This is a genomic window from Burkholderia sp. LK4 (assembly GCF_001043615.1).
GTDB lineage: Bacteria > Pseudomonadota > Gammaproteobacteria > Burkholderiales > Burkholderiaceae > Burkholderia > Burkholderia cepacia.
This window is the reverse complement of sequence record NZ_LDUL01000007.1, coordinates 1-54925: the sequence shown is the minus strand read 5'-3', so window position 1 is coordinate 54925 and position 54925 is coordinate 1. Positions and strand designations below refer to the sequence as shown.

At 68.2% G+C, this 54925-nt stretch carries 58 protein-coding genes and 1 pseudogene (1 of these 59 cut by a window edge); 20 read left to right on the top strand and 39 right to left on the bottom strand.

Annotated elements, in window-relative coordinates; translation table 11 throughout:
* The 3 genes in view from VK92_RS02795 to VK92_RS02785 are tightly spaced (at most 9 nt apart) and all read right to left on the bottom strand, a layout consistent with a single transcriptional unit that may run on beyond the window.
* On the bottom strand, positions 1–1494 hold the 5' portion of the coding sequence (locus tag VK92_RS02795; protein WP_048022721.1) for a DHA2 family efflux MFS transporter permease subunit. 45 nt of this gene lie to the left of the window's left edge; 1494 of the gene's 1539 nt are visible here — the first part of the coding sequence; the start codon lies at positions 1492–1494; its stop codon lies off the left edge, out of view.
* Positions 1491–2861 carry an HlyD family efflux transporter periplasmic adaptor subunit gene (locus VK92_RS02790; protein WP_082160840.1) on the bottom strand — a complete coding sequence of 457 codons (1371 nt, stop codon included), beginning with the start codon at positions 2859–2861 and terminating at the stop codon, positions 1491–1493. The genes VK92_RS02795 and VK92_RS02790 overlap by 4 nt, the downstream gene beginning before the upstream one ends.
* 9 nt (positions 2862–2870) lie before the next feature.
* A complete protein-coding gene (locus VK92_RS02785) occupies positions 2871–4370 on the bottom strand; it encodes an efflux transporter outer membrane subunit (protein ID WP_048022719.1) in 1500 nt (499 codons plus the stop codon).
* A 103-nt stretch (positions 4371–4473) separates the two neighbouring features.
* Here VK92_RS02785 and VK92_RS02780 point away from each other — a divergent pair, with 103 nt between their 5' ends.
* Positions 4474–5310 carry an AraC family transcriptional regulator gene (locus VK92_RS02780; RefSeq protein ID WP_021159581.1) on the top strand — a complete coding sequence of 279 codons (837 nt, stop codon included), beginning with the start codon at positions 4474–4476 and terminating at the stop codon, positions 5308–5310.
* A 114-nt stretch (positions 5311–5424) separates the two neighbouring features.
* Positions 5425–6792 carry a glutamate--cysteine ligase gene (locus VK92_RS02775; protein WP_048022717.1) on the top strand — a complete coding sequence of 456 codons (1368 nt, stop codon included), beginning with the start codon at positions 5425–5427 and terminating at the stop codon, positions 6790–6792.
* Between the two features lie 19 nt (positions 6793–6811).
* Here VK92_RS02775 and VK92_RS02770 read toward each other — a convergent pair whose 3' ends face one another.
* On the bottom strand, positions 6812–7924 hold the full coding sequence (locus VK92_RS02770; protein ID WP_063778371.1) for a 3-deoxy-7-phosphoheptulonate synthase: 1113 nt from the start codon (positions 7922–7924) through the stop codon (positions 6812–6814).
* Between the two features lie 381 nt (positions 7925–8305).
* On the opposite strand from VK92_RS02770, the gene VK92_RS02765 reads away from it, so the two are divergent.
* From VK92_RS02765 to VK92_RS02750, 4 genes are all read left to right on the top strand, one after another.
* Positions 8306–8716 carry an acyl-CoA thioesterase gene (locus VK92_RS02765; RefSeq protein ID WP_021159585.1) on the top strand — a complete coding sequence of 137 codons (411 nt, stop codon included), beginning with the start codon at positions 8306–8308 and terminating at the stop codon, positions 8714–8716.
* Positions 8717–8744: 28 nt separating this feature from the next.
* Positions 8745–9392, top strand: coding sequence for a hypothetical protein (locus VK92_RS02760; RefSeq protein WP_048022715.1), 648 nt, complete (start codon positions 8745–8747; stop codon positions 9390–9392).
* On the top strand, positions 9389–9952 hold the full coding sequence (locus VK92_RS02755) for a shikimate kinase (RefSeq protein WP_048022713.1): 564 nt from the start codon (positions 9389–9391) through the stop codon (positions 9950–9952). Before VK92_RS02760 ends, VK92_RS02755 begins: the two co-directional genes overlap by 4 nt.
* A gap of 579 nt (positions 9953–10531) precedes the next feature.
* Positions 10532–11239, top strand: coding sequence for an SDR family NAD(P)-dependent oxidoreductase (locus VK92_RS02750; protein WP_048022712.1), 708 nt, complete (start codon positions 10532–10534; stop codon positions 11237–11239).
* Between the two features lie 31 nt (positions 11240–11270).
* Here the strand turns inward: VK92_RS02750 and VK92_RS02745 are convergent, their stop codons facing one another.
* Positions 11271–12236 (bottom strand): LysR family transcriptional regulator, encoded by a 966-nt coding sequence (locus VK92_RS02745; protein ID WP_048022711.1) that lies wholly within the window; start codon positions 12234–12236, stop codon positions 11271–11273.
* Positions 12237–12446: 210 nt separating this feature from the next.
* On the opposite strand from VK92_RS02745, the gene VK92_RS02740 reads away from it, so the two are divergent.
* Positions 12447–12911 carry a RidA family protein gene (locus VK92_RS02740; protein ID WP_048022709.1) on the top strand — a complete coding sequence of 155 codons (465 nt, stop codon included), beginning with the start codon at positions 12447–12449 and terminating at the stop codon, positions 12909–12911.
* A 42-nt stretch (positions 12912–12953) separates the two neighbouring features.
* Here the strand turns inward: VK92_RS02740 and VK92_RS02735 are convergent, their stop codons facing one another.
* A complete protein-coding gene (locus tag VK92_RS02735; protein WP_258025532.1) occupies positions 12954–14141 on the bottom strand; it encodes an alpha-hydroxy acid oxidase in 1188 nt (395 codons plus the stop codon).
* Between the two features lie 169 nt (positions 14142–14310).
* On the opposite strand from VK92_RS02735, the gene VK92_RS02730 reads away from it, so the two are divergent.
* On the top strand, positions 14311–15198 hold the full coding sequence (locus VK92_RS02730) for a LysR family transcriptional regulator (protein WP_048022707.1): 888 nt from the start codon (positions 14311–14313) through the stop codon (positions 15196–15198).
* Between the two features lie 55 nt (positions 15199–15253).
* Here VK92_RS02730 and VK92_RS02725 read toward each other — a convergent pair whose 3' ends face one another.
* Positions 15254–16573, bottom strand: coding sequence for an MFS transporter (locus VK92_RS02725; protein ID WP_027787365.1), 1320 nt, complete (start codon positions 16571–16573; stop codon positions 15254–15256).
* A gap of 388 nt (positions 16574–16961) precedes the next feature.
* On the opposite strand from VK92_RS02725, the gene VK92_RS02720 reads away from it, so the two are divergent.
* The 6 genes from VK92_RS02720 to VK92_RS02695 all read left to right on the top strand — a co-directional run bounded on the left by VK92_RS02720 (position 16962) and on the right by VK92_RS02695 (position 20165).
* Positions 16962–17381, top strand: a complete 420-nt coding sequence (locus tag VK92_RS02720) for an organic hydroperoxide resistance protein (RefSeq protein ID WP_042975135.1) — start codon at positions 16962–16964, stop codon at positions 17379–17381.
* A 70-nt stretch (positions 17382–17451) separates the two neighbouring features.
* Positions 17452–17778 (top strand): DUF4148 domain-containing protein, encoded by a 327-nt coding sequence (locus VK92_RS02715; protein ID WP_042975136.1) that lies wholly within the window; start codon positions 17452–17454, stop codon positions 17776–17778.
* A gap of 68 nt (positions 17779–17846) precedes the next feature.
* On the top strand, positions 17847–18173 hold the full coding sequence (locus tag VK92_RS02710; protein ID WP_048022891.1) for a DUF4148 domain-containing protein: 327 nt from the start codon (positions 17847–17849) through the stop codon (positions 18171–18173).
* Between the two features lie 72 nt (positions 18174–18245).
* Positions 18246–18575 carry a DUF4148 domain-containing protein gene (locus tag VK92_RS02705; protein WP_048022706.1) on the top strand — a complete coding sequence of 110 codons (330 nt, stop codon included), beginning with the start codon at positions 18246–18248 and terminating at the stop codon, positions 18573–18575.
* Positions 18576–18895: 320 nt separating this feature from the next.
* Positions 18896–19348, top strand: coding sequence for a hypothetical protein (locus VK92_RS43450; RefSeq protein WP_156187223.1), 453 nt, complete (start codon positions 18896–18898; stop codon positions 19346–19348).
* 82 nt (positions 19349–19430) lie between these two features.
* Positions 19431–20165 (top strand): GNAT family N-acetyltransferase, encoded by a 735-nt coding sequence (locus VK92_RS02695; protein ID WP_048022705.1) that lies wholly within the window; start codon positions 19431–19433, stop codon positions 20163–20165.
* 48 nt (positions 20166–20213) lie between these two features.
* On the opposite strand, the gene VK92_RS02690 is transcribed toward VK92_RS02695, so the two are convergent.
* From VK92_RS02690 to VK92_RS02670, 7 genes are all read right to left on the bottom strand, one after another.
* Entirely contained in the window at positions 20214–20669 is a 456-nt protein-coding gene (locus tag VK92_RS02690) for a MarR family winged helix-turn-helix transcriptional regulator (protein ID WP_048022704.1), read from the bottom strand.
* A gap of 112 nt (positions 20670–20781) precedes the next feature.
* Positions 20782–20910 (bottom strand): hypothetical protein, encoded by a 129-nt coding sequence (locus VK92_RS43280; protein ID WP_021159600.1) that lies wholly within the window; start codon positions 20908–20910, stop codon positions 20782–20784.
* Complete coding sequence (locus tag VK92_RS02685) at positions 20907–21278, bottom strand: GFA family protein (protein WP_048022703.1); 372 nt, start codon at positions 21276–21278, stop codon at positions 20907–20909. The genes VK92_RS43280 and VK92_RS02685 overlap by 4 nt, the downstream gene beginning before the upstream one ends.
* A 183-nt stretch (positions 21279–21461) precedes the next feature.
* Positions 21462–22562: an NAD(P)H-dependent flavin oxidoreductase gene (locus VK92_RS02680; RefSeq protein WP_048022702.1), complete on the bottom strand. Its 1101-nt coding sequence runs from the start codon at positions 22560–22562 to the stop codon at positions 21462–21464.
* Between the two features lie 264 nt (positions 22563–22826).
* Positions 22827–24083, bottom strand: coding sequence for an MFS transporter (locus tag VK92_RS02675; protein WP_048022701.1), 1257 nt, complete (start codon positions 24081–24083; stop codon positions 22827–22829).
* On the bottom strand, positions 24080–24253 hold the full coding sequence (locus tag VK92_RS41470; RefSeq protein WP_156187222.1) for a hypothetical protein: 174 nt from the start codon (positions 24251–24253) through the stop codon (positions 24080–24082). The genes VK92_RS02675 and VK92_RS41470 overlap by 4 nt, the downstream gene beginning before the upstream one ends.
* Positions 24254–24358: 105 nt before the next feature.
* Positions 24359–25285: a LysR family transcriptional regulator gene (locus tag VK92_RS02670; protein ID WP_048022700.1), complete on the bottom strand. Its 927-nt coding sequence runs from the start codon at positions 25283–25285 to the stop codon at positions 24359–24361.
* A gap of 236 nt (positions 25286–25521) precedes the next feature.
* Here VK92_RS02670 and VK92_RS02665 point away from each other — a divergent pair, with 236 nt between their 5' ends.
* Entirely contained in the window at positions 25522–26154 is a 633-nt protein-coding gene (locus VK92_RS02665) for a hypothetical protein (RefSeq protein WP_027787377.1), read from the top strand.
* A 13-nt stretch (positions 26155–26167) separates the two neighbouring features.
* Positions 26168–26851: a hypothetical protein gene (locus VK92_RS02660; RefSeq protein ID WP_048022889.1), complete on the top strand. Its 684-nt coding sequence runs from the start codon at positions 26168–26170 to the stop codon at positions 26849–26851.
* 72 nt (positions 26852–26923) lie between these two features.
* Here the strand turns inward: VK92_RS02660 and VK92_RS02655 are convergent, their stop codons facing one another.
* Together VK92_RS02655 and VK92_RS02650 are read right to left on the bottom strand one after the other, a co-directional pair.
* A complete protein-coding gene (locus VK92_RS02655) occupies positions 26924–28057 on the bottom strand; it encodes an AAA family ATPase (RefSeq protein ID WP_048022699.1) in 1134 nt (377 codons plus the stop codon).
* A gap of 41 nt (positions 28058–28098) precedes the next feature.
* Positions 28099–28968: an RNA ligase family protein gene (locus VK92_RS02650; protein WP_048022698.1), complete on the bottom strand. Its 870-nt coding sequence runs from the start codon at positions 28966–28968 to the stop codon at positions 28099–28101.
* Positions 28969–29705: 737 nt separating this feature from the next.
* On the opposite strand from VK92_RS02650, the pseudogene VK92_RS02645 reads away from it, so the two are divergent.
* The 3 genes and pseudogenes from VK92_RS02645 to VK92_RS02635 all read left to right on the top strand — a co-directional run bounded on the left by VK92_RS02645 (position 29706) and on the right by VK92_RS02635 (position 33305).
* Positions 29706–30854: pseudogene (locus tag VK92_RS02645) on the top strand (RNA ligase RtcB family protein).
* Positions 30848–31462, top strand: a complete 615-nt coding sequence (gene prfH / locus VK92_RS02640; RefSeq protein ID WP_021159612.1) for a peptide chain release factor H — start codon at positions 30848–30850, stop codon at positions 31460–31462. Before VK92_RS02645 ends, prfH begins: the two are co-directional and overlap by 7 nt.
* A gap of 382 nt (positions 31463–31844) precedes the next feature.
* Positions 31845–33305, top strand: a complete 1461-nt coding sequence (locus VK92_RS02635; RefSeq protein ID WP_048022697.1) for an MFS transporter — start codon at positions 31845–31847, stop codon at positions 33303–33305.
* A gap of 202 nt (positions 33306–33507) precedes the next feature.
* Here VK92_RS02635 and VK92_RS02630 read toward each other — a convergent pair whose 3' ends face one another.
* The 9 genes from VK92_RS02630 to VK92_RS02590 form a co-directional block, all read right to left on the bottom strand.
* Positions 33508–34269, bottom strand: coding sequence for an O-methyltransferase (locus tag VK92_RS02630; RefSeq protein WP_048022696.1), 762 nt, complete (start codon positions 34267–34269; stop codon positions 33508–33510).
* Positions 34270–34373: 104 nt separating this feature from the next.
* Positions 34374–34670: a 4Fe-4S dicluster domain-containing protein gene (locus VK92_RS02625; protein ID WP_048022888.1), complete on the bottom strand. Its 297-nt coding sequence runs from the start codon at positions 34668–34670 to the stop codon at positions 34374–34376.
* A gap of 2 nt (positions 34671–34672) precedes the next feature.
* Entirely contained in the window at positions 34673–34981 is a 309-nt protein-coding gene (locus VK92_RS02620) for a hypothetical protein (RefSeq protein WP_021159616.1), read from the bottom strand.
* A gap of 12 nt (positions 34982–34993) precedes the next feature.
* Positions 34994–35551, bottom strand: a complete 558-nt coding sequence (locus VK92_RS02615) for an RNA polymerase sigma factor (RefSeq protein WP_048022695.1) — start codon at positions 35549–35551, stop codon at positions 34994–34996.
* Positions 35552–36046: 495 nt separating this feature from the next.
* A complete protein-coding gene (locus VK92_RS02610; RefSeq protein WP_021159618.1) occupies positions 36047–36940 on the bottom strand; it encodes a LysR family transcriptional regulator in 894 nt (297 codons plus the stop codon).
* 114 nt (positions 36941–37054) lie between these two features.
* Complete coding sequence (locus tag VK92_RS02605) at positions 37055–37882, bottom strand: alpha/beta hydrolase (RefSeq protein ID WP_048022694.1); 828 nt, start codon at positions 37880–37882, stop codon at positions 37055–37057.
* A 251-nt stretch (positions 37883–38133) separates the two neighbouring features.
* Positions 38134–38517 carry a VOC family protein gene (locus tag VK92_RS02600; RefSeq protein WP_027787387.1) on the bottom strand — a complete coding sequence of 128 codons (384 nt, stop codon included), beginning with the start codon at positions 38515–38517 and terminating at the stop codon, positions 38134–38136.
* A 22-nt stretch (positions 38518–38539) separates the two neighbouring features.
* A complete protein-coding gene (locus VK92_RS02595) occupies positions 38540–39502 on the bottom strand; it encodes a hydroxymethylglutaryl-CoA lyase (RefSeq protein WP_048022693.1) in 963 nt (320 codons plus the stop codon).
* Positions 39503–39521: 19 nt separating this feature from the next.
* On the bottom strand, positions 39522–40712 hold the full coding sequence (locus VK92_RS02590; protein ID WP_048022887.1) for a CaiB/BaiF CoA transferase family protein: 1191 nt from the start codon (positions 40710–40712) through the stop codon (positions 39522–39524).
* Positions 40713–40965: 253 nt separating this feature from the next.
* On the opposite strand from VK92_RS02590, the gene VK92_RS02585 reads away from it, so the two are divergent.
* A complete protein-coding gene (locus tag VK92_RS02585; protein WP_048022692.1) occupies positions 40966–41931 on the top strand; it encodes a D-2-hydroxyacid dehydrogenase in 966 nt (321 codons plus the stop codon).
* A gap of 307 nt (positions 41932–42238) precedes the next feature.
* On the opposite strand, the gene VK92_RS02580 is transcribed toward VK92_RS02585, so the two are convergent.
* The 14 genes from VK92_RS02580 to VK92_RS02520 form a co-directional block, all read right to left on the bottom strand.
* A complete protein-coding gene (locus VK92_RS02580; protein WP_006497261.1) occupies positions 42239–42451 on the bottom strand; it encodes a hypothetical protein in 213 nt (70 codons plus the stop codon).
* A gap of 380 nt (positions 42452–42831) precedes the next feature.
* A complete protein-coding gene (locus VK92_RS02575; RefSeq protein ID WP_021159623.1) occupies positions 42832–43269 on the bottom strand; it encodes a hypothetical protein in 438 nt (145 codons plus the stop codon).
* A gap of 112 nt (positions 43270–43381) precedes the next feature.
* Positions 43382–44314: an ABC transporter permease gene (locus tag VK92_RS02570; RefSeq protein WP_048022691.1), complete on the bottom strand. Its 933-nt coding sequence runs from the start codon at positions 44312–44314 to the stop codon at positions 43382–43384.
* The gene (locus tag VK92_RS02565; protein ID WP_048022885.1) at positions 44314–45186 is read right to left on the bottom strand and encodes an ABC transporter permease; all 873 of its coding nucleotides are present in this window, start codon (positions 45184–45186) and stop codon (positions 44314–44316) included. The genes VK92_RS02570 and VK92_RS02565 overlap by 1 nt, the downstream gene beginning before the upstream one ends.
* A gap of 49 nt (positions 45187–45235) precedes the next feature.
* Entirely contained in the window at positions 45236–46312 is a 1077-nt protein-coding gene (locus VK92_RS02560; RefSeq protein ID WP_048022690.1) for an ABC transporter ATP-binding protein, read from the bottom strand.
* Positions 46313–46361: 49 nt separating this feature from the next.
* Positions 46362–47528 carry an extracellular solute-binding protein gene (locus VK92_RS02555; RefSeq protein WP_042975123.1) on the bottom strand — a complete coding sequence of 389 codons (1167 nt, stop codon included), beginning with the start codon at positions 47526–47528 and terminating at the stop codon, positions 46362–46364.
* A 354-nt stretch (positions 47529–47882) separates the two neighbouring features.
* On the bottom strand, positions 47883–48269 hold the full coding sequence (locus VK92_RS02550; protein WP_048022689.1) for a type II toxin-antitoxin system death-on-curing family toxin: 387 nt from the start codon (positions 48267–48269) through the stop codon (positions 47883–47885).
* 1 nt (position 48270) lies between these two features.
* Positions 48271–48444: a hypothetical protein gene (locus VK92_RS42355; protein ID WP_155637206.1), complete on the bottom strand. Its 174-nt coding sequence runs from the start codon at positions 48442–48444 to the stop codon at positions 48271–48273.
* Positions 48445–48580: 136 nt separating this feature from the next.
* Positions 48581–49174 carry an RBBP9/YdeN family alpha/beta hydrolase gene (locus VK92_RS02545; protein ID WP_048022688.1) on the bottom strand — a complete coding sequence of 198 codons (594 nt, stop codon included), beginning with the start codon at positions 49172–49174 and terminating at the stop codon, positions 48581–48583.
* A gap of 16 nt (positions 49175–49190) precedes the next feature.
* Complete coding sequence (locus tag VK92_RS02540; protein WP_048022687.1) at positions 49191–50543, bottom strand: MFS transporter; 1353 nt, start codon at positions 50541–50543, stop codon at positions 49191–49193.
* 171 nt (positions 50544–50714) lie between these two features.
* Positions 50715–51770 (bottom strand): 3-keto-5-aminohexanoate cleavage protein, encoded by a 1056-nt coding sequence (locus VK92_RS02535; RefSeq protein ID WP_048022686.1) that lies wholly within the window; start codon positions 51768–51770, stop codon positions 50715–50717.
* Positions 51771–51888: 118 nt separating this feature from the next.
* Entirely contained in the window at positions 51889–52737 is an 849-nt protein-coding gene (locus VK92_RS02530; protein ID WP_048022685.1) for a TauD/TfdA dioxygenase family protein, read from the bottom strand.
* Positions 52738–52747: 10 nt separating this feature from the next.
* Positions 52748–53728, bottom strand: coding sequence for a quinone oxidoreductase family protein (locus VK92_RS02525; RefSeq protein WP_048022684.1), 981 nt, complete (start codon positions 53726–53728; stop codon positions 52748–52750).
* A gap of 18 nt (positions 53729–53746) precedes the next feature.
* Positions 53747–54694 carry a universal stress protein gene (locus tag VK92_RS02520; RefSeq protein ID WP_048022683.1) on the bottom strand — a complete coding sequence of 316 codons (948 nt, stop codon included), beginning with the start codon at positions 54692–54694 and terminating at the stop codon, positions 53747–53749.
* Between the last annotated feature and the right edge of the window lie 231 nt (positions 54695–54925).

Sequence of the window (54925 nt, the reverse complement as noted above, 5' to 3'; positions counted from 1 at the left end):
CCAGACCACCGCGATCACCGCGAGATACACGCAGCCGAGCGCGAACGAAACGTCGTTGAACGAGATCTGGTACGCCTGCGCATCGACCAGGTTGCCCAGCAGCGTCGCCGCGCGCTGCGGATCGCCGCCGCCGAGCCGCGCGACTTCGGCGCGCACGGCCGGGTCGAACGCGCTCACGTGCTCGCTGAGCTGCGCGTGGTGCAGGATCGCGCGCCGGTCCCAAAGGAACGACGTGATCGACACCGCGAAGCTCGCGCCGAGCGTGCGCAGGAACGTCGACAGGCCGGAGCCGGCGGCGATCTCGTCGGGCTTCAGGTCGGACAGCAGGATGCTGTTGATCGGCATGATGAACAGTGTGAGGCCGAGGCCCTGCAGCAGCTGGATCAGCGCGATGTGCGTGAAGTCGATGTCGGGCACGAAACCCGCGCGCAGGAACGACGACGTGCCGAGGATCGCGAACGCGCAGCACACGAGCACGCGCATGTTGAAGCGCGGCGCGTACTTGCCCATGAACGGCGTCATCAGCACCGGGATCACGCCCATCGGCGCGACGGCGAGCCCGGCCCAGAACGCGGTGTAGCCGAGCGTGCGCTGCAGCCACTGCGGCACGATCACGTTGACCGCGAAGAACGCCGAATACGCGAGCACGAGCGTCAGCGTGCCGGCCGCGAAGTTGCGATGCGCGAAGAGCCGCAGGTTCACGATCGGGTTCGGCTCGTTGAGCTCCCAGATCAGGAACAGCGCGATGCCGAACGCGGCGACCACCGACATCACGACGATGAACGTCGAGTTGAACCAGTCGGCTTCGTTGCCCTTGTCGAGCACGATCTGCAGCGCGCCGACGCCGACGATCAGCGCGGCGAGGCCCACATAGTCGACGCGCGCGGCAACGGTCGTCTCGACGCGTGCGCGCATCTGCGCGAACACGCACATCGCGGCGAACACGCCGATCGGCAGGTTGATCAGGAACGCCCAGCGCCACGAGTAATGCTCGGTGACCCAGCCGCCGAACACGGGCCCCGCGATCGGCGCGACGACCGTGACCATCGCGATCATCGACAGCGCGAAACCGCGCCGCTGCGGCGGGTAGATCGACAGCATCAGCGCCTGCGTGGTCGGGATCATCGGCCCGGCCACCAGGCCCTGCAGCGCGCGGAACGCAACGAGCTGCGGCAGGTTTTGCGCGAGGCCGCACAGGAGCGACGCGAACGTGAACGCGAGCGTCGCCCACACGAACAGCCGCACCTGCCCGACGCGCTTGACGAGAAACCCGGTCAGCGGCAGCGCGATCGCATTGCTGACCGAGAACGTCGTGACGACCCATGCGCTCTGCGTCGTGCTCACGCCGAAGTTGCCGGCGATCGTCGGCAGCGACACGTTGGCGACGGTGCCGTCCAGCACCTGCATGAACACCGCGAGCGCGAGGCCGAAGGTCGTGAGCCCGACGCTCGACGGTCGAAAACCGCTGTCGGCGGCCGCCATCGGGCCGCTCATCGCACCGTCTCCGCGCGCGCTGCCGACGGCAGGTTCGCATGGATGACGTCGGCGATCAGGCTGTCGGCGCGGGCCAGCTCGTCGCGGTACACGTCGGTGCGGAAGACCGGCGCGCGCTGCTCGCGACGCGACAGCATCGCGCCGCTGCGGTCGTGCTGGTCGACGCGTGCGTGCATCGACAGGCCGATGCGCAGCGGATGCGCGTCGAGCTGGGCCGGCTCCGTCAGCTCGATGCGCACCGGCAGCCGCTGCACGATCTTGATCCAGTTGCCGGTCGCGTTCTGCGCCGGCAGCAGCGAAAACGCGCTGCCGGTGCCGACGCCGAGGCTTTGCACGCGGCCGGTATAACGCACCGCGTCGCCGTACAGGTCGGCGGTCAGTTCGACCGGCTGCCCGATGCGCATGTGTTCGAGCTGCTTCTCGGTGAAGTTCGCATCGACCCACAGCTCGCGCAGCGGCACCACCGCCAGCAGCGGCACGCCGGGCGACACGCGCTGCCCGACCTGCACCGTGCGCTTCGCGACATAACCGGTGACGGGCGTGACGACGTCGGTGCGTGCATGCGCGAGGTACGCGGCGCGCAGCCGTTCGGCCGCGGCCTGCACGTCGGGATGCGACGCGACCGCGGTGTCGTCGATCAGCGCCTTGCTCGTCTGGTGCTGCTCGCTTAACGTGGCGAGCGCGCTTTGCGCGGCCGCGTACGCGCTTTGCGCGGAGGTCAGCGTGTCGCGTGCATGCGCGAGTTCCTCGCGTGAAATCGCGCCGGAGCGGCCGAGATCCTCACGGCGGCTGTAGTCGGCCTTCGCCTTGTCGAGCGCGGTGCGTCGCGAGTCAAGTTCGGCGCGTGCGCCGTCGATGCTGTTCGCCAGCCCGCGTTCGTTGCTGTACAGGCCGCGCACCTTGCGCACCGTTGCCGCGAGATCGGCCTGCGCGGTCGCGAGCGCGATCTGCGCGTCGCTCGGGTCGAGGCGTACGAGCGGCGTACCGGCGCGGACGAGGTTGCCGTCGTCCGCGTCGATCGACACGACGGTGCCCGTCACCTGCGGCGTCAGCTCGACGACGTTGCCTTGCGCGTAAGCGTTGTCGGTGGATTCGTACCAGCGTCCGACGATCACGTACCAGATGCCCCAGCCGAGGATGCTGAGCGCGAACACGGCGACGAGCGCGCGCACCAGATGCTTGCGCCGTGCCGGCGCTGCGGGTGGCGTCGCGGGTGCGGCACCGCCGGATGCCGGTGGCGTGCGCGCGTCCGGCCCGCCCGGCGCGCGGGGTGCGCCGGTGTGGTCGGCCGCCGGCTGCTGGCGGGCGCTGGCGGAATCGGCGGCGGCCGGCCGCGCGGGAGTCTGCAGGGAGTTGTCGCTGCTCATGGTTCGATATCAAGGACGTTGGGAAGGAGTGGCGGCGAGCGCGACGTCGTCCGGCTCGGCGCGAAAGCCGCCGCCGAGCGCGGCGACGAGCTGCAGCGACTGGTCCGCGCGCTGCGCGCGCAGCGCGGCGACCTCGCGGCTCGCGACCAGCAGTTGCTGGCGCACGATGAGCGCGTCGAGGTAGCTGCCGACGCCGGCCCGGTAGCGCGCGTCCGCGAGCCGCCACGCATCGGTGGCGGAGTCGAACGCACGCTGCTGCGCATCGGTCTGCACGGCGAGCGAATCCAGCCGGTGCAGATCGTCGGCCACCTCGCCGATCGCCCCGATCAGCGTCTTGTTGTAACCGGCGACCGCGAGGTCGTATTGCGCGTCACGCCTGCGCAGCACGCCGCGCCGCTCGCCGCCGTCGAAGATCGGCAGGCTCACGGCCGGGCTGGCGTTGTAGGTGCGCGATGCGGCCTGGAACAGCGATGCGCCCCCGCGCGTCGCGAGCCCGATCAGCGCGGTGAGACTGACGTTGGGCAGGAAATCCGCACGGGCGGCCGCGACGTTGCGGCTGGCCGCCTCGACCCGCCAGCGCGCGGCGACGAGGTCGGCGCGCCGGCCGAGCAGCGCGGCCGGGAGGTCGGCCGGCACCGCGAGCGCGGCGGTCGGCAGCGGCGCGGGCCGCGCGAGCGCAAGGCCGCGGTCGGGGCCGGCGCCGAGCAGGATCGCGAGCGCGATGCGCGCACTGTCGATCGCCTGGGCCGTGCGTGCCTGCTCGCGCGTCGCGGCCGCGACTTCGCTTTCCGCCTGGCGCTGTTGCGCGACGTTGTCGATGCCCTTGGTGACACGCTGGCGCGTGAGCGTGAGCGCTTCGTCGGCGCGCACATATTCGGCCCGCGCGACGTCCTGCTGATCGAACGCATACGCGAGATTCACGTAGGCGCGCGCAACGTTGACCGACAGCAGCACGCGTGCGGCCTGCGCATCGATCTGCGCGGCGCGCGCTTCGCCGAGCGCGGCTTCCCACGCGGCACGGCGCCCGCCCCACAGATCGAGATCCCAGCTCAGGCCGAGATTGACCTCGCGCGTGTGGCTGAAGAAGCCACCGCCCTCGCCCGACGAAAACTGGGTACCGGACAGCCGCTCGGCCTTTGCGCTCGCGCGGCCGTCGAGATGCGGCAGCCGCGCGGCCCGCGCTTCGATTACCAGCGCCTGCGCTTCGCGTGCGCGCGCATCGGCGGTCGCGAGATCGGGGTTGCCGGCGAGCGCCTCGTCGATCAGCGCGCTCAGTTGCGCGTCGTTCAGCGCGCGCCACCAGTCGGCGGCCGGCCAGACGGCGGCGGGCACATGCGCGAGGCTGCGCGATGCGGCGAGCGTATCGGCGCCGCGCAGCGTGCCTGCGGGTGCGAGCCCGTCGCGGCTCGCGCACGCGCCGAGCACGACGAGCGCGGCGGCGGCGGCGATTCGCGACATGACGCGCAGTGCGCCGGCATCGCGTGCCCAGGGAGCAAGTGCTGCATGCATCGCATTCCTCTGCTTCGTATCGGTTTGAACACGACACGCATTGTTGGACGCCCCAGGGCAAAGCTGATAATGTTGTTTAGACAAAAAATAATGAATTCCGGCCATGCCCATCCGAGACACTTCTCCACCGCGCACCGTGCAGCGCGCCGATTCCGATCCGAGCGAACGCGAGGACGGCCCGTCACTGATCGCCGTCTGGGGGGAAGACGACGGCAGCAACACCTACCGGCTCGGCACCCGCGAGGTCGACTGGCACAGCCATCTGCGCGGGCAGGTGTTCTGCGTGGAAAGCGGTTTCGCGCACGTGCGCACGCCGCACGGTTCATGGCTGTTGCCGCCGCATCGCGCGGGCTGGATTCCGCCCGGCGAGCAGCACAAGGTCAGCATCAGCGGCGCGTTGAGCGGCTGGAGCGTCGTGATCGCACCGGCCGCAAGCCGGCGGATGCCGGGGCAGCCATGCGTGATCGCGATCACCGAGCTGATGCGCGCGCTCGTGCGGCGCGCGGTGTCGTGGGCGGACCAGGACAGGCTCGATGTCGAGCAGGCACGCATCAGCGTCGTGCTGCTCGACGAGATGCGCCGCGCGCCGCACGAGCCGCTGCACCTGCCGATGCCGCGCGACCGGCGGCTGCTGCGCATCGCCAACGCGATCCTCGGGCAACCGCACGACAGCCGCACGCTCGAAGCGTGGGCCGAATGGGCCGGGCTGTCCGCCCGCACGCTAAGCCGGCTGTTCGTCGCCGAAACCGGCACGAGCTTCGCGCAATGGCGCCAGCAGGCGCGCCTCACGCATGCGCTCGAACGTCTCGCGAGCGGCGACAGCGTCGCCAACATCGCCGACGCGCTGGGCTATGCGACGCCGAGCAACTTCATCGCGATGTTCCGCCGCGCGTTCGGCGATTCGCCCGCGCATTACTTCGCGAAGCGCAGGCAGCCGTAGCGCGGTACGGCCCTGCCCCTATCACCCCTGCCAGTACAGCACCCGCATCGACGTCGTTATAGTCGCCGTGCGACCGGCCGGTCGGTCGCTCAATGTGACTTGTGGAGGGTGTCGATGTCGAATGCCGTTGGGTCGGACCACACGCCGATCGTCTCCGAGCAGCAACTCGCCGATCATCTGGCCGCCGGCTGCAAGCCGGCCGTGCAGTTCCGGATCGGGACCGAGCACGAGAAGTTCGTCGTCGCGCGTGCGACGCACGCAGCCGCGCCTTACGACGGGCCGTCGGGAATCGCCGCGGTGCTCGCGGGGCTGCAAGGCGACGGCGCGCCGATCGTCGATGCCGGGCGGACCGTCGGCGTGATCCAGCGCGACGGCGCCGCGATCTCGCTCGAGCCGGCCGGCCAGCTCGAACTGTCGGGTGCGCCGCTCGAAACGCTGCACGATACGCATGCCGAGCTGCATGCGCACCTCGCCGCGGTGCGCGACGCGTGCGAACCGCTCGGCCTGCGCTGCGCGCCGCTGGGGTTTCACCCTCACCTTGCGCGCGCGGCACTGCCGTGGATGCCGAAGCAGCGTTACGGGATCATGCAGCGCTACATGCCGCGCGTCGGGACGCGCGGGCTCGACATGATGCAGCGCACCTGCACCGTGCAGGTCAACCTCGATTTCGCATCGGAAAGCGACATGGCGCGCAAGATGCGCGTATCGCTTGCGTTGCAGCCCGTCGCGACCGCGCTGTTCGCGAACTCGCCGTTTGCCGAAGGCAGGCCGACCGGCCTGCTGTCGACGCGCGCGCACACGTGGCTCGACACCGACGAGGATCGCTGCGGAGTACCTGCGCTGTTCCTGTCGCGCAGCTTCGGTTTCGAGCGCTACGTGAGCTGGCTGCTCGACAACGTGCCGATGTATTTCGTGCGGCGCGGCGACCGCTACGCGGACGCGACCGGATGGACGTTCCGCGATTTCATGCGACGCCGCATTCCGCATCTCGAGGGCGAGACGCCGACCCTCGGCGACTTCGCCGACCACCTGACGACGGTCTTCACCGAAGTGCGGCTCAAGCGCTACCTCGAGATGCGCGGCGCCGATGCGGGTTCGCCCGCCATGATGGTCGCGCTGTCGGCATTCTGGACCGGCCTGCTGTACGACCCGACCGCGCTGTCGGACGCCGAGACGCTGGCCGCCGCGATCGACCGCGGCGCGCTGCTGACCCTGCGGCGCGATGTGCCGCGTTTCGGGCTCGGCGCGTCGGTCGACGGCCGCCTGTTGCGCGCGTTCGCGGCCGATGCGCTCGCGATCGCGCATCGCGGCCTGCGCGCGCGGGCGCGCAGGGATGCGGCCGGCCGCGACGAATCCGTGTATCTCGCGCCGCTCGACGAGATCGTCGCCGGTGCGCCGACCCAGGCCGAGCACTGGCTTGCCCGCTATCGCGACGCGTGGGCCGGCGACGCGACGCGGATCTACGACGAAGCCGAAATCTGACCGCGTCGCGCGGGGCCGCTCATGCGCAGCACGCGAGGAGCGGCTCGTGCGCGAACTCGACGTCCGGCGCCGGCGCATGCCCGCGCCGGCGCGCACGAACCGCGTGCGCGAGCGTCTCGAGGAGCTGCGTGGTATCGGCGAACGAGAGGCATGCGTCGGTGATGCTCTGCCCGTAGCGCAGCGGCACGCCGGGCACGAGATCCTGGCGCCCTTCGATCAGGTTCGACTCGACCAGCACGCCGACGATGCGCGTATCGCCGGCCGCGACCTGCGCGGCGACGGCCGTGCCGACACCCAGCTGATTGCGGAACTGGCGGCGGCTGTTGCCGTGGCTGACGTCGATCATCACGCGCGGCGCGCAGTGCGCGGCCGCCATGCGTTCGCATGCGGCATGCACCGCGGCTGCGTCGAAATTCGGCTCGCGCCCGCCGCGCAGCACGACGTGCGTATGCGGATTGCCCGGCGAGGCCGCCGCGCATAGCCGGCCGCCCGTGTCGACCGACAGGAAGCGATGCGCGCGCGCGGCCGCGCACATCGCATCGACGGCCACCTGGACATTGCCGTCGGTGCCGTTCTTGAAACCGATCGGGATCGGCAGCGACGACGCCAGCTCGCGATGCACCTGCGATTCCACGGTGCGGGCGCCGATCGCCCCCCACGCGACCAGGTCGGCGAGGTAGCGCGGCGACAGCGGATCGAGAAACTCAGTCGCCGCCGGCATCTCCGCGCCGTTGATGTCGCACAGCAGCGCGCGGGCCGTATGCAGCCCCGTGTCGATCCGTTCGCTGCCGTCCAGCAGCGGGTCGTTGATGAGCCCCTTCCAGCCGACCGTCGTGCGCGGCTTCTCGAAGTACACGCGCATCACGATTTCCAGCTCGTCCGCGAAGCGCGCGCGTTGCAGCGCGAGCCGTGCCGCATAGTCGCGCGCCGCGGCCGGGTCGTGCACCGAGCACGGGCCGGCGATGACCACGAGACGGTCGTCCGTGCCGTTCAACACGTCGACGATCGCGTGGCGAGCCAGATGAACCGTGCGCGACGCGCGCAACGCGGGCTGCAGCGCGCCGGCCAGATCCGCGGGGGACGGCAGGTGCAGCTCGGCGTCACGGTTCGTCGTCCAGGTATTCGCATGCATGGGGACTGCCCTCCTGTCGATAATTCGGGGGATTTTTTACTACAGCGCGACTGTATTGAATGGCGCTTTCCGTGCGCAACTAACATAGTTGCCAGTTTCTAATTCATAACCTTATGAATGACAGAAATAAGCAAGAGGATCGGAAATTCAGGCATTGGGTTTACCTGATTTCGAGACACGTTCCGGGCCGGGACTGTGATTTTCCATTCTCGATTCTGTAGCATTTTATGGCGCACGGATGCCGATTGTTCAACCTTTCGAAGCGGGTCGCTATTCGTTCTGATAGTGGCGTCGCGATAGGCGTTCAATTAATTTTCAGATTCCTGAAAGGCCGATCAGGTTCATATATATAAATCAACCCAGTCATTGCGGAGAATCACCATGTCGAAACGTCATTATGAAACGCCGATTCACGTCAAGTATCGCGATACCGATTCGATGGGCCATGTGAGCAGTCCCGTCTATTACGACTATCTGCAGCATTCCTATCTCTGCTACATGTTCGATCTCCTCGGCCTGCCGCGGAGCGAGAAGCTGCCGCACATCATGGTGAAGACGCAGTGCGAGTACCTCGCACCGGCCCAATTCGGCGACAACCTGACGATCCGGTCGAGCATCGTGCGTTTCGGCAGCAAGAGCTTCGATCTCGAACACCTGATGGAACGCGACGACCAGACCATCGTCGCGCGCGGCATGTCGACGCACGTGATGTTCGATTACGCGAACAACACGACGCAGGCCGTGCCCGACGAGTTCAAGGCGCGCGTGCTCGAATTCCAGGGTTCGCTGTGATGCGCGCGCGCCATTTCGGGAGCGACACGTGAGCGCCGCGGTGGCGCGCGCCCGGCGCCGGATCGGCGCGATCGTCGAGCGCCGCGACGACCGCGCGATCGTCATCGTCCGGCATGCGGCGCAGGCGTTGCTCGAGCCGGCCGCGCTCGAGCGGCATCGTTCGCTCGTCAGCCGTCACGAGGACGAACTCGAGGTGCTGCTGCAGCCGTGCGGTGGCGCGCACGACGGCGTGCGCCCGCTGCTCGGGCGGCTGCGGGATGCCGGCGTGACCGTCGCGCTCGACGCGGCGACGCTCGCTCACGACGCGTCGCTGCTCGAGTTCGCGAGCTGGGTCACGCGATGCGCGACGCCCGGCGACACAGCGCCGCCGCGCGACGATGCAGCCGTGCCGGGCGGCGGGCTGTTCTGCGGCCTGGTCGTGCGATGGCGCGACTTGCGCAACGGGTGGCGGCGGCCGGAACGCGACGAGGCCCACGAACGCACGCCGCAAACGATCGCGGCGGATGCGGCCGAGCACATCGCGGCCGGCGATCCGGACGGCCAGGTGCTCGGCGCGTTGCTCGACGCCGACGACACAGCCACCGACGCGGCGCTCGACACGTTGTCGGACGCGGTACGCGCGCGGCGGATCTGCGCGGCGACGCGGGCCGGCTGGCCGCTTGCGCGACGGTTATGAGCGCCGTCGCCACGACGGTCGACGTGCGTGCCCTGCCCGACCGCGCGTTCCTGGTCGGCATGATGGGCGCGGGCAAATCGACGCTCGGCCGCGCGCTCGCGGCATCGCTCGGCTGGACGTTCGCCGACAGCGATGACGAGATCGCGCGGCGCACCGGCCGCTCGGTCGCCGAGCTGTTCGACAGGGTCGGCGAAGGCGGCTTTCGGCTGCTCGAGACGCAAATCGTCGATGAACTGACGCAGCGCCCGAACGTCGTCGTGGCGACCGGCGGGGGCGCGGTGCTGAATCCGCGCAGCCGCGCGCGCCTGAGCGAGCGCGGCTGCGTGATCTACCTGCATGCGGACCCCGATGCGCTGTGGCGCCGCACGCGCGATGACACGCGGCGGCCGCTGCTGCAGGTGGCCGACCCGCGGCAAACCCTCGCCGCGCTGTACCGGATGCGCGACCCGCTGTATCGCGAATGCGCACATGCGTTCGTCGACACGACGGCGCAGGACGTCGCGCGCGCGACGGCCGACGTGTTGACGGTGCTGCTGGCGCGGCTCGATGCGACGGATTGACGGCGCGTGCGACGGACGTTCGCTCCCCTGCCCCCGAAGCGATGGCGGGACGCATGGGCGCGGCGCGAACTTCGAGTACCCGACGCGTTTTCGAAACGGCGAGTTTGGATTTGTAATCGTGTTGTTGTGATAAGAAAAGTTATCTTGATGATGCGAGCAGGAGAGCAAAGACGCTGAAAAGGCGCTGCTGGAACGTGCGCTGTTTCATGCCGGTTTTGCTCGCCCGAGCTTCGAATTGGCGCGGCACGGCCGGGTGACCGTCACCATGCCGTCGAAACGCGCTGCGTCGTCCGCTTCCAGGAGCGGCTCGGGGATGAATCGCGGCGGCCTGCCTTCACGAACCGGCGCATCGTTTCCGGCGAGGTTCGCGGATCCCGCAGCACGCGCGGAGTGCGTCGACGACCGCGCGTCGCGCCAACGGGCGCCAATCGCCCTCCGCCGCATTTGTTCCTGCGACGCAAGACTGTTGCGCCATGGTGGGTGTTCGAGATCGTGACCGGCACGCCTACAGTGAGCCCATCGGATTCATCGATCCGTTCGGCACTGAAGCCGGGAACCCTTCACCTATCGAGGCAAATCATGAGCGCATCCAAGGTCATCATCGTCACCGGCGCATCGCAAGGCATCGGCGCGGAAACGGTCAACGCATTCCGCGCACGCGGTCATCGCGTCGTCGCGACGTCACGTTCGATCGGCCCGTCGAACGATCCGGATCTCGTCACCGTCGCGGGCGACATCGGCGACCCGGCCGTCGCCCGGCGCGTGGTCGACGCGGCCATCGAGCACTTCGGCCGCGTCGACACGCTCGTCAACAACGCCGGCGTGTTCATCGCGAAGCCGTTCACGCAGTACACCGCGGACGACTATGCGCAGATCACGAGCGTCAACCTGAGCGGCTTCTTCCACGTCACGCAGCATGCGATCGCCGCGATGCAGAAGCACGGCGGCGGACACGTGGTCAGCATCACGACGAGCCTGGTCGATCATGCGAACAGCAACGTGCCGTCGGTGCTCGCCTCGCTGACGAAGGGCGGATTGAATGCGGCGACGAAGTCGCTCGCGATCGAGTATGCGAAGGCCGGCATTCGCGTGAATGCGGTGTCGCCCGGCATCATCAAGTCGCCGATGCATGCGCCCGAAACCCATGCGACGCTCGCGTCGCTCCATCCGGTCGGCCGCATGGGCGAGATGAGCGACATCGTCGACGCGATCCTGTACCTGGACTCGGCACCGTTCGTCACGGGCGAGATCCTGCACGTCGACGGCGGCCAGAGCGCCGGGCATTGAGCCGCGGCGTCGAAACCGCGAGCCGGCACACCTAACGCGATGCGCCGGCCCGTTTGGCGCGTGGCCCGACCGGCTGCCTGGTCGGGGCACGCTCGAGTTGCTCGACCAGAAAGTCGACGAATACGCGCACGCGCGACGACAAAAAACGCGCATGCGGATACAGCAGCACGAAGGGCCGCGACCGGCCGCCGAGGCCGGGCAGCACTTCCACGAGCGTGCCGGCACGCAGATCCTGCTCGACGATGAAGCGGTAGGTCTGGAACAGGCCCGCGCCGCTGCGCGCGAGCGTCACACCGCCAAGGTAGTCTCCCGACGTTCCGTAGCTGCCGGTCGTCGCGACATCGACTTCCTCCGTCCCGTCGTTGAACAGCCACGGAACCGGCCGCCCGCTGCTCGGCAGTTCGAACTGGATGCATTCATGCGCATGCAGGTCGTCGATGGCGGCCGGCATGCCCGCGCGCTTCAGGTAGCCGGGCGTCGCGACGACCACGAGTTCGGCGTCCTCCAGCTTGCGTGCGACCAGGTTCGAATCGGCCGGTGCGCGGCCGCGAATCGCGAGATCGTAGCCTTCCTCCGCGAAATCGATGTTGCGGTTGCTCAGGTGGGTTTCGACGCGAACCTCGGGGTACCGCTCGCGGAACGCCGGCAGCAGCGGCAGCACGCGATAGTGCCCGTACGGCGTCGGCATGCTGATCCGCAGCAGGCCGGCGGGCGTGGCCTGCTGGCCGGTCGCTTCGCGCTCCGCGTCGACGAGTTGCGACAGCGCGTCGCGGCATTGCTCGAAGTAGCGGCGGCCGGAATCGGTCAGGCGGATCTGGCGTGTCGTGCGCACGAACAGCCGCACGCCGAGACGCTCCTCGAGCCGCGCCACCGACCGGCTGACCGCGGCCGGCGTGACGCCCGCCGCGTTTGCCGCGAGCGTGAAGCTGCCGAGTTCGGCGGCAAGACAGAACAGCTCGATGCTGCCCAGCAGCAGGTCGTCGAATTGTCGTTGCATGGTTGCTGCCGTCTCCGGCGTAGGGCGCGCGATGGAGCCACGAGTGTGCATGAATCTCGCGCGGCAAACCAGCGGGCATGCGTCGCGCGATTTGTTACACCGCGTCGTGAATCAATTGCTCGGCTGACATTTACCGGTTTCGGTCGCATGACTACAGTGACTCGCAGGCAGCACCGATTGCCCCAACCCTTTTCCTGCAAGGAGCATGACATGACCGTCGAACAGAAGCTGGCCGAGCTCGGCCTCGCGTTACCCGAACCGCCGAACCCGCTCGGCAGCTATACGGCCGTCAGCGAAGCGGGCAACCTGCTGTTCGTGTCGGGACAACTGCCGCTCGTCGACGGCAAGGTCGCCTATACCGGCCGCGTCGGCGAGCAGTTGAGCGTCGACGACGGCAAGCATGCCGCCCGGCTCGCGGCGCTGAACGTGCTCGCGCAGATCCGCCGGCACCTGGGCGGCTTCGAGCGCCTGCGCAAGATCGCGCGCGTCGAGGGGCACGTGAGTTCGGCCGACGGTTTTTTCGGGCAGCCGGCCGTGATCGACGGCGCGTCCGACCTGTTCGCTGCCGTGCTGGGCGACAAGGCGGGACACGCGCGCTCGGTGTTCTCCCTGCGCCAGTTGCCGGCCGACGCGGCCGTGGCCCTCGTCGTGATCGCCGCGATCGACCCGGCGTAACGCGGGTATCGTCCCGGAGGGCGGCAACCGGCCTTCCCCGCGCTAGACGGCCACCGGCGACGCCGGCACGCCGCCTTTCCGGATCAGCACATCGGGCGTCAGGCCGCTGCACCGTTCGACGCCCAGCATCGCCATGTTCCGGTCCACTTCGTCGCGCAGCAGCCCGATCGCGTGCATGACGCCGGCTTCACCGGCCACGGCCGCCGCGTAATTGAACGGCCGCCCGACGAACACCATGCGCGCGCCCATCGCGACCGCTTTCAGCACGTCCGACCCGCGCCGAAAGCCGCTGTCGATCATCACCGGATAGTCCGCGCCCAGCGCCCGAACCACGTCGGGCAGGATCCGCATCGGCGAGACCGCGCCGTCAAGCTGGCGGCCGCCGTGGTTCGACAGGATGATGCCGTCGGCGCCGGCGTCGCGGGCGATGACGGCATCGTCCACGCTGAGGATGCCCTTGATCACCAGTTCGCCCTTCCATTCCTGCCGGATCCGTTCCAGGTGGCCCCAGTCGAGATGGTCGCGGGCCGAGAAATCCCGCTGCACCGTGGACGACAGGATCGGCGCGCCGCGGGTGGCAAAGGAGTTCTCGAAATGCGGCATGCCGTGCGCGAGCAACGTCCGGGCGAAGGTGCCGGCGAGCCAGCGCGGGCGCACGATGCCGTCCCAGAACAGGCGCGGCCCGGGGCGCAGCGGCGTGGTGAAGCCGGTCCGCACGTTGTTTTCGCGATTGGCGGATACAGGGATGTCGACCGTGATCACGAGTGTCCGGTAGCCGGCACGCGCCACGCGTTCGAGCAGCGCGGCGATGCGGCCTGCGTCCCCGGGCAGGTATGCCTGGAACCAGGTTTCCGGCGCGGCGGCGGCGACCTCCTCCAGTGGAATGAGCGACGAGCCGCTCATGATCGACGCGATGCCCGCGCGCTGTGCGGCACGCGCCAGCACGATATCGCCGCGATAGGCCGACAGCGCATGGATCCCCATCGGCGCGATGCCGAACGGCGACGCATAGCGTCGTCCGAACAGCTCGACGCCCTGCTCCCGCCGCGACACGTTGCGCAGCACGCGCGTCGCAAACCCGTATTCGTCGAACACGGCACGATTGTCGTCGCGCGTGCGGTTGTCTTCGGCGGCGCCGCTGACGTAGCCGAAGATCGGGCGCGGCAGCGCGCGGCGTGCCGCGGCTTCGAAATCATGGAGGCACAGCATCTTTCGCAGCACGCGCGGCATGTGCGGCGTGCGCGTATCGGCCAGGTGGCGGCTTGTTCCGGAAACGGATGAGGCGGAAGGAGTCATGTCTGAAGCCTGTTTTCGAGTCGATGGCGGAATTTTAGGTACGCGCGGCGTGCTTAAAAAGCGATAATCTTCCAATGAATTTGTTCGATAAAAGCGAAAGACAATGGCGACCCCGACTCTCAAGCAGCTCGACGCGTTCTACTGGGCGGCGACCTGCGCGAACTTCTCGACCGCTGCGCAACGGCTGCACCTGTCGGTGTCGTCGCTGTCCAAGCGCATCAACGAACTGGAACAGGTCGTCGAACGCACGCTGTTCGACCGGAGCGGCCACCGGGCCGTGCTGACCGACGACGGCGAGGCGCTGCTGCCGGCCGTGGTGCGGGTGCTCGAGTCCGTCGCCGCGCTGCAGGAATCGGTTGCCAGGGACGAAGGGTTGAGCGGCCGACTGCGCTTCGGCGTCGGCGAACTGTCGGCGCTGACGTGGCTGCCCCGCTTCGTGGCGGCGGTCCAGAAGCAGCACCCGAAGCTGGCGCTGGAGCCGTATGTCGACGTGGGCGCGGCACTGGAGGAGAAAGTCGATGCCGGTGAACTGGATTTCGCGGTGATCGCCGGCCGGTCGTCGCGCACCAGTGTGCTGTCGCAGCCGGTGGCGGAAGCGCGGTTCGCGTGGATGGCGGCCGAGGCGCTGGTCGGCCGCGAGCGCGTCCTGACGCCGGCGCTGCTCGCCAGTCATGCGCTGGTGCTGCTGCCGTCCGGTTCGGGCGTGACGCGTATTCTCGACGACTGGCTGCTCGCGTGCGGCATCAATCACGCGCGCAGGATCGAGTGCAACAACTGGAGTGCGGTGGCCGGCATGCTGGGCGAAGGCGTCGGCATCGGCTTCCTGCCGGTCGACTGGGCACGCGCGCGGCCGGGCGGCTCGCTCGTGCAGCTGACGAGCGAGCCGCCGCTGGCGCCGCTTCAATATGCGTTCCAGTGGCGCCGCGGCGACGTGCGCGGCCTGATTCCGTCGATGCTGTCGCTGGTGCGTCAGTACGCGGACTTCTGCTGAACCGTGATTTGCCGCCCGGCGTCGGGCCGGGCGATTTCGATGATGCGTGCCGTCGTCACGCTTCGTCGATGCGCGAGACCTGCTTGGGATCGGGCATCCACAGGTAGCACAGCAGCGACACGAGCACGCACGCCGACACGTAGTAGAAGAACCACGCTTCGTGTCCGATGCTCTTCATCCACAGCGCGACGTATTCGGCCGTTCCGCCGAACAGCGACACCGTGATCGCGTACGGCAACCCGACGCCCAGTGCGCGCACGCCGACCGGAAACAGTTCGGCCTTGGCCACGGCGCTGACCGACGAATACAGGCTGACGATCAGCAGCGCGGCGACGATCAGCGCCAGCGCGGCGCCGGTTGTCTGAACGCCGCGGAGCGCCTGGAAGATCGGCACGGTGCAGAGCGTGCCGAGTACGCCGAACGCGATCAGCAGCGGGCGACGCCCGACGCGATCGGACAGGCTGCCGAAGATCGGCTGCATCGCGACGAATGCCAGCAGGCTGATCACGGAGACCATCGATGCGTCGGCCTTGCTCATCCCCGCGCTGTTGACGAGGAATTTCTGCATGTACGTCGTATAGGCATAAAACGCGACCGTGCCGCCGAGCGTCAGGCCGGCCACGATCAGGCACTCGCGTTTGTGATGGAACAGGTCGGCGATCGACGCGTGGCGGCGCTTGCTGCGGCGGTGCTGCTCGAACGATGCCGTTTCCTGCATGTTGCTGCGCAGGAAGATCGCGCTGCAAGCCAGCAGCGACCCGAGCAGGAACGGGATGCGCCATCCCCAGCTTTCGAGTTGCGCGGTGGTCAGGAAAAACTGCTGCAGCACGACCAGCACACCCATCGCGAGCAACTGGCCGAGCGACAGGGTCGCGAACAGGAAGCTCGAATAGAAGCCGCGCCGGGACTTGTCGGCCATCTCGCTCAGGTACGTTGCCGAACTCGCGTATTCGCCGCCGAGGCTCAGCCCTTGCAGCAGTCGCGCGAAGACCAGGAGCACCGGCGCGGCAAGGCCGATCGTGTCGTAACCGGGGGTCAGGCCGATGATCAGCGAGCCGACGCACATCGCCAGCACCGAGACGAGCAGCGCGGCCTTGCGGCCGTTGCGATCCGCGTACAGGCCGACGAGCCAGCCGCCGATCGGGCGCATGACGAAACCGACGGCGAAGATGGCCGCCGTGTTCAGCAACTGGACGGTCAGGTTGCCGTTCGGAAAGAACGCCTTCGCGAAATACAGCGAAAACGCGGAATACACGTACCAGTCGTAATACTCGATGAGGTTGCCTACCGATCCGCTGAAGATGGATCGAAGGTTCGCGAGGGTTCCGGTCGGCCGGGAATCCGTGGCCGTTGCAAGAGGGCTGACGCGCGACACGTAATGTCTCCGTTTCGATTGTGCTCGTGATCCGTGCAAGTGCCGGCCGTGGGCGGGCCGCTTGCGATCGGGTGCGGCAAGGTTAGAAGAGACGATGCATTGTAGAAAGCGAAATAATGACAAGGAACCTGTTCGCTTTATGGAAAATCGGGGTGGCAACGCCCCGCTTCCGTGTCTGTTTCGGCGTCGTTCCGTGTTCCCCGGTTATCAGGGATCGATCGCCGGAAAGGCTTGCCCTGAAAGGCGCTCCGCGTTCCGGATACATTGAAATACAAAATATCGCATGCGATTTAATCGAATACGCTTGACGTGAGTGGGCGGCAAGACCAAACTGCGTCGCATGCGATCGAATCGCATCTGAGACAAACCCCAACTGACGGAGCAAATGATGAGCAAGATCGAACACGTGCTGTACACGGGCAAGACGCATACGACTTCCGGCGGCCGCGACGGCGCCGCACGCAGTTCCGACGGCCGCCTCGACATCCAGTTGTCGTCGCCGGGCAGCGCCGGCACCGGCACCAATCCCGAGCAACTGTTCGCGGCGGGCTGGTCGGCCTGCTTCATCGGCGCGATGCAGCTCGCGGCGCGTGCCGCGAAGGTGACGTTGCCGGCCGATCTCGCCGTCGACGCCGAAGTGGATCTCGGCACCGCCGGCAACGCGTACTTCCTGCAGGCCCGGCTGAACGTGAGCGTGCCGGGGCTCGATCGCGACGTCGCGCAGCGCATCGTCGATGCCGCACACCAGACCTGCCCGTATTCGAAGGCGACGCGCGGCAACATCGACGTCGACATCCGTATCGCCTGAACGTGCGTCGGGCGGCCCGGCGCCGCCTGACCGAATGCCCGGTTCTTTTTCTTTTTTTTCGAGGTGAATGATGAATACCCGATTGATCGCCGCCCTTCTCGTCGCTGTTTCGGCCACCGCCGCCGCACCGGCGTTCTCCAGCGAAGCCACCGTGACGCGTGCGCAGGTGCGCGCCGAACTCGCCCAGCTGCAACACGCCGGCTACCCGCTGAATCGCGCGACCGACGCAACCTATCCGGACGATCTCCAGGCCGCACTCACGCGGATCCAGGCGGCCGATGCGGTTGCCGGCAACGACCGGGCGTCCGGCTACGGCGGCAACGGCGATGCGGCCACGCAATCGGGCCGCCGCCATGCAGTCAGCGTGGCCGACCGCTCGGTGTATTTCGGACATTGAGCGTGCTGCGCCGTCCGTCGAAACGCGAACCCTGAATTCCTTCCATTCCTGTTCTGTCGAGGTAAATGATGAAAACCCAATTGATCGCCGCCCTTCTCGTCGCCGTGTCCGCCTCCGCCGCCGTACCGGCGTTCGCCGATGAAGCCGTCGTGTCCCGCGCGCAGGTGCGTGCCGAGCTCGTCCAGCTGGAACAGGCCGGTTATCGGCCGGGCCGCGCGAACGATCCGCACTATCCGGTCGACCTGCAGGCCGCGTTGACGCGCATTCACGCGAACGACACCGTGGTGGCCGATGCGGCGACATCCGGTTACGGCAGCGATGCCGTCGCCGCGACGCAGTCGGGCCGCCGGCCCGCGACACGCGTCGCCGAACGCTCGATCTACTTCGGTCATTGAACGAATCCGCGTACGGCGCCGGCTGCCGGCGCACGATGCGCAACCGCTGAATCCAATTATTTGTCGAGGTGAATGATGAAGACCCCACTGATCGCCGCCCTTCTTGTTGCCGTGTCGGCCGCCGTTGCCGCGCCGACGTACGCCGGCGAAAGCACCGTGACGCGTGCGCAGGTGCGTGCGGAACTGGCCGCGCTGCAAACGGCCGGCTACCTGCCGAACCGCCCCAACGACCCGAACTATCCGGACAATCTGCAGGCTGCGCTGCGCCGGGTTCACGACAACGATGCGGTCGCGGTCGGATCGCAAGCGTCCGGTTACGGCGGCGACGCCGTCGGGGCGACGCAGTCGGGAAACCGCAGCGCGATTCGCATGGCGGAGCGGTCGATCTACTTCGGCCATTGAGCATGCGTCGCCGGAATCGTGACGCCTGTCCGGGCGGCTCGGTACGACGTGCGGGGAACGGGGGCGCGCGAGCACGGCGCGCCGCTCGTCGGCCTTCGGCGGAAAGCGGCGATGCAGGCTGACGTACATCCGTTATTTGCGTCGGCCCGGGCTTCGATCGCCCGCCGCACCGACGCGGCCGCCGGTTCTCGCAATCAGCGGGCATGCAGGAAAAGACAGCAGCCGTGGCATGCCGCACAACACCCCATTCCCGAGCGCGTTCACGATGATGAACGCGCGTCTGCCGATGGCCCGGCGCCGCTCGAATCGAGTGATGGCGCATGGCGCAACCGGACAATATCGACGCCGTGCAGGATCGTTGCTTCCGCAACCGCATTCCGCTGCGGCGGAGCATCGGGCCATTGATGGCCGATTGCGTTGACCCGGCGTTCGAAGCGGTACACGACGGCGGGCGGAAAGCTCATCCACGCAATGCCGATCCGAACGGCGCGAATGCGCATCGCCTCCAGGTAGCGCGCCGGGATCCGGCAGCGCGGCACGCAGGTGAACTGGTCGAACGCGCCATCCTCGGCGAGGTGGCGCACGAACGCGCAGTGAACGATCGCGACGGCCTGTTCGGCCGGCATCGCGACGAGCGGAACCCCGTCGAGGTGACTGCCGGTACCGGAGGGCGCGGGCTGGCGGTGATCCTGTCGTTTCCGGTCAGGGCGGAGCCGGCAACGCTGGCCCGGGCTTCGGCAACACATGCCGCGCATCCCGCACCGCGCCGATGACACGATCAATGTTGCATCGCGCCCTGCCCGTCCTGTCCCGGTCTATGCTGTGCAACCGACACCTTCAATCGAGGAGCAGCCGATGTCCGATGCAACGACCGGAAACGCGACAGGCGCAACAGGCGCAACAGACAGTACGCACCCGCTCGACCATGTGGTGTGGAACGCGCTGACCGGCAGGCAGCGCCGCTTTGCGCTCGGCGACGGCCGTGCATGGCGGTTTCCGGTCGCCATCGCGCCGTTTGCCGCGATCGAGGATACCGGCGGGGCATCGTTCGACGCGTTGCGCGCACTGGTCGCCGCACACGGGCCGGCGGCACTCGTCATGCCCGACGAGATCGAATTGCCGGCGGGCTTGTCGGCGATCCGGCGCGCGACCCTGTTGCAAATGGTCTGGCAAGGGACGCCCGCCCCGGCACCTGAAGCGGGCCACGTCACGCTCGCGGAAGCCGACGTGCCGGACATGCTCGCGCTGACCACGGCCGCGCAGCCCGGCCCGTTCGGCCCGCGCACGTTCGAGCTCGGCCGCTACATCGGCATCCGCAACGAAGGCAGGCTGGCCGCGATGGCCGGCGAGCGGATGCAGATCGACGGGTATACCGAGATCAGCGCCGTGTGCGTGGATGCCGCGTTCCGACGGCAAGGGCTGGCGGCACGTCTGATCCGGTCGTTGATCGCGGCCATCGATGCGCGCGCGGAAACGCCTTTCCTGCACGTCCTCACGTCCAACCAGGTCGCGATCGAGCGCTATCTCGCACTGGGTTTTGTCGTGCGCCGCGAGATGCACCTGCTGGTGCTGGGCGACGGGCACGCATGACGACGCGGCCGGCACGATGCACGTGCCGGCCGCCGGTAGCCCGTGGGCTTATTCGTCGATCGACTGGATCAGGTTGCCGCGCAGCGTGACGATCGCCTTCTGCATCTTCGCGAATTCGTCCGGCTTCAGCCCGGTGGCCTCGACCAGGTTCATGTCGAGGCCCTTCTCGCGCACGCGGCGCCCGCTCTTCGTCAGGCTGACGAGCACCTGGCGCTCGTCCGACGGATCGCGATGCCGCTCCAGGTAGCCCATTGCCTCGAGCTTCTTCAGGATCGGCGTCAGCGTATTGGATTCGAGGAACAGCTTCTCGCCGAGCTGGCCGACCGTCTGGTGGTCCTGCTCCCACAGCGCAATGATCGTGATGTATTGCGTGTACGTGAGCCCCAGCTCCTCGAGGATCGGCTTGTAGGCCTTGCCGAACGCGAGGTTCGTCGAGTAGATCGCGAAGCACAGGAACTCGGACAGCTTCGGCGCGGCGGTGGATGGTGCTTCGGTCGGTTTCATGAACGTCCTCCAGCGACGCGAACGGCCGCAGATGGACGCATTATATATCGCGTGCGATCTTATCGGAAGCATGGTAAATCGGTCTCGATGAACCAACGGGCGCCGCGCGCCGTCAATCCGGCGTGCGGCGCTTGCCGGTCTGCACGCGGCTGGCCGACAACAGCGTGCATTGCACCGGATGCGCGATTTCGGTCGCGACCCCGCCTGCCGCAAACAGCAGGATCATCAGCCAGCGTTTCATGCGTCCTCCACGACCGAAAGGCTCGCGCCGTCGGCGACCGTCGCGTCGAGCGCATACGGGTCGATACCGTCGAGGCAGCCGAGATTGACGCGCCAGCAGGCCGGGTCCTTGCGGGTCTGATGGAACGGATAGACGCCGCAATGGCTGCAGAAATAGTGGCGCGCCGTGTGTGTGTTGAAGCGGTAGCACGTCAGCGCGCCCTCGCCTTCGACGATCTTCAGTTCGCTCGCGGCGAACATCGGGCTCATCAGCGCGCCGCGCCGGCGGCACAGGCTGCAGTTGCAGCGAACCGCCGGCGTCACGGCGGCCCGGACTTCGAATCTGACGGCCCCGCAATGGCAGGACCCTTTGAGCCAGGTGGCAGACATGGTGCACTCCAGAAGAGGTCATGCCTGCTTTATAGCGGACGCCCGAACCCGCGATGTATCGCGATGTATCCGCCGTTCGCGCAGATACAGGACGTTTCAAATCGGCGGCGGGCAATCGCGTTGCGTGTTCCGATTGCCGGCATGCGCATGCGGCCCGCCGCGCGTGGAGCGCGGATCGTGCGATCAATCCAGCACGTGCTGCATCCGCTCGATCGCCGCCCGCGTCTCGCGTTCGAGCGCGGCGAACAGCTCGGCCGCCGGCAACTGCCGCACGAGCGGCGCCGCCTGCCCGGCCCACTGCGCGCCGTAGCCGAATTCGCCCTTTGCCTTCGCGGCTGCATGCAGCGCCTTGCCGGCGTCGTAGGCGATCGGGTACGCGGGCGTGGCCGGCGCCTGCGGGTCGTCACCGAGCGTGGTCAGCCGGTTCGCGATGCCGCGCGCGATCCGGCCGGAGATCGCGGCCGTGAACGTCGTGCGCCGTGCGGCGTCGCTCAGCAGCGCGCGGCGATAACCGTCGTCGATCGACGTCTCCGGGCACGCGACGAACGCCGTGCCGAGCTGCGCGGCCTGCGCGCCGAGGGCGAGCGCGGCGGCGATGCCCTCGCCGTCCATGATGCCGCCGGCGGCGATCACCGGCAGCGCGCATTCGCGCACGATCAGGCGCGTGAGCGCGAACGTGCCGAGGCGGTCGTCATGGGCGGTCGAATCGAACACGCCACGGTGGCCGCCCGCTTCGACGCCCTGCGCGACGATCGCGTCGATGCCGGCGGCGGCGATCCGGTGCGCCTCGTCGAGATTCGTCGCGGCCGCGAACAGCGTGACGCCCGCGCGCTTCAGCGCATCGATCACGTCCGCGGACGGCAGCCCGAAATGGAAGCTGACGACGGCCGGCTTCTCTTCGACGAGCAGCGCCTGCATCGCGTCGTCCGCGACGAAGCTCGTATAGATCTCCGACAGCGAGGCGGGCGGCGTCGCGCCGAATTCGCGGAACGCCGGCGCGAGCCAGTCGAGCCACGCGCGTTCGACGGCCGCGTCGGCGCGTGCCGGCTGGTGGCAGAACACGTTGATGTTGAACGGCCGGTCGGTGAGCGCGCGCGTGTCGCGGATCATCTTGCGGGCGCCGTCGGCGTTCGTCGCGCCCACGCCGAGCGAGCCGAGCCCGCCCGCATTCGACACGGCGGCCGCCAGCGCCGGCGTGCTGACGCCGGCCATCGGCGCCTGGACGATCGGTGTGCGCACGCCGAGTGTGCGCAACAGCGTCCGGTTGTCGGTCGATTGATTCATGTCGCTGGCCTCCTGCAAGATCCGCAATCGAAATGCTTCGGCCGGATGCGGGCCGAAGCGTGGGTCGGGTTCGAACCGGTGTGCGTGGGTCGTGCCTTGCGCGCAGCCGGTCGCATGAAAGTTCTGTCGAAAAAGGCGCGCAGCCGTGCGATGCGGTGTTTGCCGTCGCGGCGCCGGTGTACGGCATCGCGCGCTGCGCGGCGCGGCACCTGCTGCTGCGCTCATGCTACGCCCGCCCGTGACCCGCGGGCCAGCGGCCAACGGCTATCGGCCGCGCGCCCAATGCGCGAGCCCCGCGCAAGCCGCCAGCAGCGCACCCGTCACGAAGAACACCGAATGCAGCCCGAGCGCGACGCCGATCTGCCCGCCGATCACCGGGCCGATCACCTGCCCGCTGAACTGGGCGGACTGCAGGTAACCGAGCATCTGCCCGGTCGCGCGCTCGTCGACCGATTGCCGCACGAGCTTGCCGATCGACGGCAGCAACCCCGCGAGGGTCATGCCCATCAGCGCGCGCAGCGCGGCGAGCTGCCACCAGTGCGTGACGAACGCCTGCGGCACCATCGCGAGCGCGGTCAGCAACAGGCAGCCGATGATCACGTTCCAGCTGCCGATCCGGTCGGCCAGCGCGCCGAGCCGGGCGGCGGTCAGCATGCTGCCGAGCGCCGAGCACGCCATCACGACGCCGGCGACACGCGCGAGATGATCGCTGCCGACGCCGAGGCCGCCGATATAGACGGTGATGATCGGCTCGATCGACATGTTCGCGAGCAGCACCATCATCGCCGTTACCAGCAGCGCGGCCACCGCCGCACGATCCGTGCCGCGCGACGTGCCGGCCGTCGCGCTCGCGGTGCGCGGTTTCGCGTCGGTGCCCGCGTGGAAATCCTCCTTCACGACGAAGATCGTCAGCAGCGCGGCGACGGCGATCATCGCGCCACCGGCGAAGAACGTGCCGCGAATGCCGAGCCAGCCCGGCAGCAGCCCGCCGACGAGCGGCCCGACCAGGTTGCCCGCGAGCGCGCCGGTCGACAGGATGCCGAGCGCCCAGCCCGCGCGTTCGCGCGGTGCCTGCGTGCCGACCATCACGGTCGATGCCGACGCGTAACCGCCGACGAGCCCCGCGAGCAGCCGCAGCACGACGAGTTCGACCACGTTGTGCGCGACGCCGATCAGCGACATCACGATCGCCATGCCGATCGCCGCGCGCACGAGCATCGGCTTGCGGCCGAAGCGGTCCGCGAGCCGGCCCCACAGCGGCGCGGTGACCGCCGTGCCGAGAAACGTCGCGCCGAATGCGACGCCCGACCACTGGATCACGGCCGACTGCGCGTCGACGCCGAGTTGCCGCACGTACAGCGGCAGGAACGGCAGCAGCATGCTCAGGCTGACGAGCGTCGTGAACGACCCGAACACGCAGACGGCGAGATTGCGCCGCCAGTAGCGCGCGTTGCGTTCGGCGTAGCCGGCGGCGGGCCGTTCGGCCCGTGCCGCCGCGGGGGCTTGCGAGATCGTGCTCATTGCGCCCTCGCCGTCGCGGTCACCGGTGCGGCAAACCCTTGCGCGACGATATTCGCCGGCAACGGCACGAAGGCGAAACGCGCCATGCCGATGCCGGACCCGGCGCGGCGCGCGCCGAACGCACCGGCGCGGCGCCGGCTGGAAAGCGCTCGATCCATGTTGACCTCCATTCGCTGAACGGGCGCCCTGCGCGTCCGTGGGTTGAAGGAAGTCTAGATTGAGCCGATTGCCGAGTGAATCGCCGTCACTCGAAAGCCATTCTTCCGCATCCCGGTTCAATCGCCGTCGGTGATGGCCGCCAGCCGCGCGAAGTGCTCGCGCAGGCGCGGCGCCGCGAAATCGACGAACGCACGCACCTTCGGTACGGAAAGGCGACCGTAAGGTGTGACGAGATGGATCGGCAACGGCGCGTGTTCGCTGTCGCGCAGCACGATCCGCAGCGTGCCGTCCCGCACCGGTTCGGCGACGTGATAGGAAAAGAGCCGCGTGACGCCGTGGCCGGCGACGGCCGACGCGACCGCGCCGCGGACCGTGTTGATGATGAAGCGCGGCGCGAACTGGACGACCTGCGGCAGCGCCGCCGGCGCGGACGGCGGGAAGCTCCACGAATCGAGGCCGAAATGCGTCATCGAGATGATCCGGTGCCGGGCGAGATCGGCCGGCGTCTCGATGGCCGGATGTGTGGCCAGGTAATCGGGCGACGCCACGACGACCCGCCGCACCGCGCCGACCGGAATCGCGACCAGCGTCGAATCGCTCAGGTGCGCGATTCGCAGCGCGACGTCCATGCCTTCGTCGATCAGGCTGACGGGACGGTCGAGCAACTGCAGGCGGATCGACACGGCGGGATGGCGTTCGATGAATTCGTCGAGCAGCGCGCGCAGCACGTCCTCGCCCGCGGCGACCGGCGCGGTGACGGTCAGCATGCCGCGCGGCGCCGAGCGTTCGTCGGCGACCAGCATGTCGGCTTCCTCGAGGTCGGACAGGATGCGGCGGCACGCGGCGGCGTAGCGTTCGCCGGCGTCGCTGAGCCGGATCGTCCGGGTCGTGCGGTACAGCAGCGCGGTGCCCGTGTGCGCTTCGAGAAACGCGATCGCGCGGCTGACCGCCGCCGGCGACCGGCCGAGCTTGCGGCCCGCGCCCGCGAGGCTGCCTTCGTCCAGCGTGGCGACGAACACCTTCATCGCGTCGATTCGATCCATGGTTTGAGCGGGCCGGGTGCGAACGGCCGTGTAATGGGCGGCGGGCAAGCGAGCGAGCAGTCTACCGCACACCGACGCGATGCCCGGCTCCGGGGACACTGCACTTGCCGCTTTGGCCCTACAATGCGCAGGCGCAGAAACCGCACGAACGGCCGTCAGGGTGCCACGTTCATCGAACACGGCGTCCGACATTCAAGCGGTACCGCTGAATAACGAACCACAACCCACCAGCACTCATGAAAAGAAGAACATTTCTCGCGCTGCCCGCCGTGGCGGCGTCCGGCATGCTTGCCGGCTGCTCCAATTTCGGTCCCGTCACCAAGGCGTGGATGAGCGATTCGAAATACGACGAAACCTTGTCGACGTTCCTGATTACCGCGGACGGCAAACAGCTCGTCGTGCTCGGCAAGAAGTATCACTACATCTTCGAGATGCCGCCGAGCCTTGCGACGGTGCTCAACGCCCCCTATCGCCCCAAGATTCACACGGCGTTCAGCGATTTCGAGGCGCACGGCGACGCGATCACCGGTCAATACACGATGCGGCTGGACTACGCGGATGCGCCGACCGGCTCCGACGTGCGCGAGCGTGCGCTCGCGGACGGTTTCAAGAAGGACGGCGCCTACCTGGAGTCGGAAGGCAGGATCAGCGGCAAGCGCTATCTGCCGAACGATGTCACGTCTTCGTCGGTTCCGCAGGCGTTCAATCGTCCGTACGAGGTCACGGTGACGGACAAGCTGACGGCTGTCGGCCGCGGCGCGAAGCTGGCCTTGTCGCCGATCGCAATGGCGGCCGATGGCGCGTTGGGCCTGCTCGGCCTCGCGCTGTTTCCGATCGCGCTCACCACCTTCATCATCGTGGCGAGTTGAGGTGCGATCGGCGATGAAATCTCCTGTCCGAAACCTGTTCCGCATCGGCTGCGTGGCGGCGTGCCTCGCGTTCGCGCAACATGCCGCCGCCGAAAGCGACTGGGACGCCGCGCGCCATGTCCGTACCGACTGGGTGTTCGCGTCGATGAAGGAAGGCGACGTGCGGCCCACGCTCGATCGCGCGCTGAAGGACCAGGCGCGCTGGGCCGGCCAGCCCGGCAACGCACCGGATGCCGGCTCATTCAGGTGCACGAAGCTCGCGCTGCCGCCGCCGTCGGCCGAAGCGCAGGCCGCGTTCGACGCGGCGCCGTCGTCGCGCGGCCGCGACGCCGACAAGGCCTACGCGAAGGCCGCATCGCTCGGTTCGTGGCGCGCGGCCGCGCGCCTTGCGAGCAGTTCGCTCGACGACGAGGATTGGGAAGGCGCGCAGCCGGAGATTGCGTGGCTGCTCGTTCATCACGTGCCGGCCGGCTACAACAAGCTCGCGGACGTCTTGCAGGCGATGTCGGGCTACGACGGCGAAACGCCCGGCGAAGGCATGAGCGGGATGATCGCGTCGCTGCGCTGGCGCGCGGCGCGCGAAGGCGATCCGGTCGCGCAGATGGAAATGGCCGACCTGTTCGAGAAGCTCGGCCAGCCCGATCTCGTCACAGCGTTGCGCGCGTGTGCGACGCAGCAGAATCCCGCGCTGAAATGATGCGAGCCGGTATGCCGCCATGACGGGCGGTGTACCGGTTCGTGCGGTGACATTTGTCGCGACGTTGCCGCATCAGGCTTCGTACCGCACCGCATGCGCTTCGGTGGGCAGCGGCGGATCCCAGCGCGGCAGCATCGCCTCGAGCGCGCGGTTCGTCAGCGACGTGTCGCGCCGCGCGTTGCGGCGCAACAGCTCCGCGCGCGGCTGCTCGAGATAGACGAGCGTCACGTCGGCGCCGTACGCGAACAGCAGGTCGAGCGTCTTCTTGCGCATCAGCGGCGACAGGTTCGTCGCGTTCCACACGAACGGCCGCTTCTCCCGCAACAGTGCCTTCGCGGCGTCGACCGCACGGTGCGCGACGGCGCCCTCGTTCTGGCCATGGCGCAGCCCCAACGCGTCGCGTGCATCGTCGAACGACACGACGGGCAGCTCCGGATGATGCTGCGCGACCCACGTGTTCTTGCCCGACGCGGGCAGGCCCGACATCACGACGACCCGCGAGCCCGGCGTGCGGAACAGCGGATAGTCGGGATGCACGTCCGCGCCGCGAAAATAGCTGAGCGCGGTGTGCGCGTCGGCGAACGCGCGCGGCTGGCCATAACACCCCTCTTCCCGCGCCAGTTCGCGCAACAGTTCGATGTTGTCGAGCACGCGCTGCGTATCGCTGCAGATGCGCCCGCGCATATCGGCTTCGGCGAGCAGGCACAGCAGCGGCAGGCTCACCTGCCACGACAGTTCGCGCGCGATGAACTCGGGCGTGCCGCGGCGCGACCCGCTCATCGCGAAAAACGGCACCTGGTGCACAGCGATCATCCGGCAGATCGCCTCGCGCACCGCGAACGGCACGCCGGCATCCCACAGCGCGATACGCGCATCGATCGCCCCCTTGCGCGAGTGGCCGGGATGGCCGATCGCGCCGGTAACGGGATCGACGACCGTCGTGCGGTACTTCGCGATGTCGTGCAGCAGCGCGGCCAGGAACACGATTTCCTGGTCGGCGCGCGATGCGGCCTGATAACCGGGCAACGCGAGCAGCGCATCGATCACCATCGTCGTATGCGTCCACACGTCGCCTTCGCCGTGATGCGCCGGCTCCTGCGGTGTCGTCTTCGCCTGTTCGAGCGCGGGAAACGCCGCGAGGCACGCGCGGTAGTCCGGCTGCCGGCCGGACGCCGGCACGAGTGCCTGCAGTTGTTCGTACTTCATGATCAAGACTCCTCTCGAAACGGCGCACGGCCGTTCCGCATTCATGGGTGCGCGCGCGTCGTGGCGATCGATCGCCACGTGACCGTCGGGCGCGGCGCATACAGGTCGACATCCGGCGCGAGCAGGTTCGGGATGAACGGCTGCTCCGAGTGATGGCGCGCCGATTCGAGAATCGCCTGCACGAAATCGTGGCGGACCCACTTCAGGCGCGCGGTCGTCGTGTCGTCCGTCTCGACCTTCACGTAGAGCCCTTCCGCGCTGGCCGACTTGTCGCACTGCTGCCATGCGCGCGCGAGGTCGAGCCCCTGCCGCCGCACCGTTTCCTCGAACGCGCGACGCCAGTCCGGCGTCTTCGCGAGCGACGGGCCGAGCAGGGCTTTCAGGTCGGCGAGCCGCGCCGGCGCGATGCCTTCGTACAGCACGGGCACCGACAGCACGGGCCCGTCGGCAAGCAGCGCACGACGCGCGCCCGTCGACAGGAAACGGCCCGTCGTGCGGTCGAACACGTCGAATTCGAAGAAGTGATGCGGCAGCGCGTCGTAGAACACCGCGTGCTTCTTGCTCATCGTCTCGCCGTACATCACGTAGCGATCGCCGAGGCGGTCGAGCAGCCAGCCTGCATGGGCGGCGGCCCACGTCTTCACGAAACCGAACTGCCGCTCGCGGCCGCCGCCGGCCAGATAGTGGCCGCGCGACTGCAGCAGCAGTTCGCCCGCCGGGCCGAAGCTGATGCCCGTGTTCGCGCCGTCGAGTTTTTCCTCGACGACGATGTGTGCGCCCGCGAGGGTGCGATAGGGAACGTGTTCGCGACCTTCGTCGCCGTCCTGCAGGCGCGAGCCTTCGAGATGCGGCGTGCGCGGGTAACGAGCGAGGTCGAGCGATTGCGCGTATGCGCGAAAATCCAGCGTCATGGTCTTTCTCCGGAAACAGGGGAAAAAGCCGACGACGTGAACGAACGGTCTGGTGTGCGTTGCGGTGTCAGTGCTTGTCCGGGCGCGTTCCTGCAGTCGACGTTCCGGCGCCGCGAGGCAGGCGGAAACGGGCAGGACGACACGCGGCCGGGACGGCAGTCGTCGGCGTATCAGGCGAAGGGACGAATGTTTGCGGGCACTTGGATCACCGGTTCGATGAGGGTTCAGGGATGAAGCAGGCGGATGCTACGAAACGGCTTTTGCACTGTCAAGCGCTGTCGGAACCCGCTGATGCGGCCGCCTGCATGCGTTGAAAACCTGCTGTGGCGTGCCGCACGCGCCGTCGGCACGCACATTGTCAGGATATCTATATGTGTGTTTTTCGCCACATCGGGCGACGATTCGATGGGCAGCGCCGTGCTGCCCGCTTGCTGCGCCCGCTGCGTGCATGCTAGAGTCGCCGCCATTCCGATCAACCCCTCACTCGCAAGGAGAAGAACATCATGACGTCACGCCAACGCTCCTCCCGTCGCGGGTCGTAGTCCGGGTTTTTCGCGTCCGTCCGTTTCATCGTTCACGCCACGCAGCAGCACACCGTATCGCCGTCACGGCGATGAGCCGGGTCGTTCCGATCCGGTCGTGCCGCCCTCTTCCCGACTTCCGATGTCGGGCAGCGCATTCGAGCGCTGCCTGCGCCATGGCCCGCCGTTCTACCTTTTCATCGAACGGAAACCTCCATGGGCAATTCCATGCAATACCTGGGCGAGCGCGTCACCTTGTGCGCTTGCGCCACCACCTGGATCGAAGGTGAGGCCATCCGGCAGCTCGAACACGCTGCCACCCTCCCCGGCATGCGGCGTGTCGCCGGCATGCCCGATCTTCACCCCGGACGCGGCTACCCGGTCGGCGCCGCGTTCTTTTCGACGGGCCGGCTGTACCCGGCGCTGATCGGCGGCGATATCGGCTGCGGAATGGCGCTGTGGCAAACCGCGCTCGATGCGCGGCGCGTCAGCGCGTCGAAGCTCGCGAGCCGGCTCGGCTCGATCGACGCCACGCCCGATGCAAGCTGGCAGCCGCTCATCGCGGCCGCCGGGTTCGCGGATCACGCGTTCGCGGCATCGCTCGGCACGATCGGCAGCGGCAATCATTTCGCGGAAGCGCAGCGGATCGACGCGGTGTACGACGCCGATGCCGTCCACGCACTCGGCCTCGATCACGAGCGCCTGCTGCTGCTCGTGCACAGCGGGTCGCGCGGTTTCGGCCAGTCGATCCTCGAACAGCACATGCGCGAGCACGGCTACAACGGGCTCGACGACACGGATGCCGCATGCACGGCATACCTTGCGCGCCACGACGCGGCGTTGCGCTACGCGATCGCGAATCGCGACCTGATCGCGCGGCGCATGCTGGCGCGCTGGCGCAGCGACGGCCGGTGCGTGCTCGACGTGAACCACAACCTGGTGAGCCGCGCGCGCGTCGACGGCGAGCCCGGCTGGCTCCATCGCAAAGGCGCGACGCCGGCCGATGCGGGGCCGGTCGTGATTCCCGGGTAGCGCGGCGACTACAGCTATCTCGTCGCCCCCGTGCGGCCCGACGATGCGGCCAGCCTCGCGTCGCTTGCACACGGCGCGGGCCGCAAGTGGGCGCGCGGCGATTGCAAGGGGCGTCTCGAACGGCGCTTCACGCCGTCGCAGCTCACGCGTACGCCGCTCGGCAGCCACGTCGTCTGCGAAGACCGCGAACTGCTGTACGAGGAAGCGCCGCAGGCCTACAAGCCGATCGACAGCGTCGTCGACGCGCTCGAGGCGGCCGGCCTGCTGCGCAAGCTCGCGCGGCTCGCGCCGGTGCTGACCTACAAGACGTCCGGGGAGGCAGGCCGATGCTGATGCAGATTTCTTCCGCGCACGGGCCGCTGGAGTGCCAGCTCGCCGCGGCCAATGCGTTGCGGCGCCTGCAGGCGGAAGCCGATGCGCAGCGCGTCGTCGTCACGGTGCTGGACGTGCAGCCGGGTGAACGGCCCGGCACGCTGCGCTCGGCGCTGCTCGATCTCGACGGTGCCGGCGCGCAGGCGCTGGCGGACCGCTGGACGGGCACGCTGCAATGGATCTGCGCGAGCCCGTACCGGTTGCGCCATCCGCGCAAGAACTGGTTCATCGGTGTCACGCGCTGCGCCGACGCGCAGCCGCTGCCGGACGGCGACGTGCGGTTCGAAGCGATGCGTGCACGCGGGCCGGGCGGCCAGCACGTGAACAAGACGAGCTCGGCGATTCGCGCGACCCATGTCGCGACCGGCCTGTCGGTCCGCGTGGAAAGCGAGCGCAGCCAGCACGCGAACAAGCGCCTCGCGCTGCAGTTGCTGCAGGTTCGACTGCAGCAGGAAGCCGACCGTCACGCGTCCGACGCGCGCCGGCAGCGGCGGATGCAGCACTTTGCGCTCGAGCGCGGCAACCCCGTGCGCGTGTTTCACGGGGCGGCGTTCGTGCCGGCCGACTGACCATGACGGCCCGACTGCCGGCGGTTGTTTCGCCGGCAGTCGCGCAACGGGCCTCATGGTTTTCCCGGCCAGCCGGTTGCGTGAGCGCGCCGGCGATTCCGGTGCACGACCGCACGCCACGCAGGCTGCACGGGCCTCTCGCACGGATGCCGGCTGCCGCGTGTTCCGCACCCTTTCTGCGCGGGAAAGGACGCTTGAAACATCCGCAATTATCACGTGCCGCGGATTTGCCCACCATGTGCCGGACGATCGGTACAGCCCGCCTGTCCGGCCCTTTCAACGGGCTTGCGGTGCCTGCCGCCACGTCGTGCGACCGGATGCATCGCGCCGGTCGCGAACGGCCGGGCCCCGCGCCACGGCGTACCGATAATCAGGAGACACGATGAACAGCCATTCCCTCGATCTCGGCGGCAACGCGGGCGAACCCGCGCCCGCACGACCTGCGGCAGCCGCCGGCGCTGGCGCCGCCGGGTCGGCCCTCCCCGCCCGCCGCGTCACGCTCGGCGATTTCATGGACGACCTGCCGGTCGGCGCGTTGCACCGGTTCGTCGTCTGGGTGATCGGCATCGGGCTGTTTTTCGACATGTACGAGATCTTCCTCGTCAGCACGATCGGTTCCGCGTTGCAGAACGAATACGGGCTGAGCCGGCAGAGCACCGATTTCAAGCTGCTGCTGGCATCGGCGTTCATCGGCATGTTCGTCGGCGCGATGTGCCTCGGCAGCCTCGCCGACCGCATCGGCCGGCGCAAGGCCTTCCTGCTGACGCTCACGTGGTACAGCGCGTTCTCGCTGGTCGGCGCGTTTTCCGTGAACGCCGACATGCTCGTCGCGTGCCGGTTCCTGACCGGCATCGGCGTCGGCGCGATCTATCCGGTTGCCGACAGCTTCCTGTCCGAGATCCTGCCGAAGGAAAAGCGCGGGCGGCTCGCCGCGTGGGCCTATACGACTTCCTATGTCGCGGTGCCGCTCGTCGGTTTCCTCGCGCTGTGGCTGAATCCGCTGCACGTGGGCGGCGTGGCCGGCTGGCGCATCATCCTCGCGATCGGCAGCCTCGGCGCGGTATACGTGCTGTTCGTCCAGCACCGGCTGCCGGAAAGCCCGCGCTGGCTGCTCGCACAGGGCCGCACCGCCGATGCGTACGCGGCATTGCGGCGCTTCGCGGACGGCGCCGGCGTGCGCGTGCCCGAGCAATTCGCGGAACCGGTCGAGCCGCAACGGCCGCTCGGGCTCGGCGAGCGTATCGCGCTGCTGCGGCGCGAACCGTACGGCGCGCGCTACCTGATGCTCGCGATCTTTCATCTGTTCCAGGGCTTCGGTTATTACGGCTTCGGCACGCTGGCCGGCACGGTCGTGAAGAGCCGCGGCTTCGACGTGACTGACAGTACGTTGTTCATCGCGCTGTCGTTCATCGGCTATCCGGTCGGCTCGCTGCTGTCGATTCCGCTGCTCAACTGGATCGAGCGCCGCACGCTCGTGATTGCGTCGATCCTGTCGATCGCGGCGTTCGGGCTGTGTTTCGCGTACTCGGGCCAAACCGTGCTGATCGTCGGCTTCGGGTTCCTGACGACCTGCGCGTCGAACGTGTTCAGCAACGCGTACCACGTGTACCAGGCGGAGATCTTTCCGGCGCGCGTGCGTTCGACGGCGATCGGCAGTACCTATGCGCTGTCGCGCATCGTCAGCGGTGCGCTGCCGTTCGTGTTGCTGCCGGTGCTCGGCGGTTACGGCGCGGGCGCCATGTTTGGCGTGATCTCGGTTGCGCTCGGCATTGTCGCCGTCACGCTGCGCGTGCTCGGGCCGCTGACGACGCGGCGCAGCCAGGACGAGATCAATCCGGTTTGAGCGTGTGTCGATGCGGGGCACGGGAACGCGTTCACGCGTCGTTCCTGATGCTTCGCCGATGGCCGGGGTATCGGTCGCCCGGCGGCCCACGGCAGACGGGCGTGTCTTCCGCCTACGGTTACGGTCACGTAACGCTCGTATGCGTCGACCGCTGGCACGCGAAATCCGAAGCGAGATGCCCGGCGATCGATGGTTCTGCCCTTCACTGCGCGCCGTCTCGGCAAGCGCCCTGCGATGCCAGGTCCGCTCGGGAAACGACGACCGTGAATTCGATCCCGGATTCAAAATCCAGCGTCATGGTCGAGAAGCGCGGATCGTCATCGAGATAGTGCTTGTACGGTCGAACGGCGTCCTCGGCCGTGTACATGTTGTCGGCCAGGACGATCGACCCCGGGCGCAGCAGGCGCTCGATCTGCGTGAACAACTTCAGGTAGGCGTCGGCCCAGACGTCGATGAATACCATGTCGAAGTGGCCGTCCAGTTCGGCAACGGTCTCGAATACGTCGCCCTCCCGGATGTCGACATGGGCATCCAGGCCCGCCGTGCCGACGTGATCGCGCAATCGGGCGCACTTGAGCGGGTCGCGTTCGGTCGCGACGACCACGCCACGGCCCAACGTGCGCAGTGCGTCGGCGAAATACAGCGTGGACACGCCGCATGAGCTGCCGAGTTCGAGGATGCGGGCCGGCCGTTGCGAGAGCACCATGTTGCGCAAGAACCCGCCCGTTTCCGGCGACACGGCCAACGATAGCCGGCTGCCTTCCGGGGAGTCGAAGTCGTCGGTGAACAGCCCGAACGTTTCGAGAAACCGCCCCCGCAGACGGGGGGCGATCGCTTCGTATTCCTCTGCCAACGACAGAAGCTCCTCGTTCGATCCCGGGAACTGCGCGCGGGCGCGGGCGATGATTTCGGTCCGGCTCTCTTCGTGGAGCCGTCGCAGAAGAACGGCGGTGGATGAAGCCATGTTTGTCCCTTGACGAGATTGATCACGTCGACGATGTATCCGGCCGCGCCTCTTGCGCCAGGGTTTCGGCGCGGCCGCTCGATATCGGCGACACGCGGAGGTTGTCATGCGATTCGGGCGAGCGTGATGGCGCGCTCGGGGCACGCGGTCACACATAGTCCGCATGACCGGCACGCATGCGCGTTCGGCGTGTAGGCGACTTTCATGCCGTGCACGCGCAGCTTCAGGCGATGCATCAGGCCGAGGCCGACGTAATCGGCCGGGTCGATGCGTCCGACCTCGAACACGTTTTCAGGGCAAACCGCGACGCAATCCGCTTTGCCTTCGCAACGCTTCAGATCGACGACCGGCGCGATCACGCCCGGTTGCTGCTTGCAGTCGCCCGTGGATTTTTCGCGCACGTTCACGCTCCCGTGGGCCGGTCGCCGCCGGAGCGCCACGCATTGCGGAAATGCTCGCGTTCCTCGGGCGTCATCGATTCCCACTTGCGCCAGTGGCGCCGGCCGCGCCAGCCGTGGTGTCCGCGGAAGCCGCCGAACAGGATGCGGCTCAACACGAGCAGGCCCAGCGCCCGGGCGAAATCGATCGTACGGGCACCGACGAACAGCGCCGGCATCACCCAGTTCCACAACATCATGACGACCCATCCGAGCACGCCTATGGCGATCAAGACGAGCACCGCCTTGCCCGCGCATCTGATTCGAAAATTCATTTGTCGACTCCTCTAGATACTGTCCAGTTCGTCATGAATGAGCTGCAGCCGTGCACGCAGATGCAAGACCGCATAGCGTTTGCGCGCGAGCAGCGTATTGAGCGCAACGCCGCTTTGCGTGGCCATCTCCTTGAAGGAACGGCCCTCCAGTTCGTGCGCGATAAACACCTCGCGCTGATTCGCCGGCAGCTCGTCGAGCGCATCCTGCAAGGCTTCGAGCAGGAGCGTGCGCGCGTAGACTGCTTCGGGGCCGGCATCGTGCGCCGGCAGCACGAGATCCAGCCGGTACTCGCTGTCCGCGTCGTCGTCGGCCTCGGACAGATCGGTCAGCGGCTGCTCCTTCTTCTTGCGAAAGCGGTCGACGATACGGTTGCGCGCCGCGCGGAACAGCCACGCGCTCACCTGTTCGATCGGCGCCGGAAGCCGGTAAGCCTGGACGAATTCGTGAAACACGTCCTGAAGGATGTCCTCGGCATCGTCCGGGTCGCGAATCCGACGCCGGATGAAGCTCACCAGCCTCGTTCGTTCACGCATCACTATCGCGGTGATGTCGCGGTCTGGGTCGGTCATGTGCGTGAAGTGGGTGGCGATTCCATGCTCCTGAAGACGTTTCAGGCGCGGGAATATTGTGGCGAGTGCGAAAAATGACTGCTCAACGGGGCGGCTTCAACGGAGAGATCGGTTACACCGCCCGTCCGGCGGGCAGCAATTGGTCCGGCCCGACGGTCATCGCCGACACGAGCGGGAACGGCGTAACGATAGTGCAAGGAACGAACCCGCGACGACCAGGCGAAGCATGCGCTTCGCGGCGGCGACGTGTGCGGGCACCGGCGTTTGCGGCAGGCACGGGCGTTGCGCGCGTGCCGTGCTCGCGACTGTCGGCTGCATCCGGGCCGTACTACGCGCCGGCTGTTCGCGGTCGTCCGCCGGTCGGTCCGGTGCGGCTGCTACGAATGGCTTCCCGCAACGGCACCGGCTTCCCGCAGCGGCGAGCCGAATGCGCACCGACGATCACCCTTCCCCGAAGCCGCACCGCGACCATTCCCGCCAGCTTGCAGGCAGGCCTCAACGCGCCGACATGAAATCGAACAGCTTCGCGATATCGGTCGTCAGCACGGTTCCGGCCTTCACGCCGACCCACAGCGTGCGCGTCGCCCACGCATCGTCGAGCTTCACGACCCCGAGCCGCGCCGCGCGCTCGCCGGTCACCGCGTCGCGCGGCAGGATGCCGATCCCGAGCCCCGCCTCGATCATCCGGCTCACGCCATCGAAATTCGATACCTGGATCCGCAGCTTCAGCGAACGCTCGACCGCGAACGCGGCGTCGGTCATCCGCGCGAGCAGCGAACTGCCGTCGCTGAGCCCGACGTAGTCCTCGTCGAGCGTGTCCGCGAAGCGGATGCTGTCGCGCGCGGCGAACCGGTGCGTGCGCGGCACGAGCAGCACGAGTTCGTCGCGGCGGTACAGCCGCCGTTCGATACCGGGAGCCGGCACGTTGTCGGCGAACACGCCGAGATCGGCCTTGCCGGACGCGAGCGCGTCGACGATCTCGTGGCTCAAACGCTCCTCGAGGCTGACCTTGATACCCGGATTGTCGGTGAGGAACGCCGCGAGATCGGCGGGCAGGAACTGGACGATCGCGGACGTGTTGGTCCACACATGAATGTGGCCACGCACGCCGGCGACGTAGTCGCTCATCTCGTGCGCCATCCGGTTGACCTGCTCGATCACCTTCGCCGCATGGTCGAGCAGCGCGCGTCCCGCGGGCGTCAGCTCGACACCGCGCGCATGCCGGACGAACAGCGCACTGCCCGTCACGCTTTCGAGCTCGGCGATGCGCTTGCTGACTGCGGACAGCGTGAGCTGGCCATGCTCGGCCGCTTTCGTCAGGCTGCCGTGCTCGGCGACGAGCGCGAACACGCGCAGCGATTGCAGATCGAAATGAAGCGGGTTCACCATGTCGTGGGTCCTGGGGAGGCCAGGCCGGTGCTTGCCGTCAGCGCGGCGGCCTGACGCCGATCATACGCCCGGCCGCCCCCTCGCGACACGGTGCACGACGACGCAAAACGGCGCCTAGCGCGGCGCGATCGACTGCAACGCGGCGAGCATCGCACCGTCCGGCTTCGCGAGATCGTCGAGCACGTCGAAGTGCCGCATGCCGGGGAGCCCGACGTGGACGATCCGTTCGCCCGCCGCTTCGCATGCCGTCGCATAGTCGCGTGCCTGCCGGACGAGTTCGGGCAGCTCGGCATCGCCGACCGCAACGACCGTCGGTGCGCCGGGCCCGACATGGCGCAACGGGCTGTACGCGCCCACTTCGCGCGCGCTGAGCTGCAGCTTGTCGTTCAGGACGCACAGCGAGATCGGTTCGAGATCGACGAGCGGGCTGATCGCGAGTGCCGACACGACGGCCGGATGCGCGCGGTACACGGCCGTCAGGTGGCCGCCCGCCGAATGGCCGCCCAGGTGGATCGGCCGCCCGGCGGTACCGATTGCGTCGGGGTCGTTCGCCAGGTAGTCGAGCAGCGCACCGATCTCGCCGACGATGCCGGTCATCGTTGCGACCGGCGCCAGCGTGTATTCGGCGAGTATCACGTCGAAACCGCGCGCGAGCGGCCCGCTCGCCGCGTACGCGAAATCCTCTTTCGCGCAGTGCTGCCAGTAGCCGCCGTGAATGAACACGAACAGCGGCGCATCGGGCCGACCGCACGACAGCCAGTCGAATCGCTGCGCGGGCTGCGCACCGTAACGCAGGTCGCGCCGGCCGCGCGTCGTGTCGTAGAGCGCCGCGCTGCGCGCCTGCATCGATGCCAGCAGCGCCGGGAAATCGGGTACCACCTTCGTGTTCAGATAGGCGGCGTCGAGGGCCGCGCGGTCCATGCCGCGATAGAGGATCGTCATCGGAATCGTTCGGGTCGGGTTGCGGAAGCGCGGACGCAGGCGTTGCGTCCGGTGCGAAGGCGGCTTCTCAGTCGCCGAAGCACGCATTATCCGCAGCGCGGCACGGGCCGGCTATCCGGAATCGGCGAGCGCGGAAACCGGCTGTCCGTTTTCGGCGGCAGATCGACGCGGCAGGAGGCCGCACCGGTACGATCCGGGCCGCATGCGCGATGGCACGAGATGCCCGACGGTGCGCCGGCGGTCGGATCGAGTCAGATCAGCTCGGAGATCTCGATCAGGTTCAGGTCGGGATCGCGCACGTAGACCGAGCGGATTTTCCGCGTCGCGCCCGTGCGTTCGACGGGCCCTTCGACGATCGGCCATTCGACGCGTTTCAGGTGCGCGATCACGTCGTCGAGCGGCACCGACGCGATGAAGCACAGGTCGAGCGCGCCGGGCACCGGCACATGCGCTTTCGGTTCGAACTCCGCGCCGCGCACGTGCAGGTTGATCTTCTGGTTGCCGAAGCGGAACGCGATCCGGCCGGCCCCGAAGGTTTCGAGCTGCATCTGCAGCACCTCGGTGTAGAAATGCGTCGTCCGGTCGGGATCGACGCAGGTCAGCACGAGATGGTCGAGGTGGTCAATCAGTGCCATGAGGTTCGCTCCGGTTGGTCGTTCACGAGAAAGCGCGTTGCGCGGGCATGTCGCCGGCGTCCGCGCGCGGCGGCGGATGAAGGTCCGAGCGGCGCCCGGCCTTCAGGATCTGGCTCGGCACGTCATGGCCGATCAGCGCCGGCAGCCGCGCCGACGCGGCCAGCACGGCCGCGAGATCGACGCCCGTATCGTAGCCGTCGAGTTCGAGCATGTGCACGAGTTCCTCGGTGCACGCGTTGCCGGTCGCGCCCGGCGCGTACGGGCAGCCGCCGAGGCCGCCGAGCGATGCGTCGAAGCGGTCGATCCCGGCGTCGAGTGCCGCGAGCGTGTTCGCAAGCGCCATCCCGCGTGTGTTGTGGAAGTGCAGCGTGAGCTGCAGCGCGCCGAAGCGCTCGCGCGCACGTGCCGACAGTTCCCGCACTTGCGACGGAAACGCCATGCCCGTCGTATCGCACAGCGTGACGCCATGCACGCCGAGATCCGCGAAGCGCTGCATCCACGCGAGCACGCCCTCGGCCGCGACGTCCCCTTCCATCGGGCAGCCCATCGCGGTCGACAGCGAGACGTTGATGGCGACACCCGTGCCGCGTACCGCGTCGATCACGTCGCGCAGTTGCGCGAACGATTGCTCGCGCGTCATCCGCAGGTTCGCGCGGTTGTGGCTTTCGCTCGTCGACATCACGAGGTTCACTTCGTCGACGCCGCACGACAGCGCGCGCTCGGCACCGCGCACGTTCGGCACGAGCACCGTGTAGACGACACCCGGTGCGCGCGCGATGCCGTGCATCACGGCCTCGGCGTCGCGCAACGCGGGGATCGCCCTCGGCGACGTGAACGACGTGACCTCGATCTTCGCGTAGCCGCAGGCGCTCAGCGCGTCGACGAGCGCGATCTTGTCGTCGGTGTCGACGAATGCCGCTTCGTTCTGGAAACCGTCGCGCGTCGCGACTTCGTGGATGTAGAGCCGTGTGCGTTGCCCGCTCATGTCGTCTCCTGGTTCGGGTTCAGATCACGCCGCGCGTGCGCCAGTCGCCGCGCGTCGCCGCATCGATGCCGAGCGTTTCGAGTACCGCGTCGGTATCCGCGCCCAGCGCGGGCGCCGGGCGCTCGATGCGCCCGGGCGTCGCACCGAGCTTCGGCACGATGCCGGGCACGAGCACGGGCGTGCCGTCGGGCAGCGCGGCATCGACGAGCATGTCGCGCGCGCGGTAATGCGGATCGGCGGCGATGTCGGCCACGTCGTAGATGCGCCCGGACGGGATGCGCGCGTCGTTCAATGCGGCCAGCACCGCGTCGAGATCGTGCCGCGCGCTCCACGCGCCGATCGCCGCGTCGATGCGTTCGACCTGCGCGACGCGCCCGTCGTTGTGCGCGAGCGCGGGATCGTTGCCGAGATCGGGCCGGCCGATCAGCTCCATCAGGCGCCGGAAGATGCTGTCGCCGTTCCCGGCGATCAGTGCATACCGGCCGTCGCGGCAGCGATACGCGTTGGTCGGCGCGATGCCGGGCAGGCTGCTGCCGGCTGCCTCGCGCACGGCACCGAACGCCGAGTATTCGGGCAGCAGGCTTTCCATCATGTTGAATACCGACTCGTACAGCGCGACATCGACGACCTGCCCCTTGCCGCCCTGCTGCTCGCGATGCCGCAGCGCGAGCAGCACGCCGATCACGCCGTGCAGCGCCGACAGCGAATCGCCGAGCGAGATGCCGACGCGCACCGGCGTGCGGCCCGGCTCGCCGGTCAGGTGCCGCAGGCCGCCCATCGCCTCGGCGATCACGCCGAAGCCGGGACGGTCGCGGTACGGGCCCGTCTGGCCGAAGCCCGACACGCGCAGCATCACGAGCCCGGGGTTGATCGCGGACAGCGCGTCCCAGCCGAGCCCCCAGCCCTCGAGCGTGCCGGGCCGGAAGTTCTCGATCAGCACGTCGGTTTCCTCGACGAGGCGGCGTACCACGTCCTGCCCTTCGGGCGTGCGCAAGTCGAGCGTCAGCGAGCGCTTGTTGCGCGACTGCGCGGCCCACCAGACCGACGTGCCGTCGTGCAGCAGCCGCCATTTGCGCAGCGGGTCGCCGAGCGCGGGCGGCTCGACCTTGAGCACGTCCGCACCGAATTCGGCGAGCATCCGGCCCGCGAACGGGCCGGCGATCAGTTGTCCGAGTTCCAGCACGCGGATGCCGTCGAGGGGCCGTGTCATGGTTGTCTCCGATGAAAGCGTGTTGTCGATGACGGCGATCATGACGGCGTTCCCGCCCGGCGAAAATCGATCGATGCTCAACCAGCCTTTCCGAAACGGAAAGGCGTGCGCCGCGTCCGTTCACATATGCGGTGCGCCAGCCTTTCCATCCGGGAAAGCGCACTCGCACAACGGTCAAACGACGGCCCGCGCGCCGCCGGCAGAATCGAACCCGTTCCGCGCCCGCCCCGGGCGCCTGCCAGCGAGGCCCGCCATGTTTTCCGTTTCCTCTCCCGCGACGATCGTGTTCCTCGACCGCGCGACGCTGTCACCGCAAACCGTGCTGAAGCCGTTCCCGTTTCCGCACGTGTTGCGCACGTTCGAGCGGACGGCCGCGCACGAAGTCGCTGCACGCATCGGCGACGCGGACATCGTCGTGACCAACAAGGTGCGGCTCGACGCGGCGGCGCTTGCCGACGCGCGGCGCCTGCGGATGATCGCGATCGCCGCGACGGGCACCGACATCGTCGATCTCGACGCGTGTGCCGCGCACGGCATCGTCGTGAGCAACATTCGCGGGTATGCGGTCCGCACGGTGCCCGAGCACACGTTCGCGCTGATCTTCGCGCTGCGCCGCAGCCTCGTCGCGTACCGCGACGCGGTGCGCGCGGGGCGCTGGCTCGACAGCGGGCAGTTCTGCTTCTTCGATCATCCGATTTGCGACCTGGCCGGCTCGACGCTCGGGATCGTCGGCGACGGCGTGCTCGGGCGCGCGGTGGCCGGCATCGCGCGCGCGCTCGACATGCGGGTACGGTTCGCCGCGCACGGCGATGCGTCGGGGGACGACTACGCGCCGCTCGACACGCTGCTTCGGGACAGCGACGTGATCACGCTGCACTGTCCGCTCACGCCCGCAACGCGACACCTGATCGACGCGGCCGCGTTCGCGCGGATGGCACGCCGGCCGTTGCTGATCAATACCGCGCGCGGCGGGCTCGTGGATGAAAACGCGCTCGTCGACGCGTTGCAGTCGGGGCAGATCGTGGGCGCCGGGTTCGACGTGGTCACGCAGGAGCCGCTGCCGGCCGCGCATCCGTTCCACGCGATCCTGTCGCATCCGGCGTTCATCCTGACGCCGCACGTCGCGTGGGCGAGCGACGAGGCAATGCAGGCGCTTGCCGATCAGCTCGTCGACAATGTCGCCGCGTTCGTCGAGGGCGCTCCGACGCATGTCGTGTGATGCGCAGCCGCGGGGATCGTTTCGACGGCTCTACGAGAAAAGCCCCGCTCGATTGCTCGAAGCGGGGCTTTGGATCGGGAGTTGCTTACGCCAGTGACCCGGCACGTAGCGGGTTTGTGCATCGGGTTCATGCATCCGCCCTGTCTTGCAGCGGGCTTCTGAATGCCTGATGAGCGCTACGTCAGGGAACTCGGGCCGCCGATGCTGCAGGGCCGGCCTGACGCTGGTCGGGCCGCGCACTGGATCTCGCCGGCTTTGGCTGCGGCGCACCACCCGGCGCGCTGATCCCGACCCGAATGCGCGCGTTTCAGTAAGCGGACATCTCGACGCAAGGATCGACCTTGGACGGCGAGCAGATGACCGAATACTTGGCGCTCTCGCGCATCAGCGCTTCGCCTTCGTGCAGCGCGATCTTGATCTCGGGATGACGCTCGTACGCGAGGAATGCCGAGCACACGACTGCGGACATCACGACGAGGGAAAACACAAATTTTTCAAGGGTTTGGAAACGTTCAGGCATGGTTCGACCTATCACTTAGGCCGTGATTATATCTCGAAATTAGGGTTTTCCCTATAAGTCGGCCCGCATACCGAGGATGCATTCGGTCGCGCGCGGACACGATGCTCGCGCCCTTTTTCCATGCCAGTCCGCGCCTGAGTGTCGATCGAACAGGATGGGTCGACCGGTTGCGGGGTTCGTGCCGCATTGGCGCTGCCGGCAACCGTGTCCAGCCACCAGCCCGGTCGCGGTGCGCCAGCCCCGGTGCATCCGGCGATGCGCTTGCGGGCAATCGGTCGGTGGCGTGAAGTGGGCGGAAGGCGTGGCGCGGCGTTCGGTCGCGACAGGCCGCGTATTACCGGAGGGAAACGCCCCGCCCGTCGCCCTCGCAGGTCACCGCGTCACTGCGGTGCCGACGCGCCGCTTGCCGCGTTGCCGGGCCATGCCTTGCCGATCTGGTCGACCAGCGATTTAGCGGTGCCCGTCACGATCGCCGCGTCGACGCCGGACGTCTGCCACGAGCCGTCGGCGGCCTTCACGAAGGTCAGGTTCGCGCGCGACGGCTTGTAGTCGGTATTGCGCCACGTGACCACGACGTCGCACGAGTAGGTGCGATCGCCGACCTTCTTGCAGTCGCCGTCGGGCTTCGCCGACACGACATCGGCCGAGACGGGCAGCGGCTGGCCGAACAGCGCGTTCAGCCCGCCGTGGTTTTCCGCCTCGAGCGCGCGGCGCACGGCGGCATCGACGTCGCCCGATCCGGGGCCGTCGTGGAGCAGGTTGCAGGCGGCCAGGAGGGTCGATGCACCGGCGAGTGTCAGCAGCGTCTGGAACTTCATGGATATCCGTTATCGGGTGAACGCCGCGTAGTCTGCAACGTCCGCGTATCGTGCGCGGTATCCATTTGTAACCAATTGCACGGGCGCGATCGCCCCTCCGCTTCGCCAGCCCCTACTGCCGCTCCTGCTTCACGCGGCTCACGAGTTGCGTCGGGCTCACGAACTGCAGCGCGATGACCACCCACACGAGCGTGATGGCCATGTAGATCATCGCCATCGCGTCGATCGACTGTGGCGCGCGCACGCCGGTCGAGAACACCGCGTAATACAGCGCGACGACGAGTGTCTGCGTGCTCGGCCCCGCGGTGAAGAAGGTCAGCTCGAACATCCCGATCGTGCGCACCAGCACGAGCAGCCCCGCCGCGAGCATGCCGGGCACGAGCAGCGGCAGCAGCACATGGCGGAAATAACGCCACGTGTTTGCACCGAAGATGCGCGCGGCGGCTTCGAGATTCGGATCGATCCGCTCGATGAACGGCGTCATCACGAGGATCACGAACGGCAGCGCCGGCACGAGGTTCGCGAGGATCACGCCGGGCAGCGTGCCCGCGAGCCCGACCTTGTACATCACGGTGGCCATCGGGATCCCGTACGTGACGGGCGGCACCATCAGCGGCAGCAGGAACACCAGCAGCGCGAAGCGCTTGCCGCGAAACTGCACGCGCGCGAGCGCATAGGCGGCCGGCACGCCGAGCGCGATCGACAGCAGCACGACCGCGCCGACGACCTCGACGGTCACCCACAGCACGCTCGCGAGCTGGAAGTCCGCCCACGCCTTCGCGTACCAGTGCAGCGTGAAACCCTGCGGCAGCGGCGTGCCGAACCAGCGTGTCGCGATCGAGTTCACCGCGACGGTCGCGATCAGCAGCATCACGTTCAGCAGGAAGAACGCCATCAGCGCCCAGACGAGCGCGTGCCACGCGCGGCCGGCGAGATGGCCTGCCATCTTCCGCGGTTTCCTCGCGTCGGCGGGCCGCACGTCGGGCGGATCGGGCGCATCGTGCTTCGGCGGCCACGCGCGGGCGGCATGATTGTCGGTCGCCATCAGCCCTTGCCCCCCGTCACCGCGCCGGTATAGAAGAAGCGGCGCGCGCCGAGCATCGACGCGACCACCAGCAGCTGCACGAAACCCATCACGATCGCGATCGCCGACGCGAGCGAATAGTCGTAGCTCTCGAACGCCGCTTCCGCCGCCGCGATCGAGATCACGCGCGTGGGCCCGGCCGGCGCGCCGAGCAGCACGGCCGACGGGAACACCGAGAACGCCTGTACGAACGACAGGCACGCGGCCATCGTGAGCCCCGGCACGAGCAGCGGCAGGTAGATTCGCCGGAACTGCTGCCACGGGTTCGCGCCGAGCGTCGCCGCCGCGCGCGCGAGTGTCGGGTCGATGCCGCTGATGTACGAGAGCATCAGCAGGAATGCGAACGGAAAACCCGACACGATCAGCGACAGCAGCACGCCCCAGTAGTTGTGCGTGAGGCGCACTTCGTCGGTGTACAGGTGCAGCCCCTGCAACGCCTGCGGGAACCAGCCGTTCGGCCCGAAATACGTGAGCATCCCGTCGGCGACGAGCACCGTGCCGAGCGTGACGGGAATCACGAGCAGCGTCGTGACGAACTTCTGGTAAGGCGAATTGCGGCGCAGCGCGAACGCGACGGGTACGGCGACGCCGACGTTGAGCAGCGTCGCCGGCACCGCCAGCTTCAGCGTGACGAGCACCGTGGGCCACATCGCGGTGTCGGTAAAGAACTGCACGTAGTTCGCGAGCGCGCCGCCGCCGTTCATCGGCTGGAACGACAGCGCGAGACCGTAGGCGAACGGATAGACGAACAGCGCGACGATGAACGCGAGTGCGGGCGCGACGAGCCAGGCTTTCGCGTCGCGCGGTGTGCCGCCGGCCGGGAGCGTGCTCACGCGGCCTCCCGGTGGCGCGTTGCGGTGCGCGCGATGCGGCGGCCGTTCATCACGCGTCTCCCGCATAGACGAGCGTGCGCGACGGCGCAACACATAACCGCAAATGCTCGCCTTCCGCGAATTCGCCGGCCACGCGCGCCCAGATCGGGCCGAACGGCGTGGCCGCACGGATCAGCGAATCGCGGCCGCCGTATTCGACCGTTTCGACGGTCGCGTCGAACGCGTTGTCGGCGCCGTCTGCCGCGCGCTCGATGTCGTCGGGACGCAGCGCGACCGCGACGTCCTTCGCGTCGAAGCCGGCCATCGGCACGCCCTTGAGCCGCACGCCTGCGGCGCTGACGTTTACGTGGCCGCCGGCCATCCCGTCGAGTGTGAACGGCAGCACGTTGCGATAACCCATGAAACGCGCGACGTGCAGGTTGTGCGGGCGCGTGTAGACGTCCTTCGGCGTCGCGACCTGCTGTACGACGCCCTCCTTCATCACGACGATGCGGTCGGCCATCGACAGCGCCTCGTCCTGGTCGTGCGTCACGTAGATCGTCGCGCGTTCGAGCTGCGTGTGGATGCGGCGGATCTCGGCGCGCATCTCGATGCGCAGCTTCGTGTCGAGGTTCGACAGCGGTTCGTCCATCAGCACGAGCGGCGGCTCGATGACGATCGCGCGTGCGATCGCGACGCGCTGCTGCTGCCCGCCCGACAGCTGCCCGGGCAGCTTGCCCTCGTGGCCGACGAGCTGCACGAGTTCGAGCGCCTGCTGCGCGCGCCGCCGCGTTTCCTGCTTCGGCACGCCGCGCATCTTGAGACCGAAACCGACGTTGTCGAGCACCGACAGGTGCGGAAACAGCGCGTAGTTCTGGAACACCATCCCGAAGCCGCGGCGCTCGGGGGGCAGCACGTCGATGCGCGTGTCGTCGAGCCAGATGCCGCCGCTCGTGAGCGGCTGCAGCCCCGCGATGCAGTTCAGCGCGGTCGACTTGCCGCAGCCCGACGGGCCGAGCAGCGCGATGAACTCGCCGCGCCGGATCTCGAGGTCGAGCCCGTTCAGCGCGGCGACCTGCGCACCTTCCGCATTGGTGAAGCTGCGGCTGACGCCATCGAGTCGCAGCCGTTCGAAACTCTGCTTCATTGCGCGAACTCCATCGACGCGGGCGCCGTGGCGCCCGCCGGCCCATGCGTCACTTCGACTTCTGCGAACCGATCTCGCGGTCCCACTTCTGGAACGCGGCGACCATCGCCTGCGCGCTGAGCGGCTGCACGTGCGGGCGATCCGCCAGCAGCTTCGCGTATTCCGGGCGGCCGAACTTGCGGATTACTTCCTGGCTGTGCGCGGGCGCCATCTCGAGCGTCACGCCCTTCACCGCCGGGCCCGGATAGAAGTAACCGTCGTCGTAGGTCATCGCCTGCTGCGCCGGTTCGAGCAGGAAGTTCATCAGCTTGAACAGCACGTCGAGCTTGTCCTTCGGCACGCCCTTCGGGATCACCATGTAGTGCGCATCGTTGACCCACGTCATGTTGTCGAACGCCTGGACCCGGAACTCGGCCGGCACGATGCCGAGCGCACGCGGGTTGAGGTCCCAGCCGGTGACGGTCACGGTCATGTCCCGCGTGCCTTCGCCGAGCTCCTTCATCACCGCCGACGTGCCGCCCGGGTAGTACGGGACGCAGTCGTTGAGCTGCTTCAGGAACGCCCAGGTCTTGTCCCAGCCGTTGATCGGGTCCTGCGGGTTCTTGTCGCCGAGCACGTACGGCAGCCCCATCAGGAACGTGCGGCCGGGGCCCGAGTTCGCCGGGCGCGCGTAGATCAGCTTGTTCGGGTGCGCCTTGCACCACGCGAGCAACTGGTCGGGCGTCTTCGGCGGGTCGCTGACCTTCGCCGGGTTGTATTCGAGCAGCGGGCCGGCCGGCATGTAGGTGACTTCGAGGCCGAAGCCCTGTGCGAGGTCCTGCATCTTGCGCGGGCCGGGTGCGTACCGGTCGAGCACGCCGGGGAATGCGCCCGCGTTGTCGGGCAGCACCTTCAGCCACAGGTTCTGCTCGATGCCGGCGGCCAGCGCGTCGGTGCCCGTCAGCACGAGGTCGATGTCGGCGCGCCCCGCCGCCTGCATCGCCTTGATCTTGCCCGGCAGCTGCGGCGCCGGCGCGTTCGTGAACGTGACGCTCGACACGAGGGTCGGGTTCTTGTCCCTGAAGGCTTCGATGGCCTTCTGCGTGAGCTGCAGGTTGCCCGCGACATCGACGATGTTCAGCGATACGGGGGCGGCAACGGCTGCCGAGGCCGACAGCGTGAAGCCCACGGCAAGTGCGATCCGGCGGACACGGCGAGCGATCGTGGTGGCGTTCATGTCTCCTCACTTCGGTCGGTGGATGGGACCTTTCTTTTCAGGAAATCATGACGGCGTTATACGATGTCGGTCAACAAAAAACCGAGGTGGCCGGGGCGGGATTTTCCCTGACAAACACCTTCACGTGGCGGCGTAATTCAAAAAGCGAAATGGAATTCGGGGATTGTCGCAGCGCGAGAAGTGACGTGTACTAAGACATCGTATGTCGAGGGGTGCACAATGGGGTCGGTGTGCCGAGCAGGTTCGACCCGCGTATTTCGCAGGATGAATGCAGGGCCGGGCGAGGCCCGATGCGTCGGCCGAGTGACCGCCGCTTACCAAGGGTGCAAGGGAATGATCCGGCGGATCAGGCTTTCAACGGGACAGCGACAATTCCCAGATCGCACTGAAATATTCGGCCAGTTCTTCACTCGTTACGCTGCCGTCCGCAACGTCGACCATGAGGTCTTCGAGATCGGCGAGACGAGGAATCGAGATACCCTGCCGTTCCATATACGTCAACGCGCAAGTCAGGCCGGTGCGCTTGTTTGCATCATTGAACACATGCCCGCGCGCGATCGCAGTGGCATAAGTCGCTGCAATGCCGAACACGTCATCGAGGCCCGCGTAATGGGCATGATTTTCGACTCGGTGCAGGGCGGATTCGACACCGCCCCGACCAGCATGCGCGAATCCGCTGAGACCGCCGAGATCCCGGATGATCTCGTCGTGGATCGTGATGACGTAGTCGAGATCCAGCAAGTCAGCGATCCTTCAACGCGATCAGTACGTCCCGATGCTCGGAAATGACTTTTCGTGCTGCCCGAAGTACGTCGCATTTCTCGGTTTCCGTCGAAGCCTTGACCTCCGTCGTGGGACGAATGATCGTGCGGGGTTTCAACTCGACCCCGTACAGCACTTTTCTTTTGGGAGCCATGGCAGTTTTCCGCTCAAAAAAACAATAACAATCAGCCGCTTATCGCATATATCTCACGACGCGGCCACGTTGCCGATAATCATAGCACTCGACGGATTGCCGAAGAGGTTCTGAAGCCGGCAAAGAGGTCGGAGTGTCAATCCGTCAAGCCGGAATGACGTTCACCCAACGCCCTCACCTCGCCGATCAACCGTTCCGCATCACGCCACTCGCCATACCCCGACGCCGGATTCAGGTGCCCCACTTCGCCGAGATCGACGAGCCTGCTGCCCCACCCTGCCGCCAGCGTTTCGACGCGCTCGAAGCGCGCGAGCGGATCGTTGCGGCTCGCGGCGACGATGCTCGGAAACGGCAGCCGCCCGGTCGGTACCGGCGTCCAGCCGTTCGCGTCGATCGCGTCGGGCGCCGGATAACCGGCGGGCATCGGCGTATCGAGATCGGCCGGCGCCGCGAGCAGCGCGCCGTGGATCTTGCGCGTGGCCTGCCGCGCCCAGTGCACGGCAATCATCACCCCCGCGCTGTGCGCGACGAGGATCACGGGGCCGTCGATCGCGGCCAGCGCCGCATCGAGCGCCGCGACGCGTGCGGCGCGGCTCAGCTTGTCGGCTTCGAGCGGCGCGACGGCGCGTGCGTTCGGCAGGCGTCGTTCGAGGTGCGTCTGCCAGTGGTCTTCGACGTGATCGCGCAAGCCGGGCACGATCAGGATGGTGGGTGCGGTCGTCAGGGTCATGCAGCCTCCGAAGCGTTCAGGAAAGTCTGGACGCGCGCCGTTCGCGTTCGACGCGCGCGAGGTCGGCCACATAGCTCGCGCGTCCGATCGCGAACAGCACGGCGGCCATGAGCGGCACGACGGGAATCCATTGGAGTGCGCCGACGAGGCCGGCGCGATCGGCGGCCCACCCCGTCAGCAGCGGGCCCGGCGCCATGCCGAGCAGGTTGTTGGCGAGCGTGAGCGTCGCGAACGCCGATGCGTGGATCGCGGCCGGCGTCAGGTTCGCGACCATCGCGCCCGACGCACCGGACGCGCCCGCGCCGACCAGCATGCCCGCGCAGATCAGCGCGAGTTGCAGCGGCCCGGGCGGCAGCCGGAACGCGACCGCGAGGCAGACGCCGGTCAGCACGCAATACGCGATCGCGGTCAGCCACTTGCGCTTGCCGTCGGTTTTGCCGACGCGGTCGGTGACGATCCCGCAGCCGACCATCCCGATACCCGCGAGCAGCACGAAGCCGGCGGCGAGCACGGCCGCGCGGTCGGGCGCCATCGCGTAGTAGCGGTTCAGGTAGCTCGGCAGCCATGCGAACAGCGCGCCCGGCACGAACAGGTGCAGCCCGCTGCCGAGATACGCGCAGATCACCGAACGCGACGCGAACAGCCCCGACATCAGCACGCGCACGCTGCCGCGCAGGTCGCGCGGCGTGTCGGTGTCGCGCCGGCAGGGTTCGGCGCCGCATTCGGTGCCGAATTCAGAGCGATATGCGGCGAGCCGCCGTTCGGTCACGACGCAGCGATACGCGACGAGCAGCACGATGCCGAGCGCGGCCATCACGCCGAACGACCAGCGCCAGCCGAGATGCGCGCCGACGAGCCCGCCGAGCGCCATGCCGAACACGGAGCCGAATGCGCCGCCGGCCATGAACGCGCCGGTCAGCGTCGCGCGCAGCCGCGCCGGGAAGATGCTGAGGATCAGCGCGACGCCGACGCTGCCGTACGCGGCTTCACCGAGCCCGACGAGGCCGCGCGCGACGAGCATCTCCGTGTAATGAGTCGACAGCGCGCAGCCGAGCGTCGCGACGCTCCACAGCGCGGCCATCAGCACGATGCTGCGCACACGCCCGAAGCGGTCGGCGAGCACCGACAGCGGAAACGTCAGCAGCCCGACCAGCAGCGCGACGACGCCGGAGAGCGAACCGAGCTGCGTGTCCGACAGCGCCCATGCTTGCTTGAGCAGCGGGAACACGGCGTTGAGCACCTGCCGCGACATGTAGTCCGACAGCAGCAGGCCGACGGTCAGCCCGAACACGAGCCACGCATAGGCAGGCGCGCGCCGGCCGGCGGCGGCGGCGTCCTGGATCGACGGCTCGACATGATGGATCAGCATGCGTGTCTCCTCCGGCACCGGAGCGGTCGTGCTCCGGCGCGGCTTGCGTGGCCCCGCTCCGTTGACCGGAGTCCGCCCCCGCATCACGCGCGGGGATGGGTGCCACGCCACAACGATCGGCGGGCCGCGGCCGTCATGGCCGCGGGCCCGGATGCGCGGATGCGCGGCGCGTCAGGCGGCCCGCAGCGGCACGTTCGGCTGGCCAGGCCGGCGGTTCGGCGCCATCCCGAGCTGCGCGAGGGTCTCGTCGATGCCGTCGTACTGCACGCCGATCCGGTAGATCGCCTTCGCTTCCTTGCCGGTCGCGATGTCGCGGCCGAGTTCGCGCGCGATCCGCACGCACTGCTCGATCTGCTGCACCGACGTCATCCGGTTGCCCTTCTGGTCGATGATCGTGTCCTCGATCCCGCAGCGCGGATGCAGGCCCAGCGCCATCGCGACCGTGTTGATCGGCAGCACGTTCTTCATCAGGGATTCGAGCGTGATGCACGCGCCGTCCGGGCAGCGCCGCACGAATTCCATGAAGTTGTACGGATTCGGGCCGTCGAAGCCGCCGCCGATGCCGACCCACGTGACGTTCAGCGGGCCGCGATAGACGCCGCGGCGGATGATCCGCTCGAGCGTTTCCAGCGCATGCATGCCGGTGAGCTGGAAATGCGGCTGGATGCCGGCCGCCTGCAGGCGGCGCAGGTGCTCGTCGACCCAGCCGGGGCCGGCCGGCACGGTCATCTCGCGGTACGCGTCCCACAGCGCGGCTTCGTTCAGCGACGTACCGGCGATGTCCTTGCGGTTCATCAGCTCGGTGATGTTCATCTGCACGGTGTTGATCGCGACCGTCACCTGGTCGGGCTTCGGCGTCAGCTCGGCGAGCATGTGGCGCGTGTCGTCGGACAGCCATTTCGCTTCCGCGCCGTCGCCTTCCGGCGCGAACGAGATCGAGCCGCCCACCTGCAGGATCATGTCGGGCACCGCCTCGCGCAGCCGGCCGAGCAGCTCGTTGAACTTCGACAGCCGCTTGCTGCCCTTGCCGTCGAGTTCGCGTACATGCAGGTGCAGCACCGTCGCGCCCGCGTTGTAGCAGTCGACGGCCTTCTGCACGTGCTCGTCCATCGTCACCGGAATGTCTTCCGGAAAATCGGCGGGCATCCATTCGGGGCCATACGGCGCGACCGTGATGACTACCTTGTCCTGGTTTTCCGGGTGCAGCGAATCGTCGAGAAATTGCATGTCGTCCTCCAGTGGAAATCGTTTTTGTGCAGGCGTACGGGCGTGCGTATCCCGCCGCGCCGGGCGGCGGGCCCGGCGCGTTGTTCGGCGTGGCGAATCGGTTAGGGTGCGAGCGCGCTCAGAACGGCACGTCGCCGACGATGCCCGCGCGCTCCATCCGGCGCACGCACGGCGGGTAGTCCATGACCGCGTAATGCTGCGTGCTGCGGTTGTCCCAGATCGCGACGCTGTTCTTCGTCCAGCGCCAGCGCACCTGGTATTCGGGGATGTATGCCTGGCTGATCAGGTATTGCAGCAGCTGGCCGGCGCCGGGATTCGCATCCTGCCCGACCCGCACGCGCGCGGGCGTGTGGTAGTTCGTGAAATGCGTGGTGAACGCGTTCACGTACAGCACCTTCTCGCCGGTTTCGGGGTGCGTGCGCACGACCGGATGCTCGGCGTCCGGGTACTGCGCCTTCAGCGCGAGGCGCTTGTCGATCGGCATCGCCGCACCGAAGCTCGCCTCGATGCTGTGGCGCGCGCGCAAGTCGTCGATCTGCTGCTTCACGTGGTCCGGCAGGCGCTCGTAGGCGAGCACCATGTTCGCCCACATCGTGTCGCCGCCAACCGGCGGACCGTCGATGCAGCGCAGCACGCAGCCGAACGGCGGCGCCACGCGCCAGCTCGCATCGCTGTGCCACGCATTCTCGTAGCGGTCGTTCGGCTGGTCGGGCGACTTGTAGATCCGCACGAGCCCCGGGTGTTCCGGGTCGCTGCCGGCGACCGGATGATCCTCGAGCTCGCCGAAGCGCCGCGCGAACGCGACGTGCTCGGCGCGCGTGATGTCCTGGTCGCGCAGGAACAGCACGCGATGCCGCAGCAGCTGCGCGCGGATCTCGGCGAACAGGCCGTCGTCGTGCACGGCGTCGGCGAGGCTCACGTCCAGCAGTTCCGCGCCCAGCGCGCAGGTCAGGGGTTCGACTCGCATGCGCGTCTCCTCAGACGATGAACACCGACGAACCGGTCGTCTTGCGCGATTCGAGATCGCGGTGCGCCTGCGCGGCATCCTGCAGCGCGTAGCGCTGGTTGATTTCAATCCTGATGCGGCCGGCCGCGACGTGCGCGAACAGTTCGCCGGCCAGGTCGTTCTTCTCGGCCGGATCGGCGATGTAGTCGGCCAGCGCCGGGCGCGTCAGGTACAGCGAGCCCTTCATCGCGAGGCGCTGCGGATCGAACGGCGGGATCGGGCCCGACGCGGTGCCGACGCACACCATCAGCCCGCGCCGCTTCAGCGAATCGAGCGAGCCTTCGAAGGTGTCCTTGCCGACGCTGTCGAACACGACGTCGACGCCCGCGCCGTCCGTCAGCTCGCGCACGCGTTTCGCGACGTCCTCGCGGCTGTAGTCGATCGTATGGTCGCAGCCGTGCGCGCGGGCGATCGCGGCCTTGTGCTCGCTGGAAACCGTGCCGATTACCGTGAGCCCGAGCAGCTTCGCCCATTGCGACACGATCAGCCCGACGCCGCCGGCGGCCGCGTGCAGCAGGATCGTGTCGCCCGGCGCGAACGCGTGGATACGGCGCAGCAGGTAGGCCGACGTCAGGCCGCGCATCGTCATCGCCGCGGCCGTTTCGCACGAAATGCCGGCCGGCAGCCGCACGAGCGGCGCGGCGGGGATCAGCCGCTCGGTGCTGTACGCGCCGAGCGTGTTCAGGAAGCCCGTGTAGGTCACGCGGTCGCCGACGGCGACGTTCGTCACGCCGGGGCCGACCGCATCGACCACGCCGGCCGCCTCGACGCCGATCCCGGCCGGCAACGGCACCGGATACAGGCCGCTGCGGAAATACGTGTCGGCGAAATTCAGTCCGACGGCCTCGTGCCGCAGGCGCACCTGGCCGGCGCCCGGCTCGCCGACGTCGACCGCTTCCCAGCGCAGCACGTCGGGGCCGCCGGTTTCGTGGAATCGCACTGCATGTGCCATCGTGTTCTCCGTATGTTGTCAGTCGGATGCGCGCCGCGCATCGTCGGGTTCGTTCATGCCCGGCGGCGTCGCGGCTGCGCCGTTCGCCAGCGGGTCGTCCAGTCCGGCCCAGTCCGCGTCGCCCAGGTAGCGTCGCGCGGCCGGGAAAATCACGCCTTCCATCCGCCCCATCTGCTCGAACGCGCCGTGCGCATAACGGGCGAGCGCCGCGTCGAACGCGGCCGACGGCAGCCCGTCCGCGGCGATCCGCTCGAGCGCATCGAGCGCTTGCGTATCGCGCTGCCGCTGGCGGTCGAGTTCGTCCAGTTCGGCCGCGACGCACTCCGCGCGCACGCGCAATGCCGCGAAGAGCTGCGCTTCGGCGGCCGTGCCGACACGGGCGCGCTGCAACGCGGCGAGCGATGCCAGCGCACGCTGCGCGTCGCTCGCTTGTCGCTGCTGCTGTGCATCCACGTCCACATCCGCGTCCACGCCGAACGCCATCAGCGCATGCAGCAACTCGCCGACCGCGCGATGCGCATCCAGGCAACGCGCCATCACGCGCGCCTCGGCCGGCGTGCGCCGTGACGTGCACACGAGCACCGGGACACCGCTCGTCGCGAGCAGGTGCCGCCGTTGCGCGCAGGCCGCCGCATCGGCATCGTGCGGCAGCGCCGCAACGCCGATCAGGTCGCAGCCGAGTTCGGCCGCCAGCGCGGCAGGTGCCGCGTCGCCGCCCCCCGGAAGGCCGGCCCCCGGATGGCCGGCCCCCGCGATCACATGGGACAAGCCCTGCGCCCGCGCGGCGGCTTCCACTTTCGCACCGTGTTCCGGCAGCCGCGCTCCGGATAAACGCGAGGCCGGCGCGGCGCCGGTCAGCAGGAACGTGACCCGGGCGCCGACCGCGCGCGCCAGTTCGAGCGCATGGCCGATCGCGTCGATGCCGCCGGGCGCGCCGTCGACCGTCACGAGCAGATGGCGGTACATCGTGCCGCTCCGTTTATCCGGCGAGCGACGCGTTGCGCCGCGTGCCTGTCGATACGATGTTCATGGCCCTCTCCTCGTTGCGTTCGTCGTGAATCGGAACCCATGCTATCGACGCGGTGCCGGTACGGCCCCACTCGTCGCGGGGGGGATTGACGCGCGAACGCGGTTCGGCCGATCCTTCCCCCCACACCCACCCCGGACGCTGGCCCGCACGGCACCGCCGGATTCCCA

Coding starts and splice junctions, on each gene's coding strand:
- VK92_RS02790 (WP_082160840.1), bottom strand. CDS start 2,861: ATGAGCAGCGACAACTCCCTGCAGACTCCCGCGCGGCCGGCCGCCGCC.
- VK92_RS02785 (WP_048022719.1), bottom strand. CDS start 4,370: ATGCATGCAGCACTTGCTCCCTGGGCACGCGATGCCGGCGCACTGCGC.
- VK92_RS02780 (WP_021159581.1), top strand. CDS start 4,474: ATGCCCATCCGAGACACTTCTCCACCGCGCACCGTGCAGCGCGCCGAT.
- VK92_RS02775 (WP_048022717.1), top strand. CDS start 5,425: ATGTCGAATGCCGTTGGGTCGGACCACACGCCGATCGTCTCCGAGCAG.
- VK92_RS02770 (WP_063778371.1), bottom strand. CDS start 7,924: ATGCATGCGAATACCTGGACGACGAACCGTGACGCCGAGCTGCACCTG.
- VK92_RS02765 (WP_021159585.1), top strand. CDS start 8,306: ATGTCGAAACGTCATTATGAAACGCCGATTCACGTCAAGTATCGCGAT.
- VK92_RS02755 (WP_048022713.1), top strand. CDS start 9,389: ATGAGCGCCGTCGCCACGACGGTCGACGTGCGTGCCCTGCCCGACCGC.
- VK92_RS02750 (WP_048022712.1), top strand. CDS start 10,532: ATGAGCGCATCCAAGGTCATCATCGTCACCGGCGCATCGCAAGGCATC.
- VK92_RS02745 (WP_048022711.1), bottom strand. CDS start 12,236: ATGCAACGACAATTCGACGACCTGCTGCTGGGCAGCATCGAGCTGTTC.
- VK92_RS02740 (WP_048022709.1), top strand. CDS start 12,447: ATGACCGTCGAACAGAAGCTGGCCGAGCTCGGCCTCGCGTTACCCGAA.
- VK92_RS02735 (WP_258025532.1), bottom strand. CDS start 14,141: ATGCCGCGCGTGCTGCGAAAGATGCTGTGCCTCCATGATTTCGAAGCC.
- VK92_RS02730 (WP_048022707.1), top strand. CDS start 14,311: ATGGCGACCCCGACTCTCAAGCAGCTCGACGCGTTCTACTGGGCGGCG.
- VK92_RS02720 (WP_042975135.1), top strand. CDS start 16,962: ATGAGCAAGATCGAACACGTGCTGTACACGGGCAAGACGCATACGACT.
- VK92_RS02715 (WP_042975136.1), top strand. CDS start 17,452: ATGAATACCCGATTGATCGCCGCCCTTCTCGTCGCTGTTTCGGCCACC.
- VK92_RS02710 (WP_048022891.1), top strand. CDS start 17,847: ATGAAAACCCAATTGATCGCCGCCCTTCTCGTCGCCGTGTCCGCCTCC.
- VK92_RS02705 (WP_048022706.1), top strand. CDS start 18,246: ATGATGAAGACCCCACTGATCGCCGCCCTTCTTGTTGCCGTGTCGGCC.
- VK92_RS43450 (WP_156187223.1), top strand. CDS start 18,896: ATGGCGCAACCGGACAATATCGACGCCGTGCAGGATCGTTGCTTCCGC.
- VK92_RS02695 (WP_048022705.1), top strand. CDS start 19,431: ATGTCCGATGCAACGACCGGAAACGCGACAGGCGCAACAGGCGCAACA.
- VK92_RS02690 (WP_048022704.1), bottom strand. CDS start 20,669: ATGAAACCGACCGAAGCACCATCCACCGCCGCGCCGAAGCTGTCCGAG.
- VK92_RS43280 (WP_021159600.1), bottom strand. CDS start 20,910: ATGAAACGCTGGCTGATGATCCTGCTGTTTGCGGCAGGCGGGGTCGCG.
- VK92_RS02685 (WP_048022703.1), bottom strand. CDS start 21,278: ATGTCTGCCACCTGGCTCAAAGGGTCCTGCCATTGCGGGGCCGTCAGA.
- VK92_RS02680 (WP_048022702.1), bottom strand. CDS start 22,562: ATGAATCAATCGACCGACAACCGGACGCTGTTGCGCACACTCGGCGTG.
- VK92_RS02675 (WP_048022701.1), bottom strand. CDS start 24,083: ATGAGCACGATCTCGCAAGCCCCCGCGGCGGCACGGGCCGAACGGCCC.
- VK92_RS41470 (WP_156187222.1), bottom strand. CDS start 24,253: ATGGAGGTCAACATGGATCGAGCGCTTTCCAGCCGGCGCCGCGCCGGT.
- VK92_RS02670 (WP_048022700.1), bottom strand. CDS start 25,285: ATGGATCGAATCGACGCGATGAAGGTGTTCGTCGCCACGCTGGACGAA.
- VK92_RS02665 (WP_027787377.1), top strand. CDS start 25,522: ATGAAAAGAAGAACATTTCTCGCGCTGCCCGCCGTGGCGGCGTCCGGC.
- VK92_RS02660 (WP_048022889.1), top strand. CDS start 26,168: ATGAAATCTCCTGTCCGAAACCTGTTCCGCATCGGCTGCGTGGCGGCG.
- VK92_RS02655 (WP_048022699.1), bottom strand. CDS start 28,057: ATGAAGTACGAACAACTGCAGGCACTCGTGCCGGCGTCCGGCCGGCAG.
- VK92_RS02650 (WP_048022698.1), bottom strand. CDS start 28,968: ATGACGCTGGATTTTCGCGCATACGCGCAATCGCTCGACCTCGCTCGT.
- prfH (WP_021159612.1), top strand. CDS start 30,848: ATGCTGATGCAGATTTCTTCCGCGCACGGGCCGCTGGAGTGCCAGCTC.
- VK92_RS02635 (WP_048022697.1), top strand. CDS start 31,845: ATGAACAGCCATTCCCTCGATCTCGGCGGCAACGCGGGCGAACCCGCG.
- VK92_RS02630 (WP_048022696.1), bottom strand. CDS start 34,269: ATGGCTTCATCCACCGCCGTTCTTCTGCGACGGCTCCACGAAGAGAGC.
- VK92_RS02620 (WP_021159616.1), bottom strand. CDS start 34,981: ATGAATTTTCGAATCAGATGCGCGGGCAAGGCGGTGCTCGTCTTGATC.
- VK92_RS02615 (WP_048022695.1), bottom strand. CDS start 35,551: ATGACCGACCCAGACCGCGACATCACCGCGATAGTGATGCGTGAACGA.
- VK92_RS02610 (WP_021159618.1), bottom strand. CDS start 36,940: ATGGTGAACCCGCTTCATTTCGATCTGCAATCGCTGCGCGTGTTCGCG.
- VK92_RS02605 (WP_048022694.1), bottom strand. CDS start 37,882: ATGACGATCCTCTATCGCGGCATGGACCGCGCGGCCCTCGACGCCGCC.
- VK92_RS02600 (WP_027787387.1), bottom strand. CDS start 38,517: ATGGCACTGATTGACCACCTCGACCATCTCGTGCTGACCTGCGTCGAT.
- VK92_RS02595 (WP_048022693.1), bottom strand. CDS start 39,502: ATGAGCGGGCAACGCACACGGCTCTACATCCACGAAGTCGCGACGCGC.
- VK92_RS02590 (WP_048022887.1), bottom strand. CDS start 40,712: ATGACACGGCCCCTCGACGGCATCCGCGTGCTGGAACTCGGACAACTG.
- VK92_RS02585 (WP_048022692.1), top strand. CDS start 40,966: ATGTTTTCCGTTTCCTCTCCCGCGACGATCGTGTTCCTCGACCGCGCG.
- VK92_RS02580 (WP_006497261.1), bottom strand. CDS start 42,451: ATGCCTGAACGTTTCCAAACCCTTGAAAAATTTGTGTTTTCCCTCGTC.
- VK92_RS02575 (WP_021159623.1), bottom strand. CDS start 43,269: ATGAAGTTCCAGACGCTGCTGACACTCGCCGGTGCATCGACCCTCCTG.
- VK92_RS02570 (WP_048022691.1), bottom strand. CDS start 44,314: ATGGCGACCGACAATCATGCCGCCCGCGCGTGGCCGCCGAAGCACGAT.
- VK92_RS02560 (WP_048022690.1), bottom strand. CDS start 46,312: ATGAAGCAGAGTTTCGAACGGCTGCGACTCGATGGCGTCAGCCGCAGC.
- VK92_RS02555 (WP_042975123.1), bottom strand. CDS start 47,528: ATGAACGCCACCACGATCGCTCGCCGTGTCCGCCGGATCGCACTTGCC.
- VK92_RS42355 (WP_155637206.1), bottom strand. CDS start 48,444: ATGGCTCCCAAAAGAAAAGTGCTGTACGGGGTCGAGTTGAAACCCCGC.
- VK92_RS02545 (WP_048022688.1), bottom strand. CDS start 49,174: ATGACCCTGACGACCGCACCCACCATCCTGATCGTGCCCGGCTTGCGC.
- VK92_RS02540 (WP_048022687.1), bottom strand. CDS start 50,543: ATGCTGATCCATCATGTCGAGCCGTCGATCCAGGACGCCGCCGCCGCC.
- VK92_RS02535 (WP_048022686.1), bottom strand. CDS start 51,770: ATGCAATTTCTCGACGATTCGCTGCACCCGGAAAACCAGGACAAGGTA.
- VK92_RS02530 (WP_048022685.1), bottom strand. CDS start 52,737: ATGCGAGTCGAACCCCTGACCTGCGCGCTGGGCGCGGAACTGCTGGAC.
- VK92_RS02525 (WP_048022684.1), bottom strand. CDS start 53,728: ATGGCACATGCAGTGCGATTCCACGAAACCGGCGGCCCCGACGTGCTG.
- VK92_RS02520 (WP_048022683.1), bottom strand. CDS start 54,694: ATGTACCGCCATCTGCTCGTGACGGTCGACGGCGCGCCCGGCGGCATC.